This is a genomic window from Nitratireductor kimnyeongensis (assembly GCF_019891395.1).
Taxonomy (GTDB): Bacteria; Pseudomonadota; Alphaproteobacteria; order Rhizobiales; family Rhizobiaceae; genus Nitratireductor; species Nitratireductor kimnyeongensis.
On sequence record NZ_CP078143.1, the window covers coordinates 3,530,537 to 3,587,264 of the forward strand.

Annotated in this window: 53 protein-coding genes (1 of these 53 only partly in view); 35 read left to right on the plus strand and 18 right to left on the minus strand. The window is 60.4% G+C overall.

Annotated features, from left to right (window positions below):
- Positions 1-86 precede the first annotated feature (86 nt).
- From KW403_RS16770 to KW403_RS16780, 3 genes are read left to right on the plus strand one after another with little or no spacing between them, the layout of a single operon-like run.
- Entirely contained in the window at positions 87-1,286 is a 1,200-nt protein-coding gene (locus KW403_RS16770; protein WP_223020556.1) for an ROK family transcriptional regulator, read from the plus strand.
- A 19-nt stretch (positions 1,287-1,305) separates the two neighbouring features.
- Positions 1,306-3,660 carry a PIG-L family deacetylase gene (locus KW403_RS16775; RefSeq protein ID WP_223020557.1) on the plus strand — a complete coding sequence of 785 codons (2,355 nt, stop codon included), beginning with the start codon at positions 1,306-1,308 and terminating at the stop codon, positions 3,658-3,660.
- Positions 3,657-4,544: a DMT family transporter gene (locus KW403_RS16780; protein ID WP_223020558.1), complete on the plus strand. Its 888-nt coding sequence runs from the start codon at positions 3,657-3,659 to the stop codon at positions 4,542-4,544. The genes KW403_RS16775 and KW403_RS16780 overlap by 4 nt, the downstream gene beginning before the upstream one ends.
- Positions 4,545-4,558: 14 nt before the next feature.
- On the opposite strand, the gene KW403_RS16785 is transcribed toward KW403_RS16780, so the two are convergent.
- From KW403_RS16785 to KW403_RS16795, 3 genes are all read right to left on the minus strand, one after another.
- Complete coding sequence (locus KW403_RS16785; RefSeq protein WP_223020559.1) at positions 4,559-6,094, minus strand: tripartite tricarboxylate transporter permease; 1,536 nt, start codon at positions 6,092-6,094, stop codon at positions 4,559-4,561.
- A gap of 15 nt (positions 6,095-6,109) precedes the next feature.
- Positions 6,110-6,541 (minus strand): tripartite tricarboxylate transporter TctB family protein, encoded by a 432-nt coding sequence (locus KW403_RS16790; protein WP_223020560.1) that lies wholly within the window; start codon positions 6,539-6,541, stop codon positions 6,110-6,112.
- A gap of 82 nt (positions 6,542-6,623) precedes the next feature.
- On the minus strand, positions 6,624-7,598 hold the full coding sequence (locus tag KW403_RS16795; RefSeq protein ID WP_223020561.1) for a Bug family tripartite tricarboxylate transporter substrate binding protein: 975 nt from the start codon (positions 7,596-7,598) through the stop codon (positions 6,624-6,626).
- 167 nt (positions 7,599-7,765) lie between these two features.
- Here KW403_RS16795 and KW403_RS16800 point away from each other — a divergent pair, with 167 nt between their 5' ends.
- The 9 genes from KW403_RS16800 to KW403_RS16840 all read left to right on the plus strand — a co-directional run bounded on the left by KW403_RS16800 (position 7,766) and on the right by KW403_RS16840 (position 19,886).
- The gene (locus KW403_RS16800) at positions 7,766-8,443 is read left to right on the plus strand and encodes a response regulator transcription factor (protein ID WP_223020562.1); all 678 of its coding nucleotides are present in this window, start codon (positions 7,766-7,768) and stop codon (positions 8,441-8,443) included.
- Positions 8,443-9,852, plus strand: a complete 1,410-nt coding sequence (locus KW403_RS16805) for a sensor histidine kinase (protein ID WP_223020563.1) — start codon at positions 8,443-8,445, stop codon at positions 9,850-9,852. The genes KW403_RS16800 and KW403_RS16805 overlap by 1 nt, the downstream gene beginning before the upstream one ends.
- Positions 9,849-10,931, plus strand: coding sequence for an ABC transporter substrate-binding protein (locus KW403_RS16810; RefSeq protein ID WP_223020564.1), 1,083 nt, complete (start codon positions 9,849-9,851; stop codon positions 10,929-10,931). The genes KW403_RS16805 and KW403_RS16810 overlap by 4 nt, the downstream gene beginning before the upstream one ends.
- Positions 10,932-11,015: 84 nt before the next feature.
- The gene (locus KW403_RS16815) at positions 11,016-12,416 is read left to right on the plus strand and encodes a sigma-54-dependent transcriptional regulator (protein ID WP_223020565.1); all 1,401 of its coding nucleotides are present in this window, start codon (positions 11,016-11,018) and stop codon (positions 12,414-12,416) included.
- On the plus strand, positions 12,409-14,427 hold the full coding sequence (locus KW403_RS16820; protein ID WP_223020566.1) for a sensor histidine kinase: 2,019 nt from the start codon (positions 12,409-12,411) through the stop codon (positions 14,425-14,427). The genes KW403_RS16815 and KW403_RS16820 overlap by 8 nt, the downstream gene beginning before the upstream one ends.
- Positions 14,428-14,692: 265 nt before the next feature.
- Positions 14,693-16,345, plus strand: a complete 1,653-nt coding sequence (locus tag KW403_RS16825; RefSeq protein ID WP_223020567.1) for an OFA family MFS transporter — start codon at positions 14,693-14,695, stop codon at positions 16,343-16,345.
- Positions 16,346-16,496: 151 nt separating this feature from the next.
- The gene (locus tag KW403_RS16830; protein ID WP_223022620.1) at positions 16,497-17,726 is read left to right on the plus strand and encodes an NAD(P)/FAD-dependent oxidoreductase; all 1,230 of its coding nucleotides are present in this window, start codon (positions 16,497-16,499) and stop codon (positions 17,724-17,726) included.
- A gap of 247 nt (positions 17,727-17,973) precedes the next feature.
- A complete protein-coding gene (gene dusA / locus KW403_RS16835) occupies positions 17,974-18,981 on the plus strand; it encodes a tRNA dihydrouridine(20/20a) synthase DusA (protein ID WP_223020568.1) in 1,008 nt (335 codons plus the stop codon).
- Between the two features lie 83 nt (positions 18,982-19,064).
- Complete coding sequence (locus KW403_RS16840; RefSeq protein WP_223020569.1) at positions 19,065-19,886, plus strand: sulfite exporter TauE/SafE family protein; 822 nt, start codon at positions 19,065-19,067, stop codon at positions 19,884-19,886.
- A gap of 218 nt (positions 19,887-20,104) precedes the next feature.
- Here the strand turns inward: KW403_RS16840 and KW403_RS16845 are convergent, their stop codons facing one another.
- From KW403_RS16845 to topA, 4 genes are read right to left on the minus strand one after another with little or no spacing between them, the layout of a single operon-like run.
- Positions 20,105-20,845: an NUDIX hydrolase gene (locus tag KW403_RS16845; RefSeq protein ID WP_223022621.1), complete on the minus strand. Its 741-nt coding sequence runs from the start codon at positions 20,843-20,845 to the stop codon at positions 20,105-20,107.
- Between the two features lie 30 nt (positions 20,846-20,875).
- Complete coding sequence (locus tag KW403_RS16850) at positions 20,876-21,322, minus strand: DUF983 domain-containing protein (RefSeq protein WP_223020570.1); 447 nt, start codon at positions 21,320-21,322, stop codon at positions 20,876-20,878.
- Positions 21,322-23,661, minus strand: coding sequence for a ribonuclease R (rnr, locus tag KW403_RS16855; protein WP_246637825.1), 2,340 nt, complete (start codon positions 23,659-23,661; stop codon positions 21,322-21,324). The genes KW403_RS16850 and rnr overlap by 1 nt, the downstream gene beginning before the upstream one ends.
- Before the next feature lie 4 nt (positions 23,662-23,665).
- Positions 23,666-26,290 (minus strand): type I DNA topoisomerase, encoded by a 2,625-nt coding sequence (topA, locus tag KW403_RS16860; RefSeq protein WP_223020571.1) that lies wholly within the window; start codon positions 26,288-26,290, stop codon positions 23,666-23,668.
- Positions 26,291-26,574: 284 nt separating this feature from the next.
- On the opposite strand from topA, the gene KW403_RS16865 reads away from it, so the two are divergent.
- Complete coding sequence (locus KW403_RS16865) at positions 26,575-26,805, plus strand: hypothetical protein (RefSeq protein ID WP_223020572.1); 231 nt, start codon at positions 26,575-26,577, stop codon at positions 26,803-26,805.
- Here KW403_RS16865 and dprA read toward each other — a convergent pair.
- The 4 genes from dprA to KW403_RS16885 are packed head-to-tail and all read right to left on the minus strand — an operon-like array spanning position 26,767 to position 30,786.
- A complete protein-coding gene (gene dprA / locus KW403_RS16870) occupies positions 26,767-27,897 on the minus strand; it encodes a DNA-processing protein DprA (protein WP_223020573.1) in 1,131 nt (376 codons plus the stop codon). The genes KW403_RS16865 and dprA overlap by 39 nt on opposite strands.
- Entirely contained in the window at positions 27,897-28,511 is a 615-nt protein-coding gene (gene plsY / locus KW403_RS16875) for a glycerol-3-phosphate 1-O-acyltransferase PlsY (RefSeq protein WP_223020574.1), read from the minus strand. The genes dprA and plsY overlap by 1 nt, the downstream gene beginning before the upstream one ends.
- A gap of 29 nt (positions 28,512-28,540) precedes the next feature.
- Complete coding sequence (locus KW403_RS16880; RefSeq protein ID WP_223020575.1) at positions 28,541-29,827, minus strand: dihydroorotase; 1,287 nt, start codon at positions 29,825-29,827, stop codon at positions 28,541-28,543.
- Positions 29,824-30,786, minus strand: coding sequence for an aspartate carbamoyltransferase catalytic subunit (locus KW403_RS16885; RefSeq protein ID WP_223020576.1), 963 nt, complete (start codon positions 30,784-30,786; stop codon positions 29,824-29,826). Before KW403_RS16885 ends, KW403_RS16880 begins: the two co-directional genes overlap by 4 nt.
- 203 nt (positions 30,787-30,989) lie before the next feature.
- Here KW403_RS16885 and KW403_RS16890 point away from each other — a divergent pair, with 203 nt between their 5' ends.
- Complete coding sequence (locus KW403_RS16890) at positions 30,990-32,618, plus strand: acyl-CoA dehydrogenase family protein (RefSeq protein ID WP_223020577.1); 1,629 nt, start codon at positions 30,990-30,992, stop codon at positions 32,616-32,618.
- Here KW403_RS16890 and KW403_RS16895 read toward each other — a convergent pair.
- The gene (locus KW403_RS16895) at positions 32,600-33,538 is read right to left on the minus strand and encodes an AEC family transporter (protein ID WP_223020578.1); all 939 of its coding nucleotides are present in this window, start codon (positions 33,536-33,538) and stop codon (positions 32,600-32,602) included. The genes KW403_RS16890 and KW403_RS16895 overlap by 19 nt on opposite strands.
- A gap of 163 nt (positions 33,539-33,701) precedes the next feature.
- Here KW403_RS16895 and KW403_RS16900 point away from each other — a divergent pair, with 163 nt between their 5' ends.
- Positions 33,702-34,274, plus strand: coding sequence for a hypothetical protein (locus KW403_RS16900; protein ID WP_223020579.1), 573 nt, complete (start codon positions 33,702-33,704; stop codon positions 34,272-34,274).
- Positions 34,274-34,606, plus strand: coding sequence for a DUF6105 family protein (locus KW403_RS16905; RefSeq protein ID WP_223020580.1), 333 nt, complete (start codon positions 34,274-34,276; stop codon positions 34,604-34,606). The genes KW403_RS16900 and KW403_RS16905 overlap by 1 nt, the downstream gene beginning before the upstream one ends.
- Here KW403_RS16905 and ruvX read toward each other — a convergent pair.
- Positions 34,552-35,037, minus strand: a complete 486-nt coding sequence (gene ruvX, locus KW403_RS16910; RefSeq protein WP_223020581.1) for a Holliday junction resolvase RuvX — start codon at positions 35,035-35,037, stop codon at positions 34,552-34,554. The genes KW403_RS16905 and ruvX overlap by 55 nt on opposite strands.
- A gap of 124 nt (positions 35,038-35,161) precedes the next feature.
- Here ruvX and KW403_RS16915 point away from each other — a divergent pair, with 124 nt between their 5' ends.
- The 8 genes from KW403_RS16915 to KW403_RS16950 all read left to right on the plus strand — a co-directional run bounded on the left by KW403_RS16915 (position 35,162) and on the right by KW403_RS16950 (position 42,633).
- Entirely contained in the window at positions 35,162-35,869 is a 708-nt protein-coding gene (locus tag KW403_RS16915; protein ID WP_223022623.1) for a metal-dependent hydrolase, read from the plus strand.
- A 92-nt stretch (positions 35,870-35,961) separates the two neighbouring features.
- Positions 35,962-36,249: an Asp-tRNA(Asn)/Glu-tRNA(Gln) amidotransferase subunit GatC gene (gene gatC / locus KW403_RS16920; RefSeq protein ID WP_223020582.1), complete on the plus strand. Its 288-nt coding sequence runs from the start codon at positions 35,962-35,964 to the stop codon at positions 36,247-36,249.
- 60 nt (positions 36,250-36,309) lie between these two features.
- Positions 36,310-37,791, plus strand: coding sequence for an Asp-tRNA(Asn)/Glu-tRNA(Gln) amidotransferase subunit GatA (gene gatA / locus KW403_RS16925; protein ID WP_223020583.1), 1,482 nt, complete (start codon positions 36,310-36,312; stop codon positions 37,789-37,791).
- Between the two features lie 40 nt (positions 37,792-37,831).
- Positions 37,832-38,641: a YdcF family protein gene (locus KW403_RS16930; RefSeq protein ID WP_223020584.1), complete on the plus strand. Its 810-nt coding sequence runs from the start codon at positions 37,832-37,834 to the stop codon at positions 38,639-38,641.
- Positions 38,642-39,230: 589 nt separating this feature from the next.
- Positions 39,231-40,631 carry an L-serine ammonia-lyase gene (locus KW403_RS16935; protein ID WP_223020585.1) on the plus strand — a complete coding sequence of 467 codons (1,401 nt, stop codon included), beginning with the start codon at positions 39,231-39,233 and terminating at the stop codon, positions 40,629-40,631.
- Between the two features lie 71 nt (positions 40,632-40,702).
- Positions 40,703-41,137, plus strand: coding sequence for a DUF1489 family protein (locus KW403_RS16940; RefSeq protein WP_223020586.1), 435 nt, complete (start codon positions 40,703-40,705; stop codon positions 41,135-41,137).
- Between the two features lie 66 nt (positions 41,138-41,203).
- Complete coding sequence (locus tag KW403_RS16945) at positions 41,204-41,941, plus strand: vWA domain-containing protein (protein ID WP_223020587.1); 738 nt, start codon at positions 41,204-41,206, stop codon at positions 41,939-41,941.
- Positions 41,938-42,633: a DnaJ domain-containing protein gene (locus tag KW403_RS16950; RefSeq protein WP_223020588.1), complete on the plus strand. Its 696-nt coding sequence runs from the start codon at positions 41,938-41,940 to the stop codon at positions 42,631-42,633. Before KW403_RS16945 ends, KW403_RS16950 begins: the two co-directional genes overlap by 4 nt.
- A 47-nt stretch (positions 42,634-42,680) precedes the next feature.
- On the opposite strand, the gene KW403_RS16955 is transcribed toward KW403_RS16950, so the two are convergent.
- Positions 42,681-44,042: a D-alanyl-D-alanine carboxypeptidase family protein gene (locus KW403_RS16955; protein WP_246637826.1), complete on the minus strand. Its 1,362-nt coding sequence runs from the start codon at positions 44,040-44,042 to the stop codon at positions 42,681-42,683.
- Positions 44,043-44,394: 352 nt separating this feature from the next.
- On the opposite strand from KW403_RS16955, the gene clpS reads away from it, so the two are divergent.
- The 4 genes from clpS to KW403_RS16975 all read left to right on the plus strand — a co-directional run bounded on the left by clpS (position 44,395) and on the right by KW403_RS16975 (position 48,419).
- Complete coding sequence (clpS, locus tag KW403_RS16960) at positions 44,395-44,724, plus strand: ATP-dependent Clp protease adapter ClpS (RefSeq protein WP_223022625.1); 330 nt, start codon at positions 44,395-44,397, stop codon at positions 44,722-44,724.
- Between the two features lie 8 nt (positions 44,725-44,732).
- Entirely contained in the window at positions 44,733-47,198 is a 2,466-nt protein-coding gene (gene clpA, locus KW403_RS16965) for an ATP-dependent Clp protease ATP-binding subunit ClpA (RefSeq protein WP_223020589.1), read from the plus strand.
- Between the two features lie 124 nt (positions 47,199-47,322).
- Positions 47,323-48,072, plus strand: a complete 750-nt coding sequence (locus KW403_RS16970; RefSeq protein WP_223020590.1) for an AzlC family ABC transporter permease — start codon at positions 47,323-47,325, stop codon at positions 48,070-48,072.
- Positions 48,069-48,419: an AzlD domain-containing protein gene (locus tag KW403_RS16975; RefSeq protein ID WP_223020591.1), complete on the plus strand. Its 351-nt coding sequence runs from the start codon at positions 48,069-48,071 to the stop codon at positions 48,417-48,419. The genes KW403_RS16970 and KW403_RS16975 overlap by 4 nt, the downstream gene beginning before the upstream one ends.
- Here the strand turns inward: KW403_RS16975 and KW403_RS16980 are convergent.
- Positions 48,416-48,862, minus strand: a complete 447-nt coding sequence (locus KW403_RS16980) for an HIT family protein (RefSeq protein WP_223020592.1) — start codon at positions 48,860-48,862, stop codon at positions 48,416-48,418. The genes KW403_RS16975 and KW403_RS16980 overlap by 4 nt on opposite strands.
- A gap of 94 nt (positions 48,863-48,956) precedes the next feature.
- Between KW403_RS16980 and KW403_RS16985 the strand changes: the two genes are divergently transcribed.
- Complete coding sequence (locus KW403_RS16985; RefSeq protein WP_223020593.1) at positions 48,957-49,301, plus strand: DMT family transporter; 345 nt, start codon at positions 48,957-48,959, stop codon at positions 49,299-49,301.
- Positions 49,302-49,307: 6 nt separating this feature from the next.
- Here the strand turns inward: KW403_RS16985 and KW403_RS16990 are convergent, their stop codons facing one another.
- From KW403_RS16990 to KW403_RS17000, 3 genes are all read right to left on the minus strand, one after another.
- Positions 49,308-50,483 (minus strand): GNAT family N-acetyltransferase, encoded by a 1,176-nt coding sequence (locus KW403_RS16990; protein ID WP_223022626.1) that lies wholly within the window; start codon positions 50,481-50,483, stop codon positions 49,308-49,310.
- A 79-nt stretch (positions 50,484-50,562) separates the two neighbouring features.
- Positions 50,563-51,273, minus strand: coding sequence for a glycerophosphodiester phosphodiesterase (locus KW403_RS16995; RefSeq protein WP_223020594.1), 711 nt, complete (start codon positions 51,271-51,273; stop codon positions 50,563-50,565).
- Entirely contained in the window at positions 51,273-51,740 is a 468-nt protein-coding gene (locus tag KW403_RS17000) for a RidA family protein (protein WP_223020595.1), read from the minus strand. Before KW403_RS17000 ends, KW403_RS16995 begins: the two co-directional genes overlap by 1 nt.
- Positions 51,741-51,966: 226 nt before the next feature.
- Between KW403_RS17000 and KW403_RS17005 the strand changes: the two genes are divergently transcribed.
- From KW403_RS17005 to KW403_RS17030, 6 genes are all read left to right on the plus strand, one after another.
- Positions 51,967-52,800: a cell envelope integrity EipB family protein gene (locus KW403_RS17005; protein ID WP_223020596.1), complete on the plus strand. Its 834-nt coding sequence runs from the start codon at positions 51,967-51,969 to the stop codon at positions 52,798-52,800.
- 162 nt (positions 52,801-52,962) lie between these two features.
- Positions 52,963-53,757: a 30S ribosomal protein S2 gene (gene rpsB, locus KW403_RS17010; RefSeq protein ID WP_223020597.1), complete on the plus strand. Its 795-nt coding sequence runs from the start codon at positions 52,963-52,965 to the stop codon at positions 53,755-53,757.
- 103 nt (positions 53,758-53,860) lie between these two features.
- Positions 53,861-54,784 carry a translation elongation factor Ts gene (gene tsf / locus KW403_RS17015; RefSeq protein ID WP_223020598.1) on the plus strand — a complete coding sequence of 308 codons (924 nt, stop codon included), beginning with the start codon at positions 53,861-53,863 and terminating at the stop codon, positions 54,782-54,784.
- 91 nt (positions 54,785-54,875) lie between these two features.
- Positions 54,876-55,622 (plus strand): UMP kinase, encoded by a 747-nt coding sequence (gene pyrH / locus KW403_RS17020; protein ID WP_223020599.1) that lies wholly within the window; start codon positions 54,876-54,878, stop codon positions 55,620-55,622.
- Between the two features lie 12 nt (positions 55,623-55,634).
- Positions 55,635-56,195: a ribosome recycling factor gene (gene frr, locus KW403_RS17025; protein ID WP_223020600.1), complete on the plus strand. Its 561-nt coding sequence runs from the start codon at positions 55,635-55,637 to the stop codon at positions 56,193-56,195.
- Between the two features lie 67 nt (positions 56,196-56,262).
- Positions 56,263-56,728 carry the 5' portion of an isoprenyl transferase gene (locus KW403_RS17030; protein ID WP_246637980.1) on the plus strand. Its footprint extends 224 nt past the window's final position, so 466 of the gene's 690 nt are visible here — the first part of the coding sequence; its start codon is at positions 56,263-56,265; its stop codon lies off the right edge, out of view.

Genomic DNA, 56,728 nt, shown 5'->3' on the forward strand with positions numbered 1-56,728 from the left:
CCCGTCTCAACGAGGCGGCATGTCCATCCACCGACGATTAACTCAATCAAGTTGAACATTCAAGTTAGTTGAATTAATAAGCGCATATGAAGATCAACAATCCACGGCGCATTGTCGGATCGAACGCTGAACGCACCCGGCTTCACAACCGTCAGGTGGTGTTGGGCCACGTGCGTGAGCGGCAGCCCATCGGGCGTGCGGAGATTGCGCGCATATCGGGTCTGTCGACACAGGCCGTGAGCAACATCATTGCCGAACTGGAGAAAGACAGGCTTCTGATCGAAGCCGGCCGGCAGTCGGAGGGACGGGGGTTGCCTGTTCTGAAATACCGGCTCAATGCGGACGGCGCGGTGGCACTCGGCATCGAGGTCAGGCCGGACGCAATGTTTGGCGCACTGGTGAACCTCGAAGGCGAGACGCTGTTCACCACGCGCGAGGCATTGTCGGACAATGCACCGTCCACAGTCGTTTCGGTGGCCAGGCGCATTCATACCAGCGCGCTTGAGGGGCGTTGCGGCAAGGCCCAGAGGATTCTTGGGGCCGGCGTCGTGATGCCTGGTCCCTTCGGCAAGGTTGGGATTTCAGGCGCGGGTCAATCGGCACTTCATGGCTGGGAGGAAAGCGATCCCGTTGCCGTGTTCGAGGAAGCGCTCGATATGCCCGTGGTCGTTGAAAACGACGCGACGGCTGCTGCCGTGGCCGAGCGCGTGCGCGGCGTCGCAACGGGGCTTCGCACCTTCTGCTTTCTCTATTTTGGAGCCGGGCTGGGTCTGGGCGTGGTCGCCGAGGGCGAGGTCCAGCGTGGTGCCTTCGGCAATGCGGGTGAAATCGGCCATGTCATTGTCCGGCCCGGCGGGCGGCTTTGTGCCTGCGGGAACCATGGCTGCCTTGAAACCTATGCCAGCCGGATCGCCGCGCGGGAGCAGCTTGCAAAGGCCGGCATCGCCATTGCCAGCGTGTCGGATATCGAGCGGCTTTACGAGGCAGGCGATCCGCATCTGATGGCGTGGATCGACGAGGCGGCCGGACCGCTTTCACAGGCAATCGGACTGATCGAAAACCTGTTCGATCCCGAAACCGTAATTTTGGGCGGCGCCATGCCCGACGCGGTGCTCGACCATCTGATTTCCGCGCTCTGCCTGCCAGCCGGTTCCGTTGCCGCCAGCGACCGGCGGACCACGCCGCGCGTTCAGCGCGGTGCCTGCGGGCGCCTCACCGCCGCGCTCGGCGGAGCAGCACTCGTCATTCACGACACGATCACACCGCGCATTGCCGCGAAAACCTGATATTTCGAGAGGTTCAGAAATGCCCGTTTCCGATCAGGAGCGCATCGCCGCACAAGTGCGCAATCCGCGCATTGTCAGACTGTGGCAGGCTCTTGCGCCGCTGAAATCCTGCGTCTCCTTCATGAACACGGGCGCGCACCCTGACGACGAAACCTCGGAAATGCTGGCCGCTCTCGCCTTGCGCGATGGAATATCGGTCTCCTTCGCCTGTGCCAATCGCGGCGAGGGCGGGCAGAACGCCATAGGCTCCGAAGTCACTCATGATCTGGGGGTGGTCCGCACGGCGGAAATGGAGCGCGCAGCCGATGTGCTCAATCTCAAACTCTATTGGCTATCGGAAACGCCCGACGACACGATCTTCGATTTCGGGTTCTCGAAACGCGGCACCGAAACAATTGAAAAATGGGGACGCGAACGCACGCTCAAACGCTTTGTCGAGATCATACGCACCGAGCGACCGGACATCATCTGCCCCACATTCCTGGATGTGCCGGGGCAACATGGCCATCACCGGGCGATGACCGAGCTCGCCCATGACGTGATGAGCGCCGCCGCCGACCCGGCATTTCCGGATGTGGATCTACCGGTGTGGCAGGTGAAGAAGCTTTATCTTCCGGCCTGGTCGGGTGCGGGGGACAACTATGATGACGATCTGCCGCCGCCCAGCGCCACACTGACAGTAAAGGGTACAGGGCTGGACCCGGTAACGGGCTGGAGCTGGGCGCAGATCGGTGAGCAGTCGCGCGCCTTCCATCTGACGCAGGGCATGGGCCGCTGGGTGCCACACGGCGAAGAGCGCGACTGGCCGCTGCATCTGGTGCGGTCCGAGGGGGATGGGCCGGACAAGCAGATCACGGACGGGCTGCCTGCAACGTTGGCTGATCTGGCTTCCTTTGCGGGTGCGCCTGAGATCGCCGCCGATCTGCAAGCGGCGCAGAGGGCTTGCGAGGCTGCATTGGCCGCATTTCCGGATCTGGGTGCGATCGCGCAGCAGGCTGCGCTCGCACTCAAGGCGGTGCGTGCTGTCCGCGATGCCTGCCCTGCCAAAGCCCGTGAAGAGGTGCAGCACCGCCTCGCTGCGAAGGAATTACAACTTTCCCACGTCATGCGGATTGCCAGCGGCGTGGAGGTGCGCGCTTGGCTTGAACACGATGTTCTCCGGCCCGGCGACAGTGTCGGGCTGACGATTGAAAGCTCGGGGCCCGTTGCAGATGTATCGCCGGTTCTACCGGAAGGCTGGCACTATGCAGATGGCTTTGTGCAGGTGCCGGTGGATGCCGAAGGCACGGACTGTTATCCGGCCACATATCGGCCCGGTATGGCACGCCTGCCGGCCATTCGTGTCGGTGTGACTGTTGGTGGAGTTTCATCAGAAACGCTTTTGCCGCTGGAGCGGGAACCGGTCGTGCTTCCTGCAAGGTCGGCAACACTTTCTCCCGACCGTGCTCTGATCAATGTCGCTTCGGAAATGCGCCAGATCGATCTGCGTGTTTCCGAGCTTTTTCCTCAGTCGGGAAAAACGGGGCTGGACTTGCCGCCCGGCTGGAGCGCGACACCCGCCACAGGCGGTTTTCTTGCGGAGGCGCCGCAGGATGTTGCGGCAGGTCTTTATGATCTTCCCCTAAAGATCGACGGGATGCCTGCCGAAACCGTCAAACGGATGGGCTATCCGCATACCGGCGCACGCGCGCGGGCGTTTCCTGCACAATTGTCGGTGCGGGTTCTGGATGTAGCGCTGCCGGATGTGCGGGTGGGCTATGTCGGTGGCGGCAATGATCGCGTGGGATACTGGCTCAGGGCTCTCGGGCTCAATGCAATCGAATTGGCCGACAGCGACCTTACGGAAGAAGGACTGAAAGACATCGAGACGGTCGTGGTGGGCATCTTTGCGATGCGTGCGCGACCGGCGCTCAAAAATGCCATGCCGCTGGTGCATCGCTGGGTGGAGAATGGCGGCAATCTCGTCACGCTCTATCACCGCCCATGGGATGACTGGGATCCGGAAACCGTGCCGCCGCGCCGGCTGGAAATCGGCAAGCCATCGCTGCGCTGGAGGGTGACGGACGAGAATGCAGGGGTCACCCATCTGTTGCCCGATCATCCACTGCTCAACACGCCAAACCGCATCACGCAAGAGGACTGGAAGAACTGGCACAAGGAGCGCGGGCTTTATTTCGCCAAGAGTTGGGACGAGGCCTATGAGCCGCTCCTGACCATGGCCGATCCCGACGAGGCAGCGCATGAGGGCTCGCTCCTTTCGGCTCGCATCGGAAAGGGGCGGCACACGCATGTGGCGCTCATCCTGCACCACCAGATGGAGAAGCTGGTGACGGGCGCGTTCCGCCTGATGGCGAACCTTGTGGCAAGGCCGTGAGCGCAGGCGCTACGGCAAAGGACAATCTGCGCGCCGGCGCGTGGCTTCTGGCGGATATGGGCCTCAACATCTGGGCCATATCCATCGTCAAGGCGCTGGGTGCCGGCTATCCGCCGTGGCAACTCGTCTTTCTGCGCGCGCTGGTCGGGTTCTGCCTGATTTTGCCATGGCTCGCGCGCCAGCGGCATGTTCTGTGGTCAATCGACCGTGTGCCGTTGCATATCCTTCGGGTTTTCCTGTCGGCGGTGGCTCTTACAGGCGGGTTTTACGCTGTCGCGCATCTGCCGTTGGCGCTCTACATGACGATGAATTTCACGCGGCCCGTTGTTCTGGTGGCGCTCTCGGCCCTGATCCTGCGTGAGGCGGTTTCCGGCTCGCGCTGGTTGGCGGCGGGGCTGGGGCTCGTGGGTGCGTTCATCGCCGCAAGTCCGGGCAATGTCCCATGGACGCCGGCGCTTCTGGCGGCGCTTGCTGCCGTTTTGGCGGGCACCGGGGCCATCATCGTCACGCGGCAGCTCAAGGGCACACCGCCGGTCGTCATGATGCTGTTTTATACCGGTGGGCTGGCGCTCATCACCGCCTGGCCGGCGCTCTCTGGCTGGCAGCCGATCGCGGCGGGGCATTGGCCGTTTCTTCTGGCGGTGGGCGTGTTTTCGCAGGCCGCGCAATTCTGCTTTCTGCGCGCCCACTGGCTGGGCGATGCCGGGTTTCTGGGGCCGCTCGGCTATTCGAGCCTCATCCTGTCCGGGCTTGTCGGCTATGTCTTCTTTGGTGAAATTCCCAGTTTCAACACGGTGATCGGTGCCCTTATCATCGTGTTTGCCACCGGGTTTCTCACATTGAGAACGGCGCGGCTGAGGAGCCACGCCGCCTCGGGGAACTGATTGGAGTCTTCCGCTCAGTCGGGGTCGGAACCCTCTGCTATGGCCTCGTCCGCGATCTTCGGACGGAAGTAGCGTCCCACGATCAGCGGCAGGACAAAGCCGACAATGGCAAAGGTCCAAAGGCCGATGGCCAGCCATGAGTTGAACAGCATTGTCCAGTCGCCATCATGGATGGTCATGGCGCGGCGCAGGTTCTTCTCCATCTGGTCGCCCAGAAGCACGCCGAGAATGATCGGCACCAGCGGCACGTCGAGCTTGCGCAGCACCCAGCCCATGACACCGAAGATGACCATCACCACCAGATCGAAGGTGGAACCGGAAATGCCGTAGATGCCGACGAAGGAAATCATCGCCACGGCGGGCATCAGATAGCGTGTCGGGATCAGGAGAACCCGCACGAAGAGCGAGACCAGCGGCAGGTTCATGGCCAGAAGCATGATGTTGCCGATGAAGAGGGCGGCTATCAGCCCCCAGACCACATCCGGGTTCTGCTGGAAGAGCAGGGGGCCGGGCGTGATGTTGAGCGCAAGCAGCATGGCAAGCAGGACGGCGGTGGTGCCGGAGCCGGGGACACCCAACGCCAGCATGGGCACAAGCGCGCCGCCAGCGGCCGAGTTGTTGCCGGCTTCCGGTGCCGCCACACCGCGCGGGTCTCCCTTTCCGAACGTTCCCTTGCGGTCGGAGATCCGCTTTTCGAACGTGTAGGAAATGAAGGAGCCGAGCGAGGCGCCGGCCCCCGGCAGGACGCCGGCGATGAAGCCGAAGATCGTTGAGCGCCCCATGGCGGGCAGTGTTTCACGCACCATCTTCCATGGCGGCACGATCCGACCCACTTTCACCGCCTTGTCGTCAGCACCGCTGCCGGCACGGTGTTCCAGAAAGATGAAGACTTCCGAGAGCGCGAAAAGGCCGACAATGGCGACGAGGAAGTCGATCCCGTCATAAAGATGCACCTCTCCGAAGGAGAAGCGCGGTACACCGGTCTGACCATCGACGCCGATGGTGGCGATGCCGAGACCGATGACGGCTGCAAGCGCTGCTTTCGCCTGATTGCGGCTGGCGATGCCGCCGAGCGTTGCAAAGGCGAGCACGAAGAGCGCAAAATATTCAGCCGGGCCGAACAGAAGCGCGACCTTGACGAGCTGCGGCGCCAGGAAGACCAGCCCCCATGTGGCAAAGAACGCGCCGATGAAGGAGGCCAGACCGGAGATGGCGAGCGCCTCTCCAGCCTTGCCGGCCTTGGCCATCGGATGCCCGTCGAGCGTTGTCATCAGCGCCGGTTCGTCGCCTGGAATGTTGAGAAGGATCGACGAGATGCGCCCGCCATACATGGCGCCGTAATAGACGCTGGTCAGAAGGATGAGCGCGGGCGTGGCCGGCAGGCCGAGCGTGAAGGCGAGCGGTATGAGGATCGCAACGCCGTTTGATGGGCCAAGACCCGGCAGGGCGCCGATGATGGTTCCGAGAAAGCAGCCGATCAGCGCCAGCATGAGGTTTTGCCAGGTCAGTGCGACGGCAAAGCCGTCTGCGAGTGATGCCAATGTGTCCATTTTGGGCCTCCCGCCTCAGAAGCCCCAGGGGCCGCGTGCCAGCGACAGTCCCAGGACGAGATGGAAAATGACATAGATCCCGACGGCGATAAGCGCGCCGGCGATGATGGCCGAAGCCGGGCTGGAGCCCAGCCGCCAGGAGAGATAGCTCGCCGCCACCGCGGTGCAGGCGACAAAGCCGTATTCCTTGAGAAAGAGCGCATAGGCCACCATGACGGCAGTCGCCATGCCGATCTCGAACAGGCGCGCGAAGGTGGGCCATTCGGGCTCGGTGTCCGGCTTGAGGACGATGATCGCGCTGGAAATCGCCAGCACTGTGCCGATCATGAAGGGAAAGGCTTTGGGTCCGAACGGATCGGAAATGAAGCTCAGTTCGATCTGCGTTGCCTGCCAGATATAAAAGGCGGCGAGAAGGAAGCCGAAGCCCCCGAAGATTCGGTCGCTCATAACGGCGCGCTCCCCTGATGGTTTTCGATACAAATCGGGCCTGCAGGGAGCATCCTGCAGGCCCGAGCGTGTTTTCGGATGGTTACTTCACGATACCGATCTGCTTCGACAGATCGGTGATGGATCCGATGGATTCCTTGACGAACGCCTGGAATTCGTCGCCCTGGAGATCGAGCGGAGCGAGTCCGTTCTGAGCCATGACCTCTTTCCACTCGTCGGAGGCATAGACCTTGCTGACGGCATCGACCCAATAGGCATAGGCATCATCGGACATGTCGCCGGGGGCGTAGAAACCGCGCCAGTTGGCGCCGATCACGTCGATGCCCTGTTCCTTTGCCGTGGGGAAGGACGAGAAATCGCCTTCAAGGCGTTCCGGTGCGAGCACGGCAATCACCTTGATGTCGCCGGAATCGACGAAGCCCTTGGCTTCCGAAGCATCGCCTGTGAAGGCCTGCACGGAACCGGCCAGAAGCTGGGTGACCGCCTCGCCGCCGCCATCAAACGCAACGTATTTCACCTGGCGGACATCCTCGATACCAGCCTTGGAAGCGGCGATCAGCACCTTGAGATGATCCCAGCCACCCACGGCCGAACCGCCAGCAACCGATACAGAGGAAGGGTCAGCCTTGATCTGTTCCATCAATTCGGGAAGCGTGTTGACCGGAGAATCCTTGGCAACCGCAATCACACCGTAATCGGCTCCGACCGAACCGATCCATCGCACCTGATCCATGGTGTTGCCCGGAAACGCACCCTGCGCAAGACGTGTTGCGGTGGCCGAAGAGGCTGCAACGATGAGGTTGTTTTCGGCGTTGCGCTTGCCGACCACTTCCGCAAAGGCAACACCGCCACCGCCGCCGGCGATGTTGGAAACCTGCATCGTTCCGGGTACGAGGTCGAGATCCTGCAGTGTCTTGCCCACCTGACGGCAGGTGAAATCCCAGCCGCCGCCGGGATTGGCGGGCGCGATGCATTCGGTGTTGTTGGGCTCAAACGCAAAGGCCGACAGGCTGGATGCGAGCGTAAAGACGGCCGCAAGGCCGAGCAGCTTTTTCATCGATAATCCTCCTCCAGAGCCGGCGCGCCCTGACCGGACACAACCGTGCTCAATCCTCTGAATGCCGCCGGCCTCCCATCGGTCCGGGCGGGATGTCACGATGGTGTTCTCATGACGGGTGAGAGCCTATAGGGTGAGCCTGTCAACAAGCTGTCATAGTCCGAAAAATGCACTTCCTGATTGTCGAAGACACGCGCGATGTCGCCGAAGCCATCGAGCGACGGCTAGAAAAAGCCGGCCATGTGAGTGATCGCGCCGAAACGCTGGAGGATGCGGAGCATTTCGTGGCGATGGCCCGGCACGATCTGATCGTGCTGGACATAAATCTACCGGATGGTTCGGGAATTGCATTTTTGAAGAAGCTGCGTGCGGCTGCAAACCGCGTGCCGGTTCTGGTGCTGACAGCGCGCCTTGCTGTCAACGACAAGATCGATGCGCTTGATCTGGGCGCCGATGACTACATGATCAAACCCTTCGATCTGGGCGAGCTGGAAGCGCGCATCCGCGCCATCATTCGCCGGCGCAGCGGTGATGCGGACCGCATATTGTCTGCCGGCAAGCTGACCTTCGACATGGCTGCCCGACGGGTCCTGATCGACGGGGAACCCTGCGAGTTGACGCGGCGCGAGCAGACTCTGCTCGAGATATTTTTGACCAATCGCGACCGGGTGCTCGAAAAGGAGGATCTTCTGACGCGCCTTTTCGGGCATGACGAGGAGCGCAACCCGAATGCGGTCGAACTCTACGTTGGACGCCTCAGGCGAAAAATCGAGGGGTCCGGACTTGAAATTCGGACCTTGCGCGGTCTTGGCTATCAGGCGGTCTCGAAGGAACCGGGGACCTGATGGGTCAGCCCGTGCGTCAGGCCTTGCCCGGCCGCAGCCTTTCGATCGTCTACCGTTTGACGATCTCGCTCACTCTGGTGCTGACGCTAGCCGTGGCCGCAACCATCTGGGCCGCCTATGGCTTTGGGCGGCAGGCGGCCAATGAAGCGTTCGACCGGCTGCTGCAGGGGGCAGCCCTGCAGATCGCGGAACGCATCTTCGTTGTCGAAGGCGAGGTGCGGGTCGACATACCGGTTTCCGCGTTCGCGCTTCTGTCTCTGGCCAAGGATGAGCGTGTGTTCTACCGCGTGGCGCAGCCCGATGGAACCACGCTGACCGGTTATGAGGATTTTCCAATGCCGGATACGGAAAGGATCCGGGAGGGAGGCTTCGCCTATGAAGTAGACTTCGGTGGCGAGCGTGTGCGTGCGCTTGCCATGCGGCGCAGGCTCGCTGAAAGAGCGGTGAGCGGCGACATCCATATCATCGTGGCGCACACGACCGGAAGCCGCGAACAATTGGCGCGCAGCATGGTAACCCAGGCCGTTGCCGTCATCGCCGGCGCCGGCCTCGCCATCCTGATCCTGGCACTGCTTGCCATGCGGTATGCGATGCGCCCGCTCGAACGCATCCAGACGGCGATACTGGAACGCGATCCGCTCGACCTCTCGCCATTCTCCATGCACGCGCCGGATGAGGTTTCGGCGCTCGTCACGTCGATCAACCGCTTTATGGGGCGGCTCGACCGCCGCGTGCGTGCCATGCAGGACTATGTTGCCGATTCCGCCCACCAAATCCGCACTTCCATCACCGCCTTGAGGGCGCACAGCGAACTGGCGCTGGAAGAGGAGGACCCGCAACGGCTAAAGTCCCTTCACCGCCGCATTCGAAGCCGCGCCATCGGCCTCAATCGCCTGACGGACCAGTTGCTGAGCCACGCACTCGTGACGCACCGCGCCGACACCGCCCCACTGGAACTGCTCGATTTGCGGCGCATCGCTGTCGGTGCCGAACGCGATTTCGTCCAGATTGCCGGTGCCCAAAGACCGCGCATCAGGCTCGATCTCCCGGAAGAGCCGGTCATGGTCCGCGGCGATGCGTTCAGCCTGCGGGAGGCAGTCAAGAACCTTTTGAACAATGCGCATGCGCATGGGACGCCTCCGGTCGATCTCACGGTTGCCCTGAAGGACGACCGTGCATGCATTGCCGTCACCGATCGGGGCGAGGGCCTGCCTGTCAGCGATGCCACCGAAATCGGCCATCGTTTTGCAATCAACCCCAACAAGCCGGAAAGCGCCGGGCTGGGGCTCGCCATCGTGCGGGAGGTTGCGGAATTTCACCATGGCCGGATCACACTCGATCGTGAAAAACGAGGCTTCACCATCAGCCTTGACCTGCCGCTCACCCGGGAAGGGACGGAAGCATCATGAGACGACTGATACTCGGACTGTGTCTGTTGGCGGCATGGATTGTACCGCTATCGGTCATGGCGGAAGATACGCGGTTCGAACCGCCCGGCGACGAAAGCGAGACGCTTGTCATCGGGAGCGTTACCGATCTTGTTTTCATAGAGCCGCTTATTCGCGCGTTCCAGCGCGCCAACCCTTCCACAGCGGTCATCTATCGGCAGATGACCAGTCTGGATCTTTACGCCGCTGTCGCCGATGCCTGTGAAAAGGGAGAATTTTTCGCCGATACCGTCATTTCGTCGGCCATTCCCGAGCAGGTGCGGCTCGTCAATGACGGGTGCTCGGAGCCGTTCCGCTTCAGCCTGCCGCCCGATCTGCCGGATTGGGCTTCGTGGCGCAATGAGCTCGTCGGTCTGACCTACGAGCCGGCCGTTATCGTCTATGACCGGGAAGGCCTGGGACAGGATGAAGTTCCGCGCAATCGCTTCGAACTGGTCGATCTCCTGCGCCAGACCGAGCGTTTTCGTGGCCGCATCGGCACCTATGACATCCAAAGCTCCGGCGTTGGCTATATTTTCGCGTTCGAGGATGCTTCGCAGGCCTCCACATGGGGGCGGCTGCTCGAGAGCCTTGGTCAGAACCGCGCGCAACTCTTTTGCTGCAGTTCAGACGTGATCGATGGTGTGCGCACCGGCAGGCTCGTGCTCGGATACAATGTTCTGGGTTCTTATGCGCTCGCGCGGCAAGAGGAAGATCCGCGGATCGGCATCGTCTTTCCCTCCGATTACACATTGGCATTGTCGCGGGCCGCGCTTGTCTCGCGCCATGCACGCAACAAGCGCGCCGCCAATGCGCTGATCGCGCTTGCGCTGACGGATACAGGGCAACGTCTCCTGTCGGGGCCTTCCCGTCTCCTCTCGTCGCTCAACGGTCCGGACATGCTCAACCGCCTCGACACGGGGGACGGTCCTTCGGCGGAAGAGGCGGCTTTCAGGCCGATTGCGCTTTCTCCGGCGCTTCTGGTCGGCCTTGATCGGGCCAAGCGCAAGGCCTTCCTGGACCAGTGGCGCAAATCCTTTCAAGCGGACGGTGGAGAGTAAGTGGCGGCTATTTGCTTTCCACCGGCGCTTGGCTAATCATGCGGACCCACAGCGGAGGGGGTCTGGGAGGCGGATCGGGAGAATATGGCGAGCGGACAGGCAGCAAGAGCGCCACGCAACATGGCGGCGGACCCGGAATTCGGCCCATGGCTGGCGCAGGCCTCGATACTCGTAATCGATGACGAGCCGGGCATGAGGAACTTTCTCGCGCGCACGCTCGGCCCGCGCTGCATGCGGCTTGATGAGGCCGCCGACACCGAAGAGGCATCGCGCAAGCTCGACGCCAACCATTATGACGTGGTGATCCTCGACAACATCATGCCGGGCAAGAATGGCGTGGACTGGCTCGCAGAGCAGCGCGCCATCGGCTTTTTCTCCAATGCCATTCTGATGACGGCCTATGCGGATCTGGAGACCGCCATTCGGGCGCTACGCGCCGGTGCGGTGGATTTCATCCTTAAGCCCTTCCGCTCCAACCAGCTTTTGAACGCGGTGGCGCGTTGCCTCGACCAGATGCGGCTTCAGCGCGAAAACTATGTGCTGCGCTATGAACTGAAATCGACCTCCGATCACGTTTTGCTGCGCGACAAACTGATTGGCGGGTCAAGAGCCATCAGGGATGTGCGCGACACGATTGCGCGCGTTGCGCCGCTTCCGACCTCGGTCCTTCTGACCGGCCAGTCCGGGACGGGCAAGGAGGTTGCAGCACGTTCTCTTCACTCTCTGTCGGAGCGGACCGACAAGCCCTTCGTGCCGGTAAACTGCGCGGCCATCCCGCCCGATATGATCGAGACGGAATTGTTTGGCCATCTCAAGGGCGCGTTCACCGGGGCGGAGGCGGCGCGCGAAGGACTTTTCATGCATGCGCAGGGGGGGACCCTGTTTCTCGACGAGATCGGGGAGTTGCCGCCTGCCACACAGAGCAAGCTGCTGCGCGTGCTGGAGGATCGGCGCATCCGGCCCGTGGGGTCGGAGCGTGAAATTCCGGTCGATCTGCGTTTTGTCTTTGCAACGAACGCCGAACTCGAAAAACTCGTGGAGGCCGGCCAGTTTCGCGCCGATCTCTTCTTTCGGATCAATGTGATGCAGATTCATCTGCCGCCGCTCAGGGATCGCGGTGAGGATGTGCAGGAACTTGCCGATCTCTTCATGGCCAAGCTTTCGCAACAGCTTGGCATGCCGAAAGTGCCCATCGGAGCGGAGGCACGTGCGGCGCTTGCAGCTTATGGCTGGCCGGGCAATGTGCGCGAATTGCGCAATCTCATCGAACGGACACTGATTCTCGGGCGTTTCCCGCACGATTTCGGCGGTGGGATCCGAGCCATGCCGGAGAGCGTTGAGGGTGGGGAAAGTCTTGCTGATATCGAGCGCCGGCACATTCTGGCGGTGTTGAATCGGTTGGGCGGCGACCGTGAGGCCGCCGCGCGTCAGCTTGGTATCTCCCGCAAGACCATCGACCGCAAATGTGCGTCCTGGAATGTCTGACCGATTAGAACCGGTCCGGCGCGGAGGGCAGGGACGCTCGGTCCGCTTCCGTCTCCTCGTGATCGCGCTTTTGCCGACCCTTGTGATCCTGCCTCTGCTTCTGGGCATGGCGGTCTATCGGTGGAATGCGAAGTTCGATGCAGCGTTGATCTCCAAGGTCAATGGCGACCTGACGATCGCGCATCAATACTTCGCGCGGCTTCTGGAAAACACTGGTGAGCGCATAACCGCTCTTGGCGGATCGGCGCGGTTTCGCGATATCGTGGAAACAGATGGCGACGGTCTGGAAGCGCTCCTCGAAGAGCATCGCCGCGCGCTCGATCTCGACTTTTTGTATCTGATACCGGCAGACGGGAAGGTTGTTACATCCGCTCCCAGACTTGCAAACGATCCACGCTCGGACTGGCCAATCATCGAAAAGGCCCTGGCGGGTGAGGCGTCCACCGGGATCGACATTTTCTCCGGCGAAGAACTGGCCGCGATCGCGCCAGCCCTGGCCACGCGCGCCCGGCTGGAACTGGTGCCTACAGCCAATGCCGTGCCGACGGAGAGGGCTGCGGAAACGCGCGGCATGGTGGTTCATTCCGCAACCCCGGTTCGCCTTCCCGGTGGGCGCCCGGCCGCCCTTGTGGGGGGCAATCTTCTGAACCGGAACCTCGTTTTCATCGATACGATCAACGATCTTGTCTATCGCGAGGCGAGCCTGCCGGAGGGCAGCCAGGGGACCGCGACACTTTTTCTCGACGATGTGCGCATCAGCACCAATGTTCGGCTCTTCGAGGGGCGCAGAGCGCTCGGCACACGCGTTTCGAGCATTGTGCGCTCCGCGGTTCTTGGCGAGGGGCGCGTCTGGCTCGATAGCGCCTTCGTCGTCAATGACTGGTACATTTCCGCGTATGAGCCGATCACCGACAGTTTCGGCAAGCGTGTCGGCATGCTCTATGTCGGCTTTCTGGAAGCGCCCTTCACGGAAGCCAAATACACGACACTCCTGACCATCGCCGCCGCGTTTCTGGCGATCACGGCGCTCAGCGTTCCTTTGTTCCTGCGCTGGGCGCGTTCGATCTTCAAGCCGCTGGAGCGAATGGCGGGAACCATCTCGGAAGTGGAGGGCGGGGATCTCGGCGCGCGCACGGGCATACGCGGCGTCGATGACGAGATCGGCCGGGTGGCGCAGCATCTTGATTTGCTTCTTGAGCAATTGCAGGAGCGCGACAGGCAGTTGCGCGCCTGGAACGAGGAACTGAACGCGCGCGTCGAGGAGCGCACGCGAGAATTGCGGCTTGCCAACCGGCAGTTGGAGGCCACCACCCGCCAGCTCATCATGTCGGAAAAGCTTGCGGCAATCGGTGAAATCACAGCCGGTGTCGCGCATGAAATCAACAATCCGATTGCCGTGATCCAAGGCAATCTTGAAGTGGTGCGTCAGGTGATGGGGGAACGCGCCGACGAGGCACGAACCGAGTTTCGCCTGCTTGACGAACAGGTGCACCGCATCAGCCAGATCGTGACCAAGCTGCTCCAGTTCGCCAAGCCTGAGGAATATGCGGGTTTTCTGGAACGGCACGCCGCAAAAGACGTGATTGCAGACACACTGCCGCTCGTTCAGCATCTTCTCAACAAGGCGGAAATTGCCGTCACCCAGAAGCATCTGGCAACGCGGCTTGTCCTGATGAACCGCACCGAACTCCAGCAGGTGTTCGTGAATCTGATCGTGAACGCCATTCACGCCATGCCCGACGGAGGGACGCTGACAATCGTCAGCCGCGATGAGGATCTGGAGACCGGGCAGGGGCTCGTCATCGAGATCACCGACACTGGCGTCGGCATGACACCCGACATGCTGGAGAAGATTTTTGATCCGTTCTTCACCACCAAGCGGCGCGAAGGAACCGGCCTTGGCCTGTCGATCAGCCAGACCCTGATCAGCCGCCAGGGCGGCAAGATCTCGGTCGAAAGCAGACCCGGCAAGGGAACCTGCTTCACGATATGGCTTCCAGAGGCCCGGTGAAGAGGCTGGACAAAATGTCTTGCGGCTGCGGACAAAATGTCCATTGAAGCGACCTCTCAACCCATAAGCGTTTGAAATCGTTCGCGCGGACGGTCTGGCACGACCGTTGCTTATCTCAAATCGAGGTAAGAGGAGGACGCTATCGACATCCGGGTCCCGACCCGGGCGTGCCTGTTGCGGAGGGCGGCAGGCCGCATCAATCGGGATCATCACATGTTCAACCAGCAGGACGGCTGCCGGGAAACCCGGCAGGAGGAGGAGACTTATGTCCGCAGCAAGTGAAACTTTAACCGGCGCTCCCGAAGGGGGCATGCTCGACAGGGAGCGGATTATCGCCCAGCCGGGCTTCAACCGCTGGCTTGTGCCGCCGGCCGCTCTGGCCATTCATCTGTGTATCGGCATGGCCTATGGTTTCAGCGTGTTCTGGCTGCCTCTGACGCAGTCCATCGGCATTTCCCAGCGCGTGGTGTGCGAGGACATGACGCTCATCAGCGCGCTGTTCACAACGAGCTGCGACTGGCGTGTTTCGGACCTGGGCTGGATCTACACGCTGTTTTTCGTTCTGCTCGGATCCGCTGCGGCGATCTGGGGGGGATGGCTTGAACGAGCCGGTCCGCGCAAGGCGGGCGTGGTTGCAGCGTTCTGCTGGTGCGGCGGCATCGCCGTGGCCGCGATCGGCGTGATGTTTCACCAGCTCTGGCTGATGTGGCTTGGTGCCGGCGTGATCGGCGGCATCGGCCTTGGACTTGGCTATATCTCGCCGGTCTCGACCCTGATCAAATGGTTTCCGGACCGGCGCGGCATGGCGACAGGCATGGCAATCATGGGCTTTGGCGGCGGTGCCATGATCGGCGCACCTCTGGCCGACATGCTCATGAACACGTTCAAGACCGCGAATTCTGTGGGTGTGTGGCAGACCTTTCTGATCATGGCGGCCATCTATTTCGTCTTCATGATGGGCGGCGCATTCGGCTATCGCATTCCGCCTGCGGGTTGGCGTCCGGAGGGTTGGACACCGCCGGAAAAGAGCACCAAGTCGATGATCACATCACGGCACGTCCATCTGCGCGACGCCCACAAGACCAAGCAGTTCTGGCTGATCTGGGCCGTGCTTACACTCAATGTGTCGGCAGGCATCGGCGTGATCGGCATGGCCTCGCCCATGCTTCAGGAGATTTTCGGCGGAAGGCTGCTCGGCATGCCGGAGCTGACCTTCAACGAGTTAGATGCGTCACAGAAGTCTGCCATTGCGGCAATTGCCGCGGGCTTTGCCGGTCTTCTTTCACTGTTCAACATCGGTGGACGCTTCTTCTGGGCCTCACTGTCGGACAAGATCGGCCGTAAGAACACCTATTACGCCTTCTTCCTGATCGGCATCGTGCTTTATGCGCTGGCCCCTACCGCAGCCCATATGGGCAGCCAGGTGCTCTTCGTTCTGATGTTCGGAATCATCCTGTCCATGTATGGCGGCGGCTTTGCCACAGTGCCAGCCTATCTCGCCGACATTTTCGGAACGCAGTTCGTGGGTGCCATTCATGGTCGCTTGCTCACGGCGTGGGCGACAGCCGGCATCATTGGCCCGGTGGTGGTGAACTACATTCGCGAGGCCCAGCTCAACGCAGGCATTCCACGCGAGCAGGTCTACGATTTCACCATGTATATCCTGGCGGGAATGCTACTTCTGGGGTTGATCTGCAACATGCTCGTCAAGCCGCTCTCAGACAAATGGTACATGTCGGAGGAAGAGGTCGCCAGGCTTCAGGCGAAATCGGTAGCGGCCGATTCCGGCCCGACGGGCTCCTTCGGCATCGGCAAGGGCGGCTTCGATGGCAAGGCGCTGGCCGCCTGGGCCGTCGTCGGCATCCCCATTCTCTGGGGCATCTGGATAACGCTGCAGAAGACCGCGGCCCTGTTCTAGACAGGGTTGTTGCAGCGCGCCCTCCGGCATGAGCCCCGCCGGAGGGCAAGATCCTGCCCTCATGGCCAGGAGCGTCGTCGGATCGGGCTTGCCGGGTGCGCCGAGGCTCTTTATGTCGGAACGGAAAGTTTCGCGTGGCGGGGGCAGGATCCTGGACGATCACATCATCATCATCGGTGCTGGCCATGGCGGCGTACAAGCTGCCGCGAGTCTCCGCGAGGAGGGGTATGAAGGCCGACTGACACTCGTGTCAGGCGATCCGGAATTGCCCTACCACAAACCGCCGCTTTCCAAGGCCTTTCTCAAGGCGATAGATGCCGAGCCGCAGATCCTCAGAGCCCAGGCATTTTACGACACGAACCGCATCGAGCTGCAGAAAGGCGTACGGGTCGCCGACATAGACCCGGCTGGCCAGACACTGCGGCTGGAGGAGGGAGGGCAGCTTGTCTGGACTGGGCTTCTTCTTGCTACGGGAGCCGAACCGCGGCGATTGTCCGTGCCAGGGGCGGACCTTTCGGGCGTTTTCTATCTGCGCGACTGTGCCGATGCCCGCAATCTGCGCGATGCGTTCTCCCGGGCAAACAGTGTGGTTGTGATCGGCGGTGGCTTTATCGGTCTGGAAGTGGCAGCGACGGCTGCCATGGCCGGGAAGGGCGTTACGGTCGTGGAAGCGGCCGATCGCATTCTTGGCCGTGCCGTGAGCCAGCCTGTCGCAGCGCACATGCATGCCTATCATGAGGGCCTCGGCGTAACAATATTCACGGGAACCGATGTTGAGCGGCTGGATGGCACCGAAGGCACCGTGCGCAGTGTCATCACAAAGGACGGGCAGATCCTTCCAGCCGACATGGTGCTGGTAGGAATTGGCGCAAAGCCAAACATTGCGCTTGCGGAGGCGGCAGGCCTTGTTTGTGACAATGGCATCCGGGTGGACGCGTCTTGTCGAACAAGCGCTCGCAACATTCATGGGATCGGTGATTGCGTGTCGTTCCCGCATGTCGCCTCGGGGCGCGTGCTGCGCCTGGAATCCGTGCAGAACGCCACCGATCAGGCGCGTATCGCCGCAAAATCGATGCTCGGCAAACCGGCGGTGCATGATGCTGTTGCCTGGTTCTGGTCCGATCAAGGCGAACGCAAGCTGCAAATGGCAGGCCTGCCTTTCGATGTGGATCGGGAGATCATTGCGGGGGATGCGGAAAGCGGGGCTTTCGGAGTCTACCTCTACGCGGGGGACCGGCTTGTTGCTGTGGAGACCGTCAACCGTCCCGGCGAGCACATGATGGCGCGAAGGATGCTGGCGGCTGGATTTTCGCCTACGGCTGAAGCGGTTCTGGAAGGTCCGGCGGCGCTGAAATCGGCAATGCTTGCCGGCGGACGCTGAACGCTTCCCGGCTGGGCTTTGGCCGCCACAGGCCCATTGCCTGCTTGATAAATCCTGCTGCCGCACTTTATGACAACCGGCGCGAGCCATGCTAGAGGTCCGCCTTGTCTGAACACGCACTCTGCACGCGCCTCCATCGATGTGAACGCGCTTTAAAGGCAGTGTGTTGTCAGTTCCCGGTTTCTGGCGGGAAAGAGGCCGGTGCAAGGTGCAAGCAAGCTCGAGAAATGTAGGCGAAGTGGCAGAAATGCAAAGACAGTCACAGATCAGCGCGCAGAAATCGTTTGCCGTCGCACCCATGATCGATTGGACGGATCGGCACTGCCGCTTTTTCCACCGGCGGCTCACGGGCAGGGCGCTTCTTTATACCGAGATGATCGTCGCCGATGCCGCCATCCACGGGGATCGCGAGCGGTTGCTGGGCTTCGATCGGAGCGAACATCCGGTTGCTCTGCAGCTTGGTGGGTCGGATCCTCATAAACTTGCACAAGCTGCCGAGATCGGCGCCGGATATGGCTATGACGAAATCAATCTGAATGTGGGTTGCCCTTCGGACCGGGTGCAGTCGGGCACATTCGGAGCCTGCCTCATGAAGACGCCCGAAGTGGTGGCCGCCGGGGTTGCGGCGATGAAGGCGAGGGTGTCGGTTCCCGTGACGGTCAAGTCCCGGATCGGAGTGGACGAACAGGACATCGAAACCGCACTTGACGCTTTGGCCGGGGCAGCCTGGTCGGCGGGGGCGGATGCACTTTGGGTGCATGCCCGCAAGGCCTGGTTGCAGGGACTGAGCCCCAAGGAAAACCGGGAGATTCCGCCACTCGACTATGATCGCGTCTACCGTCTCAAAAAGGCCAACCCGGACCGGTTCATCGGCATCAATGGCGGCATTCTCAGCCTCGAAGAAGCGGCCACCCATCTGAAGACGGTTGACGGTGTGATGCTGGGGCGCGGGGCCTACCAGAACCCGGCGCTGCTGGCGGGTGTCGACGCCTTCCTTGAGGAAAGGGCGCCCGAGCCGGTGGATTTTCACGGGCTGATCGAAGCGATGGCCGAGTATGCGGACAGGCACATCAGTCAGGGAGGCCGGCTCTCGCATGTGACACGGCACATGATCGGCCTTTTTCATGGGTTCGACGGTGCGCGGCGTTATCGGCAGATCCTGTCCAGCAAGGCCACGAGGCCGGGTGCGGGAAGCGAGATCCTGCGCGAGGCATTCGCAGCGGTCGATCTCGCCACAAGACGCGACGCGGCGTGAGGCTGATCCCACAAACGGAAATTGCATTTGTGCGGCTTGAGCGCTAGCTAGGCGACGCTGCGTCGGGTTTTAAGGGGGACATCATGAACCTGCCCATGGGCGAAATCGCCATGTTTGCGGCTGCGCTGACGGCGGCGGGCGTGGTGGCCGGGGTTCTGGCCGGCCTGTTCGGCATCGGCGGCGGGGCAATCCTCGTGCCCGTATTCTATCAGGTGTTCGGGCTTGTCGGCGTGGATGAGGCAGTACGCATGCACCTGTCCGTCGGTACCTCGCTTGCCATCATCGTTCCCACGTCCCTGCGCTCTTTCCGCGCGCATTATCTGAGGGGCGCGGTAGACATGGAGCTGTTGCGGAGCTTCGTGATCGCGGTGCCAACGGGTGTGGTTTTGGCTACCCTCGTGGCGGCTTATGTCTCCAGCGGCGGACTAAGGGCCATCTTTGCGGCCATTGCGTTTCTGGTGGGTGTCCGGCTGCTCTTGAACCGCGAGACCTGGCGGCTGGGGACGGAAATTCCCGCGAACCCGATCCGTTCGCTGGTGGGAATGTTGATCGGATTTCTATCCACATTGATGGGCATTGGCGGCGGTGTTCTGAACAACACCTTCATGACGCTTTTCAACCGCCCCATGCACCAGGCGGTGGCGACGTCGTCGGGTGTGGGCGTGTTGATTTCGATCCCGGGCCTGTTCGGCTATGTCTGGGCGGGGTGGGGTGAGCCGCTTCTGCCGGTGGCTTCGACCGGATATGTGAACTGGATTGCCGTCTTTCTGATCATTCCGATTACGCTTCTTGTCGCGCCGCTCGGCGTGCGGATAGCCCATGCACTCGACAAGAGAAAGCTCGAAACCGCGTTCGGCATTTTCATGATCATCGTGGCCGCCCGGTTTGGCTGGAGCCTGCTTTAGAGCGGTCCACCGCTTCATGGAAACGCTGCTCCGCTCTATCTGTCTGCTTTTCCGGATTTGTGCGGATGTCAGGCGACTCCACCAGAGTGCAAAATGCTCTACGCCGGGCAGCGGCTCCTTCATTCCAACGTTTCGCTTGATCGGTGGCTGCAATGCCTGTGCGTGGTTCGACAAGCTCACCATGCCCGCAGCGCAGACCATCCTGAGGATGAACGTTCCTAGATCAGTTTCCGCTCAAAGCGGTTGTAGCGCATGGAATAGAAGGGGACCGGTGCTCCCGGATTGAGTTCCGGGTCGGATTTGAGCCGCTGCTCCAGATCATCGAGAACCGTGCAGGTTATCAGCGGCACCTCGGTCTTCTTCGCCTCCGGGATGGAGAGCCACACCAGCTCTTCCAGCTCGTGGGTGGGGCCGCCATCTGGCAGTTCCACGGCGACATCGTCGCGCCATGCGGCCAGAAACCGGGTGTCGAAGCGGCGCACGCGGCCGGGCGGCGTGATCGCGCGGGCGATGTAGCGCAGGCCCGAAAGCGAGGGGCAGACGCCATATTCGGCAAAACCCTGCCAGTCCTTCGCTGCAGTGGAGAACGCTCTTCTTTCTCCGATTAAAAGACCGGCTTCCTCATAGGTTTCGCGGATGGCCGACATGGCGACGGCCCGCGCCCGCGCCGGTGTCGCGCGTGAACCGGTGCCAATCAGCCGGCGTTCTTCGTCCGGATGCAGACCGGCAGCCACGGGGATGCGGCCATCGGCAGGATCGGTACGTCCGCCTGGAAACACAAAACGGCCGGGCATAAAGGCATGGTTGCGGTGGCGGCGTCCCATCAACACGCGCACCTCATCGCCGCTGCGGTCGAGCAGGATGAGTGTTGCCGCATCGCGTGGCCGCATGGGTTTACCGCCAAGCGAAAAATCCTTCGCTTCCGCGCGGTCGACTGCGGCCTTGTCGAGACCATCCATGCGATTGGGGCGCTCGTTCATGGCCACCTCCTAGGAGTGCTTTCCCAGTTCCGGGTGTGTTTCGATATGTTCGTCTTCATCGCCGAAACCGTGCATGTAATAGGCCCATTGCAGCCCGACGATTGCCCCCTTGATGGGGCCGATCAGAAGCAGCGACATGATCAGCGTGATGGGCACCCAGATAGCGAGGTGCACCCAGCCCGGCCAATCGGTAAGAGCCTCCATTCCCATGAATGCGCCGACAACAATGTGGCCGACAATGAAAATCACAAGGTAGGCAGGCAGGTCGTCGGCGCGATGGTGATGGAACTCTTCGCCGCATTCAGGGCATTTGTCGGCCGTCTTCAGATAGGCGCGAAAGAGTTTTCCCTCGCCGCAATTGGGGCAACGGCCCATGAACCCGCGTTTCATGGCCTCCATGAGGGGGCGTACGGGCCGCTTCGGGGCGGCTCTACCCACATAAACCTTCTCTTCCATCACCGTCTCCTGCCCTGCGAGGCGCGTCGGCTTTTGCCCGAAGCGCGCCCGGAGCGACCCTTTGCCTTGTGAAACGACTTCATCGATCCCGGCAGTTTCTCGGGCTTGCTCAGCATTTCAAACCGCATGGCGCCAGCCAGCGGCGCAATCTCAACCAACCGGACCGACACGCTGTCGCCCAACTGAAAGCCGCGCCCGCTACGCTCGCCCACCATGGCATGCCGCGCCTCGTCATAGATATAGTACTCATCTCCAAGTGTGGACACGGGCACAAAGCCATCGGCACCGTATTGCGGCAACTGGACAAAAAGTCCCGCCTTGGCCACGCCGGAAATCCGGGCATCGAATTCCTCGCCGACACGGCCCGACAGATGCTCTGCAACGAGCCGGTCGACCGTGTCGCGCTCGGCGGCCATGGCGCGGCGCTCCGTTGCAGAAATCAATGCTGCGGTTTCTTCAAGTCGGGTTTCCTCATCCTGGGTCAGACCGTCCTTGCCAAGCCCGAGAGCGGCAATCAGCGCGCGATGGACGATCAGGTCCGCATAGCGGCGGATGGGCGAGGTGAAATGCGCATAACGGCGCAGGTTGAGGCCGAAATGGCCAAGATTCTCAGGTGCATAGACCGCCTGGCTCTGCGAACGCAGCACGACCTCGTTGACCAGTTGTTCGTGTTCGGTGTCACGCACGCGGGCAAGAATCGCGTTGAACTGGGCAGGCTTCAGCTGTGCACCGCGCGCCAGCGAGATCTCGAAGGTGCGCAGAAATTCGCGCAGGGCCTCCTGCTTGGCAAGCGAGGGGGCATCGTGGACACGGTAGATAAGTGCCTGACGTTTTGCCTCCAGCGTTTCGGCTGCCGCGACATTGGCCTGCACCATGAATTCTTCGATGAGTTTGTGCGCATCAAGACGCGGCGGCACGACCACGCGATCCACGGTGCCATCTTCCTTCAGAAGGATCTTGCGCTCCGGAAGGTCGAGTTCGAGTGGCTGGCGGTTGTCGCGCCCGCGTTTCAGAACCGCGTAGGCATCCCAGAGGGGCTTTAGGATGGGCTCGAGAAGCGGGCCCGTCTTGTCATCCGGTTCGCCGTCAATGGCCTTCTGTGCCTGCTGGTAGGAGAGTTTTGCTGCCGAGCGCATGATGACGCGGTGAAAGCTGTGCCCGACCTTTTGTCCCGATGCGGAAAAGCGCATGCGCACGGCCATGGCTGGGCGCGGCTCGCCTTCGCGCAGGGAGCACAGATCGTTGGAAATGCGCTCCGGCAGCATGGGAACCACGCGGTCGGGGAAATAGACGGAATTGCCGCGTTTGACTGCTTCGCGGTCGAGCGCCGAACCTTGACGCACATAATGCGCCACGTCGGCAATCGCGACGGTGGCGATGAAGCCGCCGGGATTCTTCTCGTCCGGATCAGGCTCCGCCATCACTGCATCGTCGTGATCCTTAGCATCGGCCGGATCGATGGTGATAAGCGGCATGTCACGCCAGTCTTCGCAGCCGGACAGCGTGACGGGTTTTGCCGCTTCGGATTCCGCAATGACGTCATCGGGGAAAATATGCGGGATCTCATGCGCGTGAATGGCGATCATGGAGACCGCCTTCTCGCTGGACAGCGAACCGATGACCGAAATCACCTTGCCGCGCGCCGGGCCATAGCGCCCCCCGGAGATGGGCTCGATCTCTACAAGATCGCCATCCAGCGCGTCATTGAGATCGTCTGTATCTATGGTGAGCTCGCGTTGGGTGCGCTCGACGGGCTCGATGCGAAACACGCCATCCTTCGATTTGCGAATGACGCCCAGAATGCTCTGCCGCCGCTTTTCGAAGACCTTCATCACACGGCCCGTATAGGCGGGACCTTCACCGTTTTCCGTGCGGAAGACACGGGCCAGGACGCGGTCGCCGATGCCGGCAGCCTTGCCGCCTTTCTGGGTGCGGATTTCCACGAGGGGCAGGGGGCCTTCGCCTTCATCCTGATCCTCCCGCTCTGCGGGCCTTGCCAGAAGCGCGCCGGCGGCATCGCGCGAGAAGATGTCGAGCACCACGACATGCGGCAGCGCGCCGGGGCGCAGAAGGCGTTTGCGCGTCTTCTTCAGGAGCCCCTCGTCCTGAAGCTCGCGCAGAATGTCCTTCAGCCAGATCCGGTCACCGCCCTTGAGTCCGAAAGCCTTGGCAATGTCGCGCTTCGCGGTGCGGTCGGGATTGTCCTTGATGAAGCGCAACACCTCGTCACGGTCGGGCAGGTGGTCTCCGGAGGTCGCCTTGGCCGATTTCGCGTCGCGTCCGGCTTTGCCGAGGGTTCGGGTCTTTGCTTTCGACTTGCCGGAAATGCTGCGCGCCAAAGCGTTATTCCTCTTTCTTGGCTGCGGTCTTCTTCTTCGCCGCGGTGGTTTTTTTGGTGGTGGTGGTCGCCTTCTTCGCCGGAGCCTTCTTTTTGGCCGCGGGCTTCTTCTTGCCGCCCTTGGCCGCCTTGGCAGCGATCAGTTCCAGCGCTTCTTCCAGCGTGACATCCATCGGGTCCTTGCCCTTGGGGAGGGTCGCGTTGACCTTGCCATGGTTGACATAAGGACCATAGCGACCGTCGCGTACGGTGATCTTGCCACCTTCGTCGGGATGATCGCCAAGCTCTTTCAAGGCTGCAGGAGCAGAGCGTCCGCGCCCGCCTTTGGCCTGTTTTTCCGCAATCACGGTGACAGCGCGGTTCAGCCCAATGGAGAACACATCCTCGACGGTTTCCAGATTGGCATAGGCGCCGTCATGGAGAAGGAAGGGGCCATAGCGCCCTATGCCGGCGGATATCATCTTGCCGGATTCAGGATGCTGGCCCACATCACGCGGCAGGGAGAGCAGCGCCAGCGCCTGTTCGATGTCGATGGAATCAGGTGCCCAGCCCTTCGGCAGGCCGGCGCGCTTGGCTTCCTTGCCGTCACCGCGCTGCACATAGGGGCCGAAACGGCCGGAGCGCAGCGTGATCTCTTCTTCTGTGTGCGGGTCCTTGCCGAGCACCTTGTCGCCGTCGAGACCGTTTTCGCCATTCTCGCCATTGCCGGCCTCGCCGAACTGGCGGGTAAACCCGCATTCGGGATAGTTGGAGCAGCCGACAAAGGCACCGTGGCGACCGAGCTTCAGGGAGAGCTGACCGGTTCCGCAACGCGGACATGCACGCGGATCGCTGCCATCTTCCTTGGCGGGGAAAGCGAGCGGAGCGAGCTCCTCGTTCAGCGCATCGAGCACGTTCGTGACGCGCAGCTCCTTGATCTCGTCCACATGACCGGAGAAATCGTTCCAGAAGTCGCGCAGCACGTCCTTCCAGGAAAGCTGTCCGTCGGAAATCTTGTCGAGCTTTTCCTCAAGGTCCGCCGTGAAATCATATTCCACATAGCGCTCGAAGAAATTCTCCAGAAATGCGGTGACCAGCCGGCCCTTTGCCTGCGGCATGAGCTTGCGCTTTTCGATCGTCACATAGTCACGATCCTCAAGCGTTTTGAGCGTCGCTGCATAGGTGGAGGGACGGCCGATGCCCAGCTCTTCCATCTTCTTGATGAGCGAGGCTTCCGAGTAGCGCGGCGGTGGCTCGGTCGTGTGTTTGGTGGCCTCGATCTTTTCGCGCGTTTGCTCCTCGCCCTCGTGGATTTCAGGCAGGCGGCGACTTTCCTCGTCCTCGGCGTTTTCGTCCTTGTCGATCGCATAGGCGGCAAGGAAACCCTCGAACCGGATCACCGACCCGACGGCGCGCAGGCCCGCATTGCGGGCCTCATTCTCGGCCACGATCTCGACCGTGGTGCGCTCGATCTCGGCTGGCTGCATCTGGCTGGCGATGGCCCGCTTCCAGATCATTTCGTAGAGACGGGCCTGATCGGCATCGAGATAGCGGCGAACCTGATCGGGCGTGCGGGAGAAATCCGTCGGACGGATTGCCTCATGCGCTTCCTGCGCATTCTTGGCTTTCACCGAATAAAAACGCGGTTTTTCAGGCAAATAGCGCTCGCCGAATTCCGCGCCGATCGCCTTGCGGGCCTGATCGAGCGCCTCGGGGGCCATCTGAACGCCGTCGGTTCGCATATAGGTGATGAGACCCGCCGTCTCGCCGCCAATGTCGATGCCCTCATAAAGCCTCTGCGCCACTTGCATGGTGCGCGACGCCCCGAAACTGAGACGCGAGGAGGCTGCCTGCTGCAGGGTAGAGGTCGTAAACGGCGGTGCGGGATTGCGCCTGGTGGGCTTTGCCTCCACGGAGACCGCCTTGAATGAGGCACCATCGAGCATGGCCTTGATGTCGTCGGCCTGCTCCTGGCTCTTGATGTCAAGCTTCTGGAGCTTTTTGCCATCGATCGTGGTCAGTCGCGCCTCGAAGCTTTCCTGACGCGGGGTGGCGAGCGTGGCGGCGATCTGCCAGTAATCCTCGCGGATAAACCGCTCGATCTCCGCCTCGCGATCACACACCAGGCGCAGTGCCACCGACTGGACGCGGCCTGCGGAACGAGCGCCCGGCAGTTTGCGCCACAAGACAGGCGAGAGCGTGAAGCCAACCAGATAGTCGAGCGCGCGGCGGGCAAGATAGGCATCGACCAGCGGAACATCCACCTCACGCGGATGAGAGAGCGCATCAAGCACCGCCTTCTTGGTAATGGCGTTAAAGACAACGCGCTGCACCGGCTTGTCTTTCAGAACTTTTTTCTGCTTCAGAACTTCCAGCACATGCCAGGAAATCGCCTCACCCTCGCGGTCGGGGTCGGTGGCGAGGATCAGACTGTCGGCTTCCTTCACCGCCTTTGCAATGTCGCTCAATCGCTTGGAGGAGGGGCTGTCCACACTCCACGACATGGCGAAATCCTCATCCGGGCGCACCGAGCCATCCTTTGGAGGAAGGTCGCGCACATGGCCGAACGAGGCCAGAACCTTGTAGTTCGAGCCCAGATATTTGTTGATGGTTTTCGCCTTGGCCGGCGACTCGACGATAACAAGATCCATGAGCTTTCAGATTTCCCCGCAGGCGTCCGGCATTTTCGCGGCGCCTCGCATTTTGAACGAATCCAGCCTCGTCACATGGCCGTGCTTTGTCGTGCGGTCAAGGGTCAACGGGAATTTCGTCCGCTGCAAAGCGTCTGTGGACGACGTTTGTTTATCGTAAATTTTCCGTTTATTTGTTTATAATGGTGTGTATACTCCACCTGGGTCCTTAATGGAGAATAGTCGGGGACATTGTTCTCGGGCAACACCAATGGGTGCCGCGCGCTGGAAGGGAGTGACGGCGAATGGGCGAACATTCCGGTGGGGGCCGGACCGATGCGCTTGACTACTTGCAGGCGATGCTTGGGCAATTGCGCACCATGGCGCTTGCTGAGCGTTGTGACCTGCTCGCCTATATGATCGAGATGGCATATCTCGAAGCCAGTGACATTATTCGCGGTGACCAGCCTTGCGGCCTTCAGGGGAATGGGGCGGGGCTACATGTCTCCGGGAAGAAGCGAGACCGCGCTTCCTGAGTGCCGCTCAAGTCTGCCGGCGAGATCAAGCTCGAGCAGAACGGTAAGAACCTGCGAGGGGTGAAGGCCGGTATGGCGAATGATGTCGTCTATCAAAACGGGTGAGGGCCCAAGTGTCTGAGTGACCCTGTCGCGGTCTCTGTCATCGGGTGGAGGAGCCGCCGTTATGGTCGGCGGTTCTTCGAGTTTCTCGGATTTCGACAGCGGTTTCTCCAGCAGAGGAATAATCTGAGAAACGATATCTTCGGCTTCGGTAACAAGAATAGCGCCGTCTTTCAGCAATGCGTTCGTGCCGCCGGCGCGGGGATCCAACGGCGACCCCGGCACGGCGAAGACAAGCCGTCCCATCTCTCCTGCTAGCCGCGCGCTTATAAGAGAACCGGAGCGTTTCGCCGCTTCGACCACCACGAGACCAAAGGCGACACCCGCGACCAGACGGTTGCGCCGCGGAAAATCGCGCGCCCTTGGCGCCCAGCCGAATGGCATTTCGCTCAGAACGGTCCCCCGTTCTGCTATCTCATCAAAAAGAGCAAGATTCTCGGGCGGATAGGGGCGATCAAGGCCACCGGCAAGTGCGGCGATGGTGCCGCTCTCGAGGCTCCCCTGATGGACTGCCGCATCGATGCCGCGGGCAAGGCCCGACGCGACTGAAAAGCCGGTACTTCCGAGTTCCGCCGCCAAACGCCTTGCCATTTTCATTCCGGTCAGTGATGCGTTGCGCGCTCCGACCAGTGCGACTGTCGGCCTGAGTGCGACGGAAAGGTCTCCCTTCATCGCGAGCAGTGGGGGCGGCTGGTCCATGCGGCGCATCAACGGAGGATACTCGGGTTCCCCCACCGCGACGAAACGGGCGCCCAAGCGGGCTGCCTGTTCCAGTTCCCGCTCCGCATCCGCAAGCGAGGCAATCACGATACGTCGTGTTGCTCCGCCGCGCGCCGCGAGTTCCGGCAACATCTGCAAGGCGGCTTCGGCCGAGCCACAGTGATTGACCAGTTGGCGAAAGGTGACCGGACCTACATTTTCGCTGCGCAGCAGCTGCAACCAGGCGAGGCGCTGACGGTCGCTAAGCCGAGCGCCCTCGCCAAGGCTCATCACCCTTTGCCCCCGATGCGCGTTTCGGTCCCCGACATCAAGCGTGAAATGTTTGTCCTGTGTTTGATAAACACGATCACGCTCATCAACACAAAGAGTTCAGCCGCCTGAACATAGTCCAGCAGATAAAGTCCGACCGGAACTGCGACGGCAGCGACGAGGGCCGAAAGCGACGAATATCTTGTGATGAAGGCGACGGTGAGCCAGACCACGGCGAAGATGACGGCACCCGGCCAGGCGATCCCAATCAATACGCCCAGATACGTCGCCACACCCTTTCCGCCGCGAAAGCCGAGCCACACCGGAAAGAGATGGCCGAGAAATGCGCCAAGCCCTGCAGCGACCGCCTGATCGGGCCCGTAAAAACCTGCCAGCAGAACTGCGACCGTGCCCTTGAAGGCATCGCCAAGGAGTGTCAGGGCAGCGAGCTTCTTGTTGCCGGTGCGGAGCACGTTGGTCGCGCCGATATTGCCCGAGCCGATCTTGCGGACATCGCCGAGGCCGGCAAGCCGCGTTACGACAAGGCCAAACGGAATGGAACCGAGCAGATAGCCGAAAAGGAGCGCGGCCACGAGATAGGGCAATGCTAGCTGCCAACTTATGGGATCCGGCATCGGGCTCTCCCCCCTGAAACTACGTTCACTCAGGCCGTGAACACTGTGCGGCCTGCAACCATTGTTTGCAAGACCCGGCCCTGCATTCGCGCACCTTCGAAGCATGTGTTCTTCGAAAGGGAACGAATATCCGTCTCGCGCACGATCCACGGCGCGTCTAGGTCCACCAAAACCAGATCGGCGTCTGCACCGGGTTTCAGCGTGCCGCCGGGAAGACCGAACAGACGCGCCGGCGCCGTGGCCAGGCACTCGACAAGACGCATGAGCGGCAGGTCGCCGTTATGATAAAGGCGCAGGGCCGCCGCCAGAAGCGTCTCGAGACCGATGGCGCCGGCTTCGGCTTCGGCAAACGGTAGGCGCTTGGTATCCACGTCCTGAGGGTCGTGAGAAGAAACGATAATGTCGACAATCCCGGTTTTCAGGGCCTCCACCATGGCGACCCGGTCATCTTCGGTGCGCAATGGCGGTGAAAGCCGGAAGAATGTGCGGTAATCGCCAATGTCGTTCTCGTTCAGCGTCAAATGGTTGATCGAGATGCCTGCACTGACATCCGCGCCGTCATCTTTGGCCCTCGCGATGGCCGCTGCAGACATTGCGGTGGAGATTTTCGCGGCGTGATAGCGGCCGCCTGTTAGGGCGGCAAGCATCAGGTCTCGGCTGAGCGGAATGGTTTCGGCCTCGCGCGGGATGCCGGGCAAACCAAGCCAACTCGCGAAAAGTCCTTCGTTCATCACGCCGGAGGACGCCAGATGCGGGTCCTGCGTCTCGTGAGCAATGGTGATGCCAAGATCACGGGCATAGGTGAGGGCACGCCGCATGACCAGTGCATTGTTAATGGTCGAGCGCCCCTCGGTCAGCATGACTGCGCCGGCTTCGTGCAGAAGCCCGAACTCCGAAAGCTCCTTTCCCGCAAAGCCCTTGGTTACGGATGCGGCAGGAAATATGTTGATCGTCGCCGTATCGCGCGCAGTGCGTTTGACGAATTCCACCAACGCAACATCGTCGATCACCGGGGTGGTATCCGGCATCATGATGACGGACGTCACGCCGCCTGCAGCCGCAGCCCGGCTCGCTGAAGCTATGGTTTCCCTGTGTTCTGCGCCGGGTTCGCCAATGAAGACACGCGAATCGACAAGGCCGGGGATGACGGCGTGCCCCTGGCAATCGACGATGTCAGCGTTCTCAGGGGCGCCCTGATTCTGGGCATCGGCACCCGCGGCAAGGATTTTCCCGTCGGCGACGATGACCGTTCCGTGTTCGTCCTTGCCGCGTGAAGGGTCCACAACACGGGCGTTCTGAAAAACGGTCGCACTCATGCTTCGCCTCCGTCGGCGTCACGTCGCGGGTCGAGCAGCGCCTCCATCACGGCCATCCGCACGGCGACCCCCATCTCCACCTGTTCCTGAATGAGGCTCTGCGGCCCGTCCGCGATCTCGGAGGCGATCTCCACGCCGCGGTTCATGGGGCCGGGATGCATCACCAGGACGTCGTCTTTGGCCGCCTTCAGTTTCTCGGCGTCGAGGCCGAAATGGCGGAAATATTCTCGCACCGAGGGAATGAGAGATCCCGCCATCCGCTCACGCTGGAGCCGCAGCATCATCACAATATCGGCCCCCTTCAGGCCCTCATCCATCCTCGTGAAGGGTTCCACCCCCATCTGACTGATGCCGGCGGGAAGAAGCGTCGAGGGCGCAACGACCCGCACCCGCGCGCCCATGGCGTTCAACAGAATGATGTTCGAGCGCGCCACCCGTGAATGCAGAACATCCCCGCAGATCGCCACGGTAAGCCCGCCGATGCGGCCTTTCGCGCGACGGATCGTAAGTGCATCGAGCAGGGCCTGCGTCGGATGTTCATGAGCGCCGTCGCCCGCGTTGACCACCGAGCATGAAACCTTTTGAGCGAGCAGGGCCGCGGCACCGGCCGCTGCATGCCGGATTACCAGAATGTCCGGTCGCATGGCGTTCAGCGTGATCGCGGTGTCCAGCAGAGTCTCGCCCTTTTTGGTCGACGAGCTTGCGACGGACATGTTCATCACGTCTGCGCCCAACCGCTTGCCGGCCAGTTCAAATGAAGACTGGGTGCGGGTGGAGGCTTCGTAGAAAAGGTTGATATGCGTACGGCCGCGCAGTGCGGCCGTCTTCTTCTCCTGTTGCCTGGAAATGGCAACGGCCGTGTCCGCCCGGTCGAGAAGTGTTTCGATGTCGAGGGGCGATAGCCCCTTGATGCCAAGCAGGTGGCGGTGTGGGTAAAGTGGGAAAGAGGCGTTTGTCATCTCAAGAGCCTGCTATAGGCTGCAGCCAGAACCGCTGCAAGCGCGCATCACGTGCTGAACCCATCTGACGGACACAAATAACAGCTTTTGTGTTTTTATGGCGCATCAAGGTTTCATCGATTGGCAAGGTGTGCTTGCCACTATGGGTCGTTGAGCGCGCGTTGATTCCCGACGCGCTGCTTTTGTTGTGATAGAGTAAAGCCGTGACGCATGAAGTAACCAACCAGTCGCCTCCAATCGCCGGCACCAATGCCTGGCGCAGCGATCCATTGTTGATGCAGGCGGCAGAGCGGTTTTCGGAACCTGTGCGCAAAGACCTCGATACGCTTGGACGTTTCGTGCGCAATCAGGAAGCGCTTGATCTGGCACGCCTGGCCAATGCCGAGACGCCTCAGCTGAGAACGCATGACCGATACGGCAACCGTCTCGATCTGGTGGAGTATCACCCCGCCTATCACGCATTGATGCGTCGCTCTGCCGCCAACGGGCTTCATTCCTCCATCTGGGAGAAGACGGAAGCCGAGGCGGGCCATCGCCATCAGATACGCGCCGCGCGCTTTTATCTGACGGCACAGCTCGAATGCGGTCATCTTTGCCCGCTGACCATGACGAACGCCTCGCTTGCGGCCTTGATGGCGGACAACACGCTGTTTCGCCGCTGGGCACCGCGCGTGGCCGTCCGCAAATACGACCATGCGAACAAGCCCGTGGCGCAGAAAAATGGCATCACCATCGGCATGGGAATGACCGAGAAACAGGGCGGAACCGATGTACGCGCGAACACGACGCGGGCCGAGCGCCTTGAAGGCAAGATCTATCGTTTGACAGGCCACAAATGGTTCCTGTCCGCGCCGATGTCCGACGCCTTTCTGGTTCTGGCACAGGCCGATCAGGGCTTGTCCTGCTTTCTCGTGCCGCGGGTTCTGGAGGACGGGGCCGGAAACGGCCTGCATTTCCAGCGCCTCAAAGACAAGCTCGGCAACCGCTCGAATGCCTCCTCAGAGGTGGAGTTTCATGGCACGATGGGCGAGTTGGTCGGCGAGCCCGGCGGCGGCATCCGCACCATCATGGATATGGTGACGCTCACGCGCCTTGATTGCGCGCTGGGATCGGCGGGCATCATGCGCGCGGCATTGGCTGAAGCCGTACACCACACAAGGCATCGTCAGGTTTTCGGCGCGCCGCTGATCGAGCAGCCGCTGATGCTGCGGGTGCTTGCCGACATGGCCCTTGATGTCGCCGCAGCAACGGCGCTTTCGATGCGACTTGCGCGCTCCTTTGACGAGGCCGCCGACAGCCGTGGCGATGCGGCCTTTGCCCGGGTCATGACGCCGGTCGTCAAATATTGGGTTTGCAAGCTGGCGCCGGCTGTGACCTATGAGGCTATGGAGTGCCTTGGCGGCAATGGCTATGTCGAGGAAGCTCCATTGTCCAGGCACTATCGCGAAGCTCCGGTCAACGCGATCTGGGAAGGGTCCGGCAACGTGATGGGGCTCGACGTCTTGCGCGTCCTTGAGCGCAATGCCGGGCTTTTCGACGAGGTGCTTGGTATGATCGGAAGAGATCTTGGCGAAAAGGGCGGTGCGACACTCGAGGTTCTGGCAGCCGCTGCCCGCGTCTGTCAGACCGACGAGGGATCAGCCCGTATCCTGACCGAACAACTTGCGCTCGCGGCAGCCGCTGCCGAATTGAAGCGGCTGGGCGCTGGCAGGGTTGCGGATGCCTTCATCGAAACACGTCTTGCCGGCCAGTGGCGCAGCACATACGGCATGCTGGACGCGCGGCACGACGCCTCCTCCATCCTCGACGTGCTCTATCCCGACGAGAACTGAGCGACAACCGTGAGAACCAACGGTATCGTGAAGAAGGCGAGCGCCGTTTGCAGTGTGGTGATGCTCGCATAGAGCGGTGCATCGCCACCGAGTTGCCGCGCGAGAAGATAGCCGTTCATGGCGGTGGGAACCGCCGCACAAAGCGCCAGATAGTCGAGTGCCGGCCCGGTGACGCCAAAAACGAGCGCCATCGAAATCATGAGGGTCGGAAAGAAAATCAGTTTCAAGAAGGCAGATGCCCACAAGGCTGCCGGTGCAGCCAGGAAGTCGCCGGGACGCAGGCTGGCGCCAATGGTCAAAAGCCCCATCCCCAGCGCAGCGCGACCTACGAGGTCCAGCGTCTGGTTCAAGGGAGGGTAGAGGCCGAAGGGCAGAAACCGCAGGGCCACCGCTGCCGACGCCGCCAGCACCATCGGGTTGCGCGCAACGTCCAGCAAAACCTTGGACCAGGAAGCGCTGTTGTCGGCAAACCGTGTGACCACGAACACCGAGGCGATGTTGATGGGGATGATGATCGTCGCCATCACAAGCGCCACCACGGCGGCTCCTTCAGGAGGAAAGAGCTTCTGGGCGACCGCCAGGGCCATGAAGCCGTTCCAGCGCACAGCCGTCTGGAAGAGCGAGGAGAATTGACTGTGCTTGATCAATCGGCTCGCTCTCAGAGCAGGCCACAAGGCGAGCACCAGAAAAATCATCCCGAGAACCGAAACCATCAGCGCGCCGAGCAGGGCGTCGAGGCGGAGTTTTGAGAAATCCGCATTGACAATGGTGATAAAAAGAAGCGCCGGGTACAGAAACCAATAGCAAAGCTGCTCAAGTCCCGGCCATGTGTCGTCACTGATAAGCGGTGTCCGCCGCAGCGCATTTCCTGCGATGATGAGCAGGAAAATCGGCAGGATGCTTTCGAAGATGGCGAACATGGAAAACCGGCGACAGAAGGGAGCTTATTGCTAATAGCCGCCTGCAAGTCTGTAAACCCGGAGCGCTGCTCTCCCCGCCTGTGAAAGTTAACCTTAATGATTGGTAAGCGTTGCAGCGAGATTTGCGGCGGGTCAGTGTACGTTTCATCCGGGAACGAGAGTCATGAACCGCACATTTTCAATCCTTCTTTCTGTCTATTGGGCCGTTATTTTCGGCCTGGCCGTGTGGACAGCCGCGCAGGCCGAAGGCATTGTCGTTCCGGTCGGTTCGCTGGCGGCTGAAACCGCCTGGCGCATGACGACGTTCTTGGGCCATTTGGGCATCGTGCTTGGCAACGCGTTGGTGGCGGCGCTTTTCACATGGACGCTGGTGGTGTCCGTCCTTGAAAACGGAGACAGGCGGGAGACGGCAAACGTTGCCGCTGTGGCCTGCGCGGCTGCATTGGTCATGCTGCTCGCTGATCTGCTTCATACGGGGCTTTCTGCAAGCGCAGCCGCTGTCCCGCTCTCCACCGCCACGACGATGAAATTCCTCGCGGTCCTGGCGTCGCACCTCGTGCTGCGGCGGGAAGGAGAGGCTGCGGAACAGGCAAATGCCGAACCGGCCCCTCCGGCCATGTCGCGTGTCAACACACTGCAGATCATCGATGCCGCTCACGACGCCATGGCAAGGCGTGTTGCCCAACGGCAGCGGTTGCGATTCTCCACCCCTGCCAACGATCATTGGAGCCCGTAATGCGTTATCTTCTGATCTTCTGGGCGCTCCCGCTCGGCCTGTTCTGGGGATGGTATGGACTGTCTTACCATGACATCAATTTCGGCCTCGGTTTTTTCAGCCGCGAGATGAATGATCTGCTGTTTCGGATCTATGGCAACATTCTGGGCATCGATCCGACCATCATACCGGGCATGGTCGCCCGCGCTTGCGTGCTCGACAGCTTCATCCTCATGGCCATCATCGCGTTCCGACGCCGGCGCTCTCTCTGGGCATGGTTCAAAGAAAAGCGCACCGCTTATCGTTCGGGGGAAGCGGCTGCGGACGTGCGCAACCTGTCCAGCGCACCCTGAAGAATGAAGGCGGCGGCGGCGGAATCGATCCGCTCCGCCCGTTTTTTTCGCGACACATCCATCTCCAGAAGAGCCCGCTCGGCAGCAACAGTCGACATGCGCTCGTCCCAGAAGGCGACGGGGAGCGCGGTAAGCCGCTCGAGATTGCGGATGAAGGCGCGCGTCGACTGCGCACGCGCTCCTTCGCTCCCGTCCATGTTTACAGGCAATCCGATGACGATGCCGCCCACATTGTCACGCTTGAAAGCCGCAATCAGCGCTTCGGCATCCTGCGTGAACTTCTTGCGCATGATCACCTGCCGCGGTGTGGCAAGGGAGAGGCCCCGATCGGAGACTGAAATTCCGATGGTCTTGGTGCCGAGGTCGAGGCCGGCCAGCGTCTGGCCTGCTCCGAGAAAAGCGGGGAGTTCCTGCAGGTCAACCACTGACAAAACTGACTTCTCCGATTAGGACTGTGGGATCGTTTTAGCGCTGCACCGGTTACACGGAAAGCTGCCGATGCGCGATAACCGCCATCGGGTGCGCTGCACGAAAGAGATATTGGAGAACAATCGCATGGATCTGACCTGGTACGGCCATTCTGCATTTCGCGTCGATGCGGGCGAAGCACGCATCCTGATCGACCCGTTTCTGACCGGTAATCCCTCCTGGAACGGCGGATGGGAGGAGCCGGCCGAGGGTGTGACCCATGTTCTGCTGACCCATGGCCACGACGATCATATCGGCGATGCGGTCGATATTCTGAGAAGCACCGGCGCGATGCTGGTCGCCAATTTCGAGATCTGCATGTTTCTTGTGGGCAAGGGCGTCGACCAGAGCCGCATCAACCCCGGCAATCATGGGGGCACGGTAGACTGCCACGGTTTCACCACCACCTTTGTTAACGCGCAGCATTCCTCATCTTCTTCGGGCGAGGGCGGTACCAACACCTATCTGGGCAATCCGGCAGGGCTGGTGCTGCATTTCCCAGATGAAAAGACACTCTATCATATGGGCGACACGGACATTTTCAGCGATATGGCGCTGATTCATGAGTTGCATCAGCCCGAAATCGGACTGGTGCCCGTCGGCGATCGCTTCACCATGGGAGGTGCGGTGGCAGCGCTCGCCTGCCGTCGGTATTTCAAGTTCGAGACGGTTCTGCCCTGTCACTTCGGTTCCTTCCCAATCATCGACCAGACGCCTCAAAAATTCGTCGAGGGGATGGAAGGTTCGGGCGTGAACGTGCCGACGTTGAAGGCGGGTGAGAGCATATCTCTGTAGCAAATCCGGTGCGTCGAAGCGCGTTGGCGGTTGCACGCTGCCCGCGCGCCGATTATAGCCGGGGCGCAGCCAATAAGCGCCTGGAGAAAACCATGTCCGTGGACATCGATACCGTGAAGCGTGTTGCGCGCCTTTCCCGCATTGCCGTTGACGAGGCCGATGCCGAGCGCATGACGGGCGAACTCAATGCGATTCTCGGTTTCGTCGAGCAATTGAATGAAGTGAATGTGGAGGGCGTAGATCCCATGACCTCCGCCATTCCGATGGCGATGAAGAAGCGGAAGGACGGCGTGACCGACGGCAGCAAGGCCGATGATATCGTCGCTAATGCGCCTGCTTCGGAAGACAATTTCTTCGTCGTTCCCAAAGTGGTTGAATAAGAGCGCCCCGCTTCCAAACCCATTTGCCCTCATGGGCCTCCGGATTTCCACGGATCTTCAATGACAGAGCTCACCAAACTCACAATCGCCGAAGCGCGCGAGAAGCTCGCCTCCAAGGCCTTCACCGCCACCGAACTGACCGAGGCCTATCTTTCGGCCATCGACACAGCCAACGAAAAGCTGAACGCCTATGTTGCCGTTACCCATGAAAAGGCACGGGCGATGGCAAAGGCGAGTGACGCAAAGATTGCGAAGGGTGAAGCCGGCGCGCTGGAAGGTATTCCGCTCGGCATCAAGGATCTTTTTGCGACACAAGACGTCCACACCCAGGCCGCCAGCCACATTCTCGACGGGTTCAAGCCGAAGTATGAATCCACCGTTACCGCCAATCTATGGTCGGATGGCGCGGTGATGCTCGGCAAGCTCAACATGGATGAGTTCGCCATGGGCTCGTCCAACGAGACCTCCTATTACGGGCCGGTTATCAATCCCTGGCGCGCGGAAGGGTCCAGTGCCGATCTCGTGCCAGGCGGCTCGTCGGGTGGTTCGGCGGCTGCCGTTGCGGCTTTCCTGTGTGCGGGCGCTACTGCGACGGACACCGGCGGCTCGATCCGCCAGCCCGCCGCCTTCACCGGTACAGTCGGTATCAAGCCGACCTACGGTCGCTGTTCGCGCTGGGGCACGGTGGCCTTTGCTTCTTCGCTCGATCAGGCGGGACCGATTGCACGCGATGTGCGCGATGCGGCGATACTGCTGAAGTCCATGGCCTCCGTGGACGACAAGGACACCACCTCCGTCGACCTGCCGGTGCCGGACTACGAAGCAGCCATCGGCCAGTCGGTCAAAGGCTTGAAAATCGGAATCCCGCGCGAATACCGCATGGACGGCATGCCCAACGAGATCGAGGCTCTTTGGAAGAAAGGCATCGACTGGATGCGCGATGCCGGTGCGGAGATCGTGGATATCTCGCTGCCGCACACCAAATACGCTCTACCCGCCTATTATATCGTCGCGCCTGCCGAAGCTTCGTCCAACCTGGCGCGCTATGACGGCGTGCGCTACGGCTTGCGCGTGCCCGGCAAGGACATTGCCGATATGTATGAGCAGACCCGTGCGGCTGGTTTTGGTCGCGAGGTCAAGCGCCGCATTATGATCGGTACCTATGTGCTTTCGGCGGGCTATTACGATGCCTATTACCTGAAGGCGCAGAAGGTGCGCACGCTGATCAAGCGTGACTTTGAACAGGTCTTCGAAGATGGGGTCGATGCCATCCTGACGCCAGCCACACCATCGGTTGCATTCGGCATAGCCGATCAGGAAATGGCATCCGATCCGGTAAAGATGTATCTGAACGACATCTTCACTGTGACGGTCAACATGGCGGGTCTGCCGGGCATCGCCGTACCGGCAGGGCTCGATGAAAAAGGCCTGCCGCTCGGCCTGCAGCTTATCGGCAAGCCGTTTGACGAAGAAACACTGTTCCGCACCGCGCATGTCATCGAACAGGCTGCGGGGCGCTTTGCACCGAACAGGTGGTGGTAGTCTGCGTGGCGCGGATTTGACCTAAAACAGGGGCCGCGCCATGTTTCACCTCGTTTCCGCGATTGGCTGGCTGTTCCTTCAACCCCTCAGCCTTGTCGCTATCCTGATTGCGGTGTCTTTTCTGACCGCATTTTTGGGTAGGCACCGCTTGTCCATGGCGGCGAGCGGATTGTCCTTTATGGTTCTCTTTCTTTCAGCCTGGACAACGCTCGGCGCGCTTGTGCTCGGGCCACTGGAAGATCGTTTTCGCAAACCCCGGCCCATTCCGGACACGATCGATGGCATCATTGTTCTCGGGGGCGGGCTGGAAGGCTCCATCAATATGGCGCGGGGTGGCTATGAGCTGAACGCCAGTGGTGACCGCTTTGTGGAAACCGCAATTCTTGCGCGCCGGTTCCCGCAAGCCAAGATCTTGATCTCAGGGGGGCAGGGCGCTGTCTTTCTGGCTGGAGAGGGCGATGCGGATACCGCTCCGCGCCTCCTGGCCGCGCTTGGCGTGGCTGCGGGCCGACTTGTTCTGGAGAACCGTTCGCGCGACACGTTTGAAAACGCCCACTTTTCAAGAGAACTGGTGAAGCCGGCCGCAGGTGAGACATGGCTTCTCGTCACCTCCGCCTTCCACATGCCGCGCGCCGTGGGCGTCTTCCGGAAGGTCGGATTTCCAGTGACTCCCTGGCCGGTTGACTACAAAACGGCCGGCAACGAAACGCCGGGCCTAGCGGAAGACAATGCACTCGATTCCCTGCGTAACACGACCGTTGGAATACGCGAGTGGATCGGCCTCGTAGCCTATCGAATGGCTGGCAGAACGGATGCGCTTTTTCCCGGGCCAAAGCCTTCGTCGCGGTGAGTCGAGGCTCTTTCGGGGCGCGGGATGGTGCATTGCAGCAAAAATGTCCGCATTTCGCCACATCTGTTGAGAAATCCTTTATTGGCCCAAGTGCCTGATTATGCTGGAAAACCCTCGTTTTCTGGGATTTTAGAACAGTTCACAGGTCGTGATTTCGCCGTTTTTGGGCTTGCGGAAGCGTACGCGGAGGAGTATCTCCCGCCGTCACAGATCGGCGATCGGGATCATCCCGGTCGGAGATTGAACTAAAAAAACGGGATATGCATGGACGATAGCGTTGAGAGATCCTGCTGGGGTGTAACCGCCAAAGCAGTGATCGGGCTTGCGGGAATCATCTTTCTGGCATGGCTCTTGATTGGCGCCGAAACGGCAGCGGTCGTAGCAACGTCAAGCTGAACGACCAGCAAAACCGCAAGACATCGGTTCTTTAAAGTCGAAGGGCGCAGCGCAATCGCTGCGCCCTTTGCTTGTTTGGGTAAATCGCCTACATCATGCGATGTCGCGGTCGTGTCAGCGTGCCGCTTCTTTACTGTCGGGGGCTCGCACACTGCGAGAGTTCCTCGTCTGGACACATCCGGAGCCTTCGCCCATGTTCCTTTCCGTTTTCGACCTGTTCAAGATCGGTATCGGACCATCCAGTTCGCACACGATGGGCCCCATGACGGCAGCAGAACGCTTTCTGGCTGAGGTTGCCGGCGACGACTGGCCCCGCCCGACCGGGAGTGTCGTGCACCGGCTTGGTGTCAGCCTGCATGGCTCCCTTGCCTTTACCGGCGTGGGCCACGGTACGGACCGCGCCGTGATCCTCGGACTTGCAGGATACAATCCCTTGACCGTCGATCCTGATCGCATGGACGAACAGCTCGCCACGATTGCGGCCGAGAAGATGGTCCGGCCTGAAGGCCATCAGCCATACCAGTTCGATCCGCAAAACGACCTTGTGCTCGACAAGAAGGAGGCTCTGCCGGGTCATGCCAATGGTATGGCGTTCAACGCGTATGATGCGGATGGAAGGCTCCTGCTCAGGCGCATCTATTATTCCATCGGTGGCGGTTTTGTGGTTTCCGAGGAGGAACTGCAGACGCTGAAGAAGCAGTCCAGAAAGCCCGAGGCCGGCGATGTACCGTTCCCCTTTGCGAGCGCGCGCGAAATGCTTGCCATGGCGGCTGAAAGCGGATTATCGATCGCCGAGATGAAGCGGGCGAACGAAGAAGCGCACATGACCCGGGCAGAGCTTGATGCCGGTCTCGACCGAATCTGGGAGGCCATGGACGGATGCATAGAACGTGGCCTTTCGCAGGACGGCATCATGCCCGGCGGTCTGAACGTGCGCCGTCGCGCGCGGCACTTGCATGACAGGCTGGATGAAGACTGGCGTCAGAACCGCCCCAATCCTCTTGCAGCGAACGACTGGCTTTCCGTTTTCGCAATGGCCGTGAACGAGGAAAACGCCAGCGGCGGCCGCGTGGTGACCGCTCCGACCAATGGAGCGGCGGGCGTTGTGCCTGCGGTCATGCGTTACTGGCAGAAATTTCATGTCGACGCTGATGCTGCCGGCATCCGCGATTTCCTTCTGACGGCCGCCGCGATCGGTGGCATCGTCAAGCACAATGCCTCCATATCCGGAGCTGAGGTCGGCTGCCAGGGCGAAGTGGGGTCGGCGTCCGCCATGGCGGCAGCTGGTTTTGCCGCCGTCTTAGGCGGCACGCCCGAACAGGTGGAGAACGCAGCCGAAATAGCACTCGAACACCATTTGGGCATGACCTGCGATCCGGTAGCAGGGCTTGTGCAGGTGCCGTGCATCGAGCGCAATGCTTTGGGCTCGGTCAAGGCCGTAACGGCAGCGTCGCTCGCGGTAAAAGGCGACGGCAAGCATTTCGTTTCACTTGATGCCGCGGTCGAAACGATGCGGCAGACCGGCATGGACATGAACGAGCGCTACAAGGAAACAAGCCTCGGAGGTCTTGCGGTCAACGTTGTGGAATGCTGAGTTCCGCTCAACGCTGTGGAGAGCCGGCTATCCCGCTTGACCTTGACCGGGCAGCGCCCGACATTTGAACGATGGCACTCAACCTCATCAAATTGTGCGTCGGCTGCGAAAGCGTCGAGCAATTGCAGGATTGGATCGCGCTTCGTCTGCGGGAAAAACAGGCGCGCGGCGAGCCGGCTGAGCAGTTTCACACGACGCGCATGGTGCCAAAGCGCGTGGAAGAGCTGACCCAAGGTGGCTCTCTCTTTTGGGTCATCAAAGGCACGGTTCAATGCCGTCAAAGACTGTTGGACATCCGTCCGTTCCGTGATTCTGAGGGTGTGTCGCGCTGTCATCTGGTGCTGGAGCCCAGATTGGTGCGCACGCAGTTTCAGCCGCGCCGAGCCTTTCAGGGGTGGCGATATCTCGAGGCAAAGGACGCGCCACAAGATCTTGGCAGCGCCGGAGACGACGCGGAAATGCCTTTGGAACTGCGCCGTGAACTCACAGAACTCGGCTTGCTGTAGCGCCTCATCTGGCGCAGGCTTGTGGTGAGCCTTGCAACCAGTCGGTGGACGCCCATCTTTCTCATTATGAGTGACAAGAAAACACCCGCGCCTCGCCGCGCAGAGACAAAGCCCTCCGAAACCCGGTCACCATCGGGAGCCATTGACGCGTTCGTGCGGCAAGCGCGTGCACTGGCTCCAATGCGCGGCACCGGCAGCGGCCGGCTTATCCTCGCGCTGGACGCAACGATGAGCCGACAGCCCACCTGGGATCTTGCCTGCAAACTTCAAGCCGAGATGTTCGATGCCGTGGACAAGGCCGGTTCGCTGAACGTTCAACTCGTCTATTTCAGAGGTTTCGGCGAGAGCCGCGCCTCGCGCTTCGTGCGGGATACCGAAGCGCTGCAGACACTCATGACCAAGATTGACTGTCGTGGCGGCCACACACAGATCAGCAAGGTGCTGGCGCACGCTTTGAAGGAAACGTCTCGCGAGAAGGTGAACGCGCTTGTCTATATCGGCGACGCGATGGAAGAGAGCGTCGACGATCTGTCAGACAAGGCCGGGCGCCTTGGTTTGAGTGGCGTTCCGGTTTTCGTTTTTCAGGAAGGACATGATCCGATTGCTGAACGGGCTTTTCGCGAGATCGCCCGTCTGTCGAAAGGAGCCTGGTTTCGTTTTGATTCGCGGTCCGCGGCCGAACTGGGGAAGCTACTCTCCGCCGTCGCGGTTTATGCGACCGGCGGGTTTAAGGCACTGAGCGATCGGAACAGGCCCGAAGATCGCAGGATGCTCGAACATCTTCACGGCGACAGAGACCGATGAGCTTCCCGTTCTTCTTCTTCGCGCTTTTGCTGCTGCTCGTTCTGGGCGCTTTCGGCTTCATGAATGCAAACCCCAAGCGGGTGGCCAACACCTTGCGGATCGCCGGGCCGGGCTTGCTGGCGCTCGCCGGTGTGGTGATGCTGTTTGCAGGCAGGGCAGGGATCGGCGGGATGTTGATTTCAGCCGCGGTCGCCTGGTTCGGTTCAGCGCGACTGAGAATGGGGCGCGTAAAAAAGCCGGGGCAAAGCTCTACGGTGCGCTCGGCGGCGCTCGAAATGGAGCTCGATCACGATAGTGGGACACTGTCTGGAGAGGTTCTTGCAGGCCGGCACGAAGGGCGCCGGCTCGCAGATATGACGCTGGAGGAACTGCTTTCGCTCTACAAGGAGCTTGAAGGCGATGAAGAGAGCTTACGGCTTCTGGAAACCTATCTTGACAGCGAATTCCCCACCTGGCGCGATGGCGCGCAGCCGAATGGCGACGGGGGGGAGGGAGTTGCGTCGGGCTCGGGCCCCATGACCGAGGAGGAGGCCTATGAGGTCCTTGGTCTTGAAAGAGGTGCGTCCGTTGCGCAGATCAGAGAGGCTCACCGCCGCCTGATGCAGCGCCTGCATCCCGACATGGGAGGTACCTCGTCTCTTGCTGCCCGTGTCAACGAGGCTCGCGACGTTTTGCTTTCCGCTCATGAGTGAGTTCCCGGCACGCGCTACACTATCCTGACTCATCATAAACTCCGGTCTTACTGCTGTACGGCGTAGCAGGAGATGCTCTTCTTCTTGAGGGACGCACAGGCGCCCCAAGCATCGGATTTGCTCGCGAACCCGACGAAACGGGCACGGTGGTAGGTAACGCCACCTTTCTCGAAGGTCTCGGTAATCGGTACGGCGCTTGCCAGAACGGTGCCTGCCTTTTTCTCAGTTTCGGCGAGGAACATCAGCGCTTCGTCTTCGCTGGGCATGGAGGCTACCTGAATGACCCAGCCACCGATGGAACTGGCGCCCTGTGCTTCTGGCTCCGTGGAAGCCGTGGGCATGGGATCGACGGCAGCGACCGGGGCGGTTGGACGTGGTACGGATGCCGTGACGATAGCAGCTGCCTTGACTGGTTGCTCCGGTGCATAAGCGGTGAGCGTATCCACTTCGGGGCGTTCGGTGGGCAAGGGAACCTGTTTGCCCGGGATCATTGCAGCAAGCGCGGTGCGCGCGCCACCGGGAGCCTTGGCGATCAACATGCGATCCCGTCCGGTCGACCCCTTATTCAGATAGCGAGAGATCAGATCTGCCATGTGTGCATCGCGGCTGCGTGACGTACGCCCCCCCATGACCACGGCGACGATGCTGCGGCCATTGGCCTGCACCGAACTGGCAAGGTTGAAGCCGGATGCGCGCGTATAGCCGGTCTTGATACCATCGACACCCTTGACCCGACCAAGCAGGCGATTGTGATTGCCGTAGCGACGCTTTTTGTAGGTGAAGGACGTGGTCTGGAAATAGCTGTAATATTGCGGGTAGTGCTCGCGCAGGGCGATGCTGAGCTTGGCCATGTCCCGCGCGGTTGTCTTCTGCTCGCTGTTGGGCAGACCATGCGCATTCTTGAAGGTGGTTCGCGACATGCCGAGTTGGCGTGCCTTCGCGGTCATCATGGAAGCGAACTTGGATTCCGAACCGCCGAGAAACTCAGCCACTGCGGTGGCGGCATCGTTCGCCGAGCGGGTAACCAGCGCTCGAATGGCCTGGTCTACCGTCAGGCTGTCACCAGGGCGCAAGGCAATGTTGGTCGGGGGCTCTGCAGCCGCGTTCCGCGACACGGGAATGCGTGTCTCCTTGCTGATGCGACCCGTCGAAAGGGCCTCGAAGATCATGTAAGCAGTCATCATCTTGGTCAGCGACGCGGGATAGCGCGGAGCATCTGCGCTTGATTCATAGAGAACCTTGCCGGTCTTCGCATCCATGACGATGCCTGCATATTTGGCGTTTGCAGAAGCCTCTTCTGCCGCGCCCAACATAACGATACCGGAAATGAAAAGTGCAGTGAGAATCCTGCTTGATAGCCGCACAAGATTCGCTCTACCCAACAACGCCTGACGCACGATTACACCCATTTGCATCTGGTTTCAGGCCGCGAGGCATCCCCACTCGCAGGCCCATTTCTCATCACCCTATCGGCGGCGGCGTTACCAATCCGTTTATGGTGAGCTATTCGTTGACGGAATTTCTTAATATTGACTCGAAATCGAATGATCGTCCGGCCGAAAAGGCGGCTGGAGTGAATGTCTGGAGCAACCATGGTGATGATGGCGTAGTTTTGAACGCAAAACCCCGCCCCCCATATTGTCAGGAACGGATAAGGGCTTAAAATTGTCAGAACGGTACCTACATGTCCCACGTAAGGGCTCGGCATAGGGAATGGAATTTTTGAATATCGGTGAAGCCATGCAGCACGGCGTCTGGCGAATGCAGGATGGCGAAAAAGATGATGACAGTTCCGACCGTGGAACTGCGGTCATTACGCGTACGAAAACCAAGACGAAGAAACCGAGCCTCTATCGTGTATTGTTGCTGAATGACGATTACACACCAATGGAGTTCGTCATTCATGTGCTTGAGCGCTTCTTCAAGAAGGATCGCGAAGCCGCGACCAGAATTATGCTGCACGTACACAATCACGGTGTCGGTGAATGTGGCGTGTTCACGTTCGAAGTGGCGGAAACGAAAGTAACGCAGGTGATGGATTTCTCCCGCCAACACCAGCATCCACTTCAATGCGTGATGGAAAAGAAATGAGGTACTGAATGCCGGCTTTTTCCCAAGGCTTGGAGCGGGCACTGCATCAGGCGCTCACTTTGGCCAATGAGCGCCACCATGAATATGCAACGCTCGAGCATTTGCTTCTTGCGCTGATCGACGATTCGGACGCTGCGGCCGTTATGCGTGCCTGCAATGTCGATCTGGATGCGCTCAAAGAGACAGTGATCAAATACATAGACGGCGAACTCGACAATCTCGTCACGGGCTATGACGAGGATTCCAAGCCGACCGCGGGGTTCCAGCGCGTTATCCAGCGCGCTGTCATCCATGTGCAATCGTCTGGACGCGAAGAGGTGTCGGGAGCCAATGTGCTCGTAGCAATTTTCGCCGAGCGCGAGAGCCATGCGGCCTATTTTCTGCAGGAACAGCAGATGACGCGCTACGACGCGGTCAACTACATCAGTCACGGCATCGCCAAACGGCCCGGCGGATCAGAGGCACGAACGCCACGTGGTGCGGAGGACGAGGACTCCGGCGCACCTGGGGCAGAGGCCGAGGACGGCAACAAGAAGAAACAGGCGCAAGACGCGCTTACAGCCTATTGCGTCAATCTCAACGAGAAGGCGCGGGCCGGGCGCATCGATCCGCTGATCGGGCGCGCGCCCGAAATCAACCGTACCATTCAGGTTCTCTGCCGCCGTTCCAAGAACAATCCGCTGTATGTGGGGGATCCTGGCGTCGGCAAGACGGCGATCGCAGAAGGGTTGGCCAAGCGAATCGTGGAAGGCGACGTGCCTGATGTGCTGGCCGATGCCACGATCTTTGCGCTCGACATGGGATCGCTTTTGGCTGGCACGCGGTATCGCGGTGATTTCGAGGAACGTCTCAAACAGGTCGTGAAGGAGCTGGAAGACTTCCCCGGTGCGGTTCTCTTCATTGATGAGATTCACACGGTGATCGGCGCCGGAGCGACCTCTGGCGGGGCAATGGACGCCTCCAATCTCTTGAAGCCTGCCTTATCGTCTGGCTCCATCCGTTGCATCGGCTCGACCACCTACAAGGAATTCCGGCAGTTCTTTGAGAAGGATCGCGCGCTGGTGCGTCGCTTCCAGAAGATCGACGTGAGCGAGCCGACGGTGGAAGATGCCATCGAAATCATGAAGGGGCTCAAGCCCTATTTCGAGGACTTTCACAAGGTTCGCTACACCAACGAGGCTGTGAAGGCGGCGGTCGAGCTTTCGGCCCGCTATATCAGTGACCGAAAGCTGCCGGACAAGGCGATCGACGTGCTGGACGAAACTGGCGCCTCGCAGAAGCTGTTGCCGGAAGCCAAGCGGCGCAAGACGATCAACGTCAAGGAAATCGAGGCCACCATCGCCACCATGGCCCGCATACCGCCCAAAACGGTATCTGCCGATGACGAGAAGATCCTTGCCACGCTCGAAGACGAGTTGAAAAGGGTTGTTTACGGACAGGAAGCGGCGATCACCGCACTGTCGTCGGCGATCAAGCTGGCACGTGCAGGGCTGCGCGAACCCGAGAAACCGATCGGTTCGTACCTGTTCTCCGGTCCCACGGGCGTCGGCAAGACCGAGGTCGCCAAGCAGCTAGCTGCCTCGCTCGGTGTTGAACTGTTGCGTTTCGACATGTCGGAATACATGGAGCGCCACACGGTCTCGCGCCTGATCGGCGCGCCGCCCGGCTATGTGGGCTTCGATCAGGGCGGTTTGCTGACCGACGGGGTGGATCAGCATCCTCATTGTGTGCTTCTGCTCGACGAAATCGAGAAGGCGCATCCGGATCTCTTCAATATCCTTTTGCAGGTGATGGATCATGGCAAGCTGACCGATCACAATGGCAAAAGCATCGACTTCCGCAATGTCATTCTGATCATGACGACCAATGCGGGTGCCGCGGACATGGCCAAACCGGCGATCGGCTTCGGTTCCTCCAAGCGGGAAGGCGATGACATGGAAGCGATCAACCGGCTGTTCACGCCGGAGTTCCGCAACCGTCTGGATGCCGTGATACCGTTTGGTGCCCTGCCTGCGCCAGTCATTCATCAGGTCGTACAGAAGTTTGTCATGCAGCTTGAGGCACAGCTCGCCGAGCGCCGAGTCACGTTCGATCTGTCGGAAGATGCGGTCGCCTGGCTGGCAGACAAGGGATATGACGAACGGATGGGTGCCCGTCCTCTGGGGCGTGTCATTCAGGAGCATATTAAGAAGCCACTTGCCGATGAGGTCTTGTTCGGAAAACTGAAGAAGGGCGGAACGGTGAGAGTCACGGTGGATAAAGGTGAGAGTGGCGAGAGCCTACTTAAACTCGACGCCTTGCCCGATGATGCGCCGATTAAGCCGCGCGATGAGGTTCCGACCAAGAAGAAGGCCAGGCCCGCCGCGAAAAAACCTCGCAAGCCCAAGGCGGCTGCGAAGCCGAAACCTAAGGCGCAGAAGCCCAAGGAGCCGCCGAAGCGAAGCCTCGTTCCGCAATTGCCGCGGAAGGATTGATGCGCATGGACTGAAGTGTAGGGGCGAGCATCAAGTGGCCCAATTTCGAAGGCGTGAGTGCCCCAAGCACTCACGCCTTCATTGTATCGCACCCAACCTCTTCCTGTGGTAGTTCGTTCGGGCAATGAGTGAGTCCCCGATAGCCCAACCAGACGAAGAATCACGCGCATTCGCTTGGTATCTGCGAGGTGTGCGGCGCTGCTTCTCGATACCGGGCCTTGTTCTGGTGAGCGCGTTTATCGGCTTCTCCGGTCTTGCACGCGAGGCGGGCCTCACGCTTGCACAAACCGTCTTCATGACGGGTGTGGTCTGGGCCTTGCCCGGACAGGTGGTGCTGATCGGTGCGATACTGGCTGGAAACAGCCTGTTTGCTGCGGCATTCGCGGTCGCTCTCTCCTCCGTGCGCCTGGCACCCATGGTGGTGGCGATCACACCGGAAATGCAAACCCCCAAAACGCGAGGATGGGTCCTCTACGCCTTGTCGCATTTTGTCGCCATCACCTCATGGGTGTTGGCGATGGGGAGCTTCAAAACCGTTCCGCGACCGTTGCGCACGGCCTATTACACCGGCATCGGATCAACACTTGTGCTGGTGAATATGGGTGTGGTGGCAACCGTGTTCCTTGTGGCGGAAACCTTGCCTGCGACAGTGAATGCGGGGCTGCTTTTTCTCACGCCCATCTATTTTCTCACGTCGCTTTGGGGATCTGCCCGGGAACGGGCGGGACATGTCGCGATGATCCTAGGCCTGATCTGCGGACCCGTCTTCCACATTCTCATGCCCGGTTTCGATCTCCTGGCCGCCGGTGTCGTTGCCGGTGTGGTTTCCTATGCGTGGCACCGCATGAAAGCCAAAAATGAGGAGGCCGGATGAGCTTTGATGCGTTCGAGAGCTGGTGGTGGCCCTATCTGTTCATCCTCCTGGCCGGCTGGCTGGCAACAGATATATGGCGGTATATCGGCGTCTATCTGGGAGGGAAAATGTCCGAAGAGTCGGACATTCTTGTCTTCGTGCGCTGTATTGCAACGGCACTCGTCGCCGCGGTGATCGCCAATCTTATCGTGTTTCCCAGTGGGGCGCTGGCCGATTCCCCGCTCGAATTGCGGGTGGCGGCCGCCATTGCCGGCTTTGCCGCCTATCTTTTCTGCCGCAAGCAGATCCTCATTGGAATCGTCGCTGCCGAATTGGTGCTGTTGAGCGGTTTATATCTCTTGGGCTAGAGAGCGCCCGAGTTCTGCTGGAGTTTTTGGCGGATCTTTTCGGCTTGTTCGGCAAGCAGCGCCTGTTCCGCCATCTCCCCGGTATGCGGTCGAAGCGCGACACTCTCGAAACGGGGAATGATGTGAACATGCAGATGGAAAACGACCTGTCCGCCAGCGGCCTCGTTGAATTGCTGAATGGTCACGCCGTCGGCATCGAATGCGGCTTTCGCTGCCCGTACCAGCTTCTGGACTGTGCGCATGACCGCTGCAAGACTTTCCGGCTCCACGTCTAGGATATTGCGTGAAGGTTTCTTCGGGATCACCAGACAATGGCCGTCGCCGCGCGGCATGATGTCCATAAAGGCGAACGTGTCCTCATCTTCATAGAGTTTGTGGGCCGGCAGTTCGCCGCGCAGGATCTTCGCGAATATGTTGTCGTTGTCATAGGCGGCGCTGGTCATTTGAACCTCTTGGATGGAGCAATTGCCGCCGCAGTTTTCTGCGCTAATGTCCGGACCGTCAACACCCGTAGACGGGTGATTCGACAGGTTTTCCATGAAGGCGCAGACATTGACTTATCTCTATCTTATCGTCGCCATTCTTTTCGAGGTGGTGGCGACAACCGCACTCAAACAGACAGCGGGATTCACACGTCTCGCACCTTCGCTGATCACGCTCATCGGCTATGCAGTCGCCTTCTTTTTCCTCTCGCTGACGCTGCGTACCATGTCTGTGGGCATCGTCTATGCCCTTTGGTCAGGTGCTGGAATCGTCTTCATCACCGCTATTGGCTGGCTCTGGTTTCAAGAGGCGCTGGATGCTCCTGCTCTGCTGGGAGTGGGGCTGATCATTGCGGGCGTGCTGGTCATCAATCTCTTTTCGAAATCGGTGATGCACTGAACCGCGTCAGCCCTTCTTGAACGGTGTGTGTTCTTCGAGCACACGGTTGATTTCGGCTACGTCGCGCCGTTCCATGTCAAGATACTGCGCCACGGCCCGTCTCAGACCGGGGTGGGGGATGTGATGGGCAGAGCGGGTGGTGACCGGCTCATAGCCGCGCGCCAGTTTGTGTTCACCTTGCGCTCCGGCCTCCACACGCGCCAGGCCATGCGCAACGGCAAACTCGATGGCCTGATGGTAGCAAACCTCGAAATGCAGAAACGGATGCTGTTCCACGCATCCCCAATTGCGACCGAACAGAGTGTCCGAGCCGATGAAATTGATGGCACCGGCGATATAACGACCATTCCTGCGGGCCATGATGAGAAGAATGTCGTCCGCCATGCGCTCTCCGATCAGGGAGAAGAAACGCCGGTTGAGATAGGGGCGGCCCCATTTGCGGCTCCCGGTATCCATGTAGAAGCGGAAGAACTCGTCCCAAACGGTTTCCGTCAGGTCCGAACCGGTCAGCCATTCGATTTGAACACCGCTTTCCAGCGCGCTACGGCGCTCTTTTTTCAACGCCTTGCGCTTGCGCGAGGCCAGGGTGCTCAAAAACTCCTCATAGGAGCCATAGCCGCGATTGAAGAAATGAAACTGCTGGTCGGTGCGCAGTAGGAAGGACGATTGATCGAGCGCTGCGATGTCTTCCTGTAGGGCGAAAGTGACGTGAACGGAAGAGACGCCGAGCCTCTCCGTCAGGGTTTTAAGCCCTTCTGCAAGTGCATGACGCACGGCTTGCGGTTCCAAGTCATCGCGAACAAGGAGACGGGGCCCGCTGGCGGGGGTGAAAGGTATCGACACCTGAAGTTTCGGATAATATCGCCCGCCGGCCCGCTCGAAAGCATCGGCCCAACCATGGTCGAACACATATTCGCCCTGGCTGTGCGACTTGAGATAGCAGGGAACCGCACCCAGAAGCGAGCCGTCTGGCGCTCGCAGAGAAAGATGCTGGCCAAGCCACCCGGTCTCACGCACGGCACAAGCACTGTCTTCCAGACTGGACAGAAAGGCATGGGAGACGAAAGGATTGTAGGGGGATTGTGCCGTAGACTGCCGGCCCGCGCCCGCAAGTGTCGCCCACTGGGCGGGCGAAATGTCGGAGAATGACGGAGCAACCGTCAGAGTGGCCTCGCCCGCCATTTCGGCATCATTTCGGGTGTTCGACATGGGCTTTAACTAAGCGCGCATGTGGCTCCTCTTCAAGAGGCCACCACGCCGGCTAGGGGCTGAAGCCCTCATATGTCATCTGATCGGCATAGGCGAATGTCCGCGTAACCGCCTCCCGGTCCCGCACGGTCCATGTGATGACCGGCATGGAGAGGCGCTCGCGCACAAAGCTCACAAACGGGTTGGGCAGGTCGCTCACCGCATAGGAGACGAATGATATCTCATGCGCCAGCATGGAGAAATGCGCCTCCATCGATGCGGCCGACCGCCCTTCGGCTGTGAGCCCGCGGGGCAGGTCAGGCGCAAGTTCTGCCAGCTGCCGCACAAGGCGATGCTCAAAGGACATGAGCGCCACCCGACCGGAATAGGATTTCAAGGCTTCCGCAACCCGCTCCACGAGCGCAGCATCATGCCCCTCGGATGCCTTGAGCTCGATCACCAGTGCGGCGCGTCCGCCGACCAGTCGGAGCATCTCCTGCAGTGTGGGCACATGATCATCGGTTTCGCCGACTTTGAGTGCCCCAAGTTCTGCAGCCGTCTTTGCGGCGATGGTGCCGTCCTGTCCCGTGAGACGGCGCAGCGCATGATCGTGAAAGACCATAGGGACGCCGTCGGACGACAGATGCACGTCGCACTCGATCGAATGACCGGCGTCCACGGCTGCCTGAAACGCCGAAAGCGTGTTCTCCCATCGTGTGCGGTTCAAATCGTGAAGTCCGCGATGGGCAATGGGCCGTGCTGTGAGCCATTCTACGTTGGACATCAATCGGCAACTTCGATTACGGCATCGATCTCGACGGGCGCGTTCATGGGGAGGGAGGCCATGCCGACAGCGGCGCGCGCGTGGCGCCCGCGGTCTCCCAGGGCGGCCACGAGAAAATCTGAAGCGCCATTTGCGACCAGGTGTTGGTCAGTGAAATCGGGTGTGGAGGCAACAAAAACGGAGATCCGGACCACGCGCTTGATTCTTTCAAGATCGCCGAGCGCCGCGCGGGTCTGAGCCAACACATTGACGGTGCACCATTTGGCAGCGAGCTTGCCGGCCTCAATCCCCAGTTCCCGGCCGAGTAGCCCCATGGCCATCAGCTTGCCGTCCTTCATCGGCAGCTGGCCCGATGTCATCAACAGCGAGCCTGTCTGAACATAAGGCACATAATTGGCCACGGGTGCAGCGGCTTCCGGCAGTTCCACGCCCAGTTCCAACAGTCGTTTCTCGATGTCACGCGCCATAATCATCTCCCGGGAATTCAAACTCTGCTCCGGCAATGACCGCCGAGCAGGCAAACTAAACGTCACTTGCGGCAGTTTCGCAATCGAATCCGTAGTCAATCCACGATGCCGCAGGCGAAGAGGTTGCATATTTGCCTCGCTTCCGCCACGACTCTCGGTCAAACGGAACCATCCAAACGGTCACGATACGCTCCGACCGTAAAATACCGAATATCGGAGGTCGTTCATGCGCTCATTGCGCCTAGTTGCTTTGGCCCTTCTCTCTTTTCCGGTTGCCGGGACAGGCCTTGCCCAGGCAGCCCCGAAGTTGCTGCCACATCGGGCCGTTTACGACCTTTCTCTGGAACAAGCGAGCGATCGCTCCGGCATAAACGGTATTAGTGGCCGCATGGTCTACGAATTCGCAGGCTCTGACTGTGAGGGTTATACGACCACCTTCCGTTTCGTCATGCGGCTGGAGACGGATGACGCGTCGCGGCTTTCGGACCAACAGACCACCACTTACGAGGATGGTGCCGGGGAGGTTTTTCAGTTCGTCAACAAGATGTATCTCGACAACATGCTCGACCGGGAGGTGAAAGGGGTGGCCCGTCTGAAAGATGGCGCGACGCTGGTTGAGCTTTCCAAACCCGAACGCCGCAGCGAGAAGCTCCAACTGACGCAATTTCCGGTTCGGCACATGAAGGAAGTGTTGGCAAAGGCCGAATCCGGCGGCGGATTCTATCAGACCACGCTTTTTGACAGCTCTGAAGATGCCGATCGTGTGATGATGACCTCGGTGACGATCGGCAAAGCGAAGCTGATCGAAGAGAGCGAGGCGGAATGGTCTGCCGCCACCCCGCTTGAGAACCAGTCCTATTGGCCCGTAAGCATCGCTTATTTCGATCCGAATGAGGAGCGCGGTGAGGCGCTGCCGGATTACGAAATCAGCTTTCTCCTGAATGAGAGTGGCGTGACGCGAAGCCTGGAGATGAACTATGACGAGTTTTCGATTCGTGGCCAACTTGTCGATCTGACGATGTTCGATGAGAACAAAGAAGCGGCGAACTGCGCTAAATAAGCCCATTCGCCGGTCAAATGCTTGCATTCTGCGCCATAAGCTTCTATATGCGCGCGCATTCCACACACGGATCTTGGTTCCGGTCGGGAGACATCCGGCCTGCGCCTCCGGTGGCGGTTTCCGCCTGACGGTCCGTGGAGGTTCAACCGGAAAGGATAACAAATGGCACTGCCCGATATCAGCATGCGCCAGCTTCTGGAAGCTGGTGTTCACTTTGGTCACCAGACCCACCGCTGGAACCCGAAGATGTCCAACTACATCTTTGGCGCCCGCAACAATGTTCACATCATCGACCTGAGCCAGACGGTGCCGCTGATGCACCAGGCGCTGAAGGTCGTCTCCGACACTGTCGCCAAAGGCGGCCGCATCCTTTTCGTTGGCACCAAGCGTCAGGCGTCCGAGATCGTTGCCGATTCGGCCAAGCGTTCGGCACAGTATTATGTGAACGCTCGCTGGCTCGGCGGCATGCTGACCAACTGGAAGACGATCTCCCACTCGATCCAGCGTCTGCGCAAGCTCGATGAGCTGCTGGCTTCCGACGCTCAGGGCTTCACCAAGAAGGAGCGTCTGAACCTGGAGCGTGAGCGCGAAAAGCTCGACCGCGCTCTCGGCGGTATCCGCGACATGGGCTCCACGCCGGACCTTATGTTCGTGATCGACACCAACAAGGAGGCAATTGCCGTTCAGGAGGCCAAGCGTCTCGGAATTCCGGTGGTTGCGATTGTCGATTCGAACTGCGACCCGGATGTTGTCGATTACCCGATTCCGGGCAACGACGACGCTGCACGTGCGCTCGCTCTTTATTGTGACCTCGTAGCCAAGGCGGCCATCGACGGTATCGAGCGCCAGCAGGGCGCCCTCGGCCTCGATATCGGCGAGGCAGTCGAGGCTCCGGCAGAACCGGCTCTCGACGATGAAGCCGCTACGCCGGCAGCAGAGGAAAACAAGGACGCCTAACCAGCGCCGTTCCGAAAATGCGGGGCTGAGGCCTCGCGGCGGCCGCGCGGCAGACAAGAAGCTACGCGGCCGTTTTTGTTAGAAGATTGATGAAGAGGCGACGATGAGCATTACAGCAGCAATGGTCAAGGAACTGCGCGAGAAGAGCGGCGCAGGGATGATGGACTGCAAGACGGCCCTGACCGAGAACAATGGTGACATGGAAGCAGCCATGGACTGGCTGCGCAAGAAGGGCATTGCCAAGGCTGACAAGAAGGCTGGCCGTACGGCGGCCGAAGGCCTGATCGGCGTTGCATCCGACGCAAACAGCGCTGTTGTTGTAGAGGTCAATTCCGAGACTGACTTCGTTGCCCGCAATGAGGCCTTCCAGGCGCTGGTGAGCAATATCGCAACCGTCGCTCTTGGCACCGATGGATCGATCGACGCGGTCTCCTCCGCAACTTATCCTGCAACGGGTAAGTCCGTTGCCGACACCGTGAAGGATGCGATTGGCACGATCGGCGAGAACATGGCGCTGCGCCGTTCGGCAAAGCTGTCTGTCGAAAACGGTGCAGTTGCAAGCTATGTCCACAATGCCGTCACCGATGGTCTTGGCAAGCTCGGCGTTTTGGTAGCGATCGAGACCACGGGCGATGCCGACGCCGCTCGCGCTTTTGGCCGCCAGGTCGCCATGCATGTGGCCGCGACCAATCCGCTGGCTCTGAACGAGGCCGATGTGGATCCGGCAGCCGTTGCCCGCGAGAAGGACATCTTCTCCGACCAGGCGCGCCAGTCCGGCAAGCCGGAGAACATTATTGAAAAGATGGTCGAAGGCCGTCTGCGCAAGTTCTTCGAGGAGGTCGTGCTCCTGAAGCAGGCTTTCGTGATGAACCCTGACCTGACAGTCGAAAAGGCTCTTGCCGAGGCTGAAAAGGAAATCGGTGCGCCGGCAAAGATCGTAAGCTTCGTCCGTTTCGCGCTTGGTGAAGGCATCGAGCGGGAAGAGACCGACTTTGCCGCTGAAGTGGCTGCTGCCGCAAAGTCCTAAGACCGGCGAATAGCTGTTTGAAGACGAAGGGCGCCGCGTGACAACGCGGCGCCCTTCGTGTAACGCAGGGTCAAATTTGGAGACTTTGAAGATGACCGAGAAACGCTATCGGCGCGTTGTCCTGAAAGCATCCGGGGAGGCCCTGATGGGCGAGCAGGGGTTCGGCATCGATGTTTCGGTGGTGGACCGCATCGCCCGCGACATTCTGGAAGCGCGCAGGTTGGGCGTCGAGGTCGGGGTCGTTATCGGGGGCGGCAACATCTTCCGCGGCGTGGCTGTGGCCTCCAAGGGCGGTGACCGGGTCACCGGCGATCACATGGGCATGCTCGCCACAGTCATCAATTCGCTGGCGTTGCGCACCTCCCTGGTGAAGATGGGTGTCGATGCCGTGGTCATGTCGGCCATCGCCATGCCTGAGCTTTGCGAAAGCTTCTCACAGCGCCAGGCCACCAGCTACATGAACGCGGGCAAGGTGGTGATATTTGCCGGCGGTACCGGCAACCCATTCTTCACTACAGATTCGGCCGCAGCGCTTAGGGCGGCAGAGATCGGCGCGGATGCGCTCTTCAAGGGTACGCAGGTCGACGGCGTCTATTCCGCTGATCCGCGCATGGATCCCGATGCGACGCGCTATGAGCGTCTTAGTCACGCGCAGGTGATCAGAGACGGTTTGGCCATCATGGATACTGCCGCGATTGCTCTTGCGCGCGAGAACCACATTCCGATAATCGTTTTCTCGATTCATGAAGAGGGCGGATTCAACGCCATCTTGAAAGGCGGCGGACATTGCACCATCGTGTCCGATGACGCCGAAGCTGAACAGCGTGCCGGTGCGTAAGGAGATTTGATAATGGCCGACGGCGTTGATTTTAAAGACCTGAAGCGGCGTATGGACGGAGCAACGACTGCCTTCCAACACGATTTGGCTTCTCTGAGGACGGGCCGCGCTTCCGCCAATCTTCTCGATCCGATCCAGGTGGAAGCTTATGGCGCGGCAATGCCGATCAATCAGGTAGCAACGGTTTCCGTGCCCGAACCGCGCATGATTTCGGTCGCGGTCTGGGACCAGAGCATGGTCAATGCAGTGGACAAGGCGATCCGCGAATCGAATCTCGGTTTCAACCCGATCGTGGATGGATCGACCCTGCGTATTCCCTTGCCCGAGCTCAACGAGGAGCGCCGCAAAGAACTCGTCAAGATCGCGCATCAATATGCCGAGAGCGCGAAAGTGGCGGTTCGTCATGTGCGGCGCGACGGCATGGAGCATCTCAAAAAAGCCGAGAAAGACGGCGACATCAGCCAGGATGAACTGCATGCGCAGTCCGACCAGGTGCAGAAGATGACGGACGAAACCATTTCCGCCATCGACAAGCTCCTGGTGACCAAGGAAGCCGAGATCATGCAGGTCTAGCCGCCAGGGCGATGCTCAAGAGGTGAGGGGAGAATAGCAGTTGAAGCCGGCCCACATAGCCATAATCATGGACGGAAACGGTCGCTGGGCCGAAGCGCGGGGCCTCCCGCGCCGGGCCGGGCACCGCGCCGGTGTGGAAGCGCTGCGCAGCGCCGTGCGTTCGGCTGGCGAACTTGGGATCAACTGGCTCACCGTCTACGCCTTTTCGTCCGAAAACTGGTCCCGGCCACGCTCGGAAGTCAATGATCTCATGGGGCTTCTTCGATTGTTCATCCGTCGGGATCTTGCCGAATTGCATCAGAATGGTGTGCGCGTGCGCATCATTGGTGATCGGGAGAATCTGGAAAAGGACATCAAGTCGCTTCTGTTGGAAGCGGAAAATCTGACGGCGGATAACACCAATATGAACTTGGTGATCGCTTTCAACTACGGCGCGCGTGACGAAATCTTGAGGGCTGCAAAAGCGCTGATGCGTGACGTGCAATCGGGCCGGCTGGAGGCAAATGCGGTCGATCTGGAAGCGTTCGGTGGTT

What these genes read in the sequence shown, in the direction of transcription:
- KW403_RS16945 (WP_223020587.1), top strand. Translation starts at nt 41,204, where the DNA reads ATGAGTGACAAGAAAACACCCGCGCCTCGCCGCGCAGAGACAAAGCCC.
- KW403_RS16770 (WP_223020556.1), top strand. Translation starts at nt 87, where the DNA reads ATGAAGATCAACAATCCACGGCGCATTGTCGGATCGAACGCTGAACGC.
- KW403_RS16895 (WP_223020578.1), bottom strand. Translation starts at nt 33,538, where the DNA reads ATGTTCGCCATCTTCGAAAGCATCCTGCCGATTTTCCTGCTCATCATC.
- KW403_RS17005 (WP_223020596.1), top strand. Translation starts at nt 51,967, where the DNA reads ATGCGCTCATTGCGCCTAGTTGCTTTGGCCCTTCTCTCTTTTCCGGTT.
- KW403_RS16980 (WP_223020592.1), bottom strand. Translation starts at nt 48,862, where the DNA reads ATGACCAGCGCCGCCTATGACAACGACAACATATTCGCGAAGATCCTG.
- dprA (WP_223020573.1), bottom strand. Translation starts at nt 27,897, where the DNA reads ATGAGCCTTGGCGAGGGCGCTCGGCTTAGCGACCGTCAGCGCCTCGCC.
- KW403_RS16940 (WP_223020586.1), top strand. Translation starts at nt 40,703, where the DNA reads ATGGCACTCAACCTCATCAAATTGTGCGTCGGCTGCGAAAGCGTCGAG.
- KW403_RS16795 (WP_223020561.1), bottom strand. Translation starts at nt 7,598, where the DNA reads ATGAAAAAGCTGCTCGGCCTTGCGGCCGTCTTTACGCTCGCATCCAGC.
- KW403_RS16905 (WP_223020580.1), top strand. Translation starts at nt 34,274, where the DNA reads ATGCGTTATCTTCTGATCTTCTGGGCGCTCCCGCTCGGCCTGTTCTGG.
- KW403_RS16845 (WP_223022621.1), bottom strand. Translation starts at nt 20,845, where the DNA reads ATGGATGGTCTCGACAAGGCCGCAGTCGACCGCGCGGAAGCGAAGGAT.
- KW403_RS16885 (WP_223020576.1), bottom strand. Translation starts at nt 30,786, where the DNA reads ATGACAAACGCCTCTTTCCCACTTTACCCACACCGCCACCTGCTTGGC.
- KW403_RS16975 (WP_223020591.1), top strand. Translation starts at nt 48,069, where the DNA reads ATGAGCTTTGATGCGTTCGAGAGCTGGTGGTGGCCCTATCTGTTCATC.
- KW403_RS16850 (WP_223020570.1), bottom strand. Translation starts at nt 21,322, where the DNA reads ATGGAAGAGAAGGTTTATGTGGGTAGAGCCGCCCCGAAGCGGCCCGTA.
- KW403_RS16815 (WP_223020565.1), top strand. Translation starts at nt 11,016, where the DNA reads ATGGCGAGCGGACAGGCAGCAAGAGCGCCACGCAACATGGCGGCGGAC.
- dusA (WP_223020568.1), top strand. Translation starts at nt 17,974, where the DNA reads ATGCAAAGACAGTCACAGATCAGCGCGCAGAAATCGTTTGCCGTCGCA.
- KW403_RS16950 (WP_223020588.1), top strand. Translation starts at nt 41,938, where the DNA reads ATGAGCTTCCCGTTCTTCTTCTTCGCGCTTTTGCTGCTGCTCGTTCTG.
- KW403_RS16810 (WP_223020564.1), top strand. Translation starts at nt 9,849, where the DNA reads ATGAGACGACTGATACTCGGACTGTGTCTGTTGGCGGCATGGATTGTA.
- KW403_RS16915 (WP_223022623.1), top strand. Translation starts at nt 35,162, where the DNA reads ATGGATCTGACCTGGTACGGCCATTCTGCATTTCGCGTCGATGCGGGC.
- KW403_RS16935 (WP_223020585.1), top strand. Translation starts at nt 39,231, where the DNA reads ATGTTCCTTTCCGTTTTCGACCTGTTCAAGATCGGTATCGGACCATCC.
- rpsB (WP_223020597.1), top strand. Translation starts at nt 52,963, where the DNA reads ATGGCACTGCCCGATATCAGCATGCGCCAGCTTCTGGAAGCTGGTGTT.
- KW403_RS16970 (WP_223020590.1), top strand. Translation starts at nt 47,323, where the DNA reads ATGAGTGAGTCCCCGATAGCCCAACCAGACGAAGAATCACGCGCATTC.
- KW403_RS16840 (WP_223020569.1), top strand. Translation starts at nt 19,065, where the DNA reads ATGAACCTGCCCATGGGCGAAATCGCCATGTTTGCGGCTGCGCTGACG.
- frr (WP_223020600.1), top strand. Translation starts at nt 55,635, where the DNA reads ATGGCCGACGGCGTTGATTTTAAAGACCTGAAGCGGCGTATGGACGGA.
- gatC (WP_223020582.1), top strand. Translation starts at nt 35,962, where the DNA reads ATGTCCGTGGACATCGATACCGTGAAGCGTGTTGCGCGCCTTTCCCGC.
- gatA (WP_223020583.1), top strand. Translation starts at nt 36,310, where the DNA reads ATGACAGAGCTCACCAAACTCACAATCGCCGAAGCGCGCGAGAAGCTC.
- KW403_RS16825 (WP_223020567.1), top strand. Translation starts at nt 14,693, where the DNA reads ATGTCCGCAGCAAGTGAAACTTTAACCGGCGCTCCCGAAGGGGGCATG.
- KW403_RS16785 (WP_223020559.1), bottom strand. Translation starts at nt 6,094, where the DNA reads ATGGACACATTGGCATCACTCGCAGACGGCTTTGCCGTCGCACTGACC.
- KW403_RS16930 (WP_223020584.1), top strand. Translation starts at nt 37,832, where the DNA reads ATGTTTCACCTCGTTTCCGCGATTGGCTGGCTGTTCCTTCAACCCCTC.
- KW403_RS16865 (WP_223020572.1), top strand. Translation starts at nt 26,575, where the DNA reads ATGGGCGAACATTCCGGTGGGGGCCGGACCGATGCGCTTGACTACTTG.
- KW403_RS16805 (WP_223020563.1), top strand. Translation starts at nt 8,443, where the DNA reads ATGGGTCAGCCCGTGCGTCAGGCCTTGCCCGGCCGCAGCCTTTCGATC.
- KW403_RS16790 (WP_223020560.1), bottom strand. Translation starts at nt 6,541, where the DNA reads ATGAGCGACCGAATCTTCGGGGGCTTCGGCTTCCTTCTCGCCGCCTTT.
- topA (WP_223020571.1), bottom strand. Translation starts at nt 26,290, where the DNA reads ATGGATCTTGTTATCGTCGAGTCGCCGGCCAAGGCGAAAACCATCAAC.
- KW403_RS16995 (WP_223020594.1), bottom strand. Translation starts at nt 51,273, where the DNA reads ATGTCCAACGTAGAATGGCTCACAGCACGGCCCATTGCCCATCGCGGA.
- clpS (WP_223022625.1), top strand. Translation starts at nt 44,395, where the DNA reads ATGCAGGATGGCGAAAAAGATGATGACAGTTCCGACCGTGGAACTGCG.
- KW403_RS16775 (WP_223020557.1), top strand. Translation starts at nt 1,306, where the DNA reads ATGCCCGTTTCCGATCAGGAGCGCATCGCCGCACAAGTGCGCAATCCG.
- KW403_RS17000 (WP_223020595.1), bottom strand. Translation starts at nt 51,740, where the DNA reads ATGGCGCGTGACATCGAGAAACGACTGTTGGAACTGGGCGTGGAACTG.
- KW403_RS16880 (WP_223020575.1), bottom strand. Translation starts at nt 29,827, where the DNA reads ATGAGTGCGACCGTTTTTCAGAACGCCCGTGTTGTGGACCCTTCACGC.
- KW403_RS16985 (WP_223020593.1), top strand. Translation starts at nt 48,957, where the DNA reads ATGAAGGCGCAGACATTGACTTATCTCTATCTTATCGTCGCCATTCTT.
- KW403_RS16955 (WP_246637826.1), bottom strand. Translation starts at nt 44,042, where the DNA reads ATGGGTGTAATCGTGCGTCAGGCGTTGTTGGGTAGAGCGAATCTTGTG.
- pyrH (WP_223020599.1), top strand. Translation starts at nt 54,876, where the DNA reads ATGACCGAGAAACGCTATCGGCGCGTTGTCCTGAAAGCATCCGGGGAG.
- clpA (WP_223020589.1), top strand. Translation starts at nt 44,733, where the DNA reads ATGCCGGCTTTTTCCCAAGGCTTGGAGCGGGCACTGCATCAGGCGCTC.
- KW403_RS16990 (WP_223022626.1), bottom strand. Translation starts at nt 50,483, where the DNA reads ATGGCGGGCGAGGCCACTCTGACGGTTGCTCCGTCATTCTCCGACATT.
- tsf (WP_223020598.1), top strand. Translation starts at nt 53,861, where the DNA reads ATGAGCATTACAGCAGCAATGGTCAAGGAACTGCGCGAGAAGAGCGGC.
- KW403_RS16820 (WP_223020566.1), top strand. Translation starts at nt 12,409, where the DNA reads ATGTCTGACCGATTAGAACCGGTCCGGCGCGGAGGGCAGGGACGCTCG.
- KW403_RS16800 (WP_223020562.1), top strand. Translation starts at nt 7,766, where the DNA reads ATGCACTTCCTGATTGTCGAAGACACGCGCGATGTCGCCGAAGCCATC.
- KW403_RS16900 (WP_223020579.1), top strand. Translation starts at nt 33,702, where the DNA reads ATGAACCGCACATTTTCAATCCTTCTTTCTGTCTATTGGGCCGTTATT.
- plsY (WP_223020574.1), bottom strand. Translation starts at nt 28,511, where the DNA reads ATGCCGGATCCCATAAGTTGGCAGCTAGCATTGCCCTATCTCGTGGCC.